Genomic DNA, 57,271 nt, shown 5'->3' with positions numbered 1-57,271 from the left:
TATATTGGAGTTTGTCCACGTCTACACCTGCTAGAGCGTATGCATTGCGAAGCATTCGTGTTTGCGAGGATTCGCTAGGTACAGTGAAACCTTCGCTAGTATGCCCGTCAGAGTTGCAAGCAGTACTTTTGATGATGCCATATATTTTATTGTTGTCTGCAACGGCTTGGTCTACTGGTTTGAGGTATACAACTCCTACTCCTTCACTTCGGACATATCCATTGGCTTTTTCATCAAAGGACTTGCAGTGACCATCAGGACTCAAGAAATTGCCCTTGGACATCATGATGGTTGATTCAGGATTGATGATGATATTGACACCTCCAGCTACAGCTGAGTCGGCAGTTTGATCCCATATCGCCTGACATGCTAAATGTATAGATACGAGAGAGCCGGAGCAGGCAGTATCGATCGAAACGCTGGGGCCTTTTAGATCATAGAAATAGGATACTCTGTTGGCGATCGCAGTGAGAGAGGACCCCATCGGTACGTGAGGGCTAATTTCATATCTGCTCTTCTGGTCTACTTGCATATCCCAGTAGTCATTGGTAAACATACTCATGAATACCGCAGTGTTTGAGCCTTTGAATTGATCCAATCGGTCTCCTGAGTCCTCTATGGATTCGAAAGTGGTCTGGAGTAGTAGACGCTGTTGTGGGTCTATTCTTTCAGCTTCTTTGGGGAATATCTTAAAAAATTCATTGTCAAACTGATCTATTCTTTCTATAAAACCACCTTTGTTGGTTTTGATTTTTCCTGCCTTGTCTGGATTAGGGTCATAGAATTCCTCGTGACTCCATCGGTCTTTGGGCACTTCGGTGATTCCATTGATGCCGTTGGTTAGTTGCTCCCAAAAACTATCGGGACCATGGATTTGTCCTGGTACGTGACACCCAATCCCTACAATGGCGATATCTGTTTTTTTCATAGCTAATTGATTTATATAAAGAGTTATAAATTCATGAAAGTAATCTGTGCTATAGTCAGTCTTCTATCAGTAGGTACTAACTATAGCTGTTAGCAATAGTAGAATGTCTTTCTAATCAGTATTGGCAGTATCATGACCAATGAGCGAGTTCGAACACTATTAGGTGGAGGTGTGATCGGTTAGTCTTTTACCAAAAGTAAATTGGCTTTGGTCGCTTCAATCCATTCAATTAGGATTTGCGTAGTTAAATTTTGATTGTAGTACTTAAATGGTATGAATCACATTAGGTTGTTGTGTTGATGTTGTTTGGTACAAATTAGGGTTTATTTTTAATTAATCAAAGGAGTGACTGTAAATATTGCATATAACGCTACGTGTATAGTAAGTGTTGTTTTTTTTGTCTCCTATAGTTATGTGCAATAATTAACTTTTAAGTAAGTGGTTATAACGCAACCATTACAGGGAGAACCTATGGCTAGCGTAATTCATCTCAAATTAAAGTTGGTAATAAAGACACTGAGTTCCAATCCCTATTTATCGGTATATTAGGTGTTTAATACACAAATAATGTAGGTGGCTACTACTATTCAATATTTTATTCATGATATTAGAAATACAATAAAGCTTATTATTTATTGTATTTCTAATATATATACTGATTTTTGAGTGTGATGCCACTGGTCACATTTGTTTCAATCAAGCTATTTACAAATGGAAGAACTAATTTATTTTCTTTGTGTTATCTATTTTGGTGTCCTCCCAGTTTTGCTCACAATCAATTGGTGGATATTCAGAAAATCATTCATTTACAAAGCGGGAATATGGATTATCGCTACGATGTTTGTCGTAGTTACAGAGGCCTATGTTACCGGGTCTTTTGGGTTAATTCACCTTACATACAGTGTTCCTATAGGTACTTTATCTGTGTTTTTAACTTTTCGGGTCTTACGCAATAGTATAGAGCGGCCAATGTCTCGTATTAATGGGGTGTTTGACCAATTGCGTAGTGGAGAGATAGATTTGGAGATAGACTCCCGTGACCTTAGTAGAAATGATGAAGTAGGAGGCTTTTTTAAATCTCTTAATCTCTTTTTAGAGAAGTTGAAAGAAGCTGCTAATTTTTCATCTGCCATGGGGGATGGAGACCTTTCGGTAAAGTTTACTGCACTGAGTGATAATGACCGCTTGGGTAATTCACTATTGATGTTAAGAGAAAAGCTTACCAATGTAGTGTCAGAAACCAAATATGTGGTAAAAGAGGCAGGAGAAGTAGGGAATTTAGAGGCCAAGATTGTCTTGGGAGAGAAGCAAGGTGTGTGGCGCGAATTAAGTGAGTCAGTGAATGGACTCTTGTCTTCTATAGTGACACCGGTATTAGAAGTCAACAAAATAGTGAATGCTATGGCGGAAGGTGATTTGACTCAGCGCTATAGGCTGGAAGCGAAAGGTCAAATTCTGCAAATGACCAATAACCTAAATGTCGCTTTAGACAATTTGAACGTGTTTTTGGTGAAGATTGCAAAAAATGCCCAAGATATAGGGGATTCATCTTATGAAATGCTGAGTTCGGGAGAAGAAATGAATTCGAGTACACGTGAAATTGCCAGTGCCATTGAGCAAATGAGTCATGGTGCGCAAACACAAGTGTCGCGTGTGGATGAGTCTTCTACTTTGGTGGAGGTTATGATGCAAAATTCTACTGAAATGGGATCAAAATCTCAATCTATCAATGAAGCAGCTAAGAAAGGTGTAAAGAATAGTGAAGAGGGGGCTAAGATTGCAAAGTACGTCGTAGATAGTGTGACGGAGATATCTGTTTATTCTGGAAAGACGACTGATTCGATGCGTGTGTTGACTGAGCGATCCAAAGAGATCTCTCGTGTGCTGGGCGTGATTACTGACATTGCTTCTCAGACGAATTTACTTGCGTTAAATGCTGCGATCGAAGCAGCTCAGGCTGGTGATGCAGGTCGTGGTTTTGCTGTCGTAGCGGAAGAGATTAGGAAGTTAGCCGAGGGGTCAAGAAAATCTGCGAGTGAAATCGAAAAACTAGTGACCGATGTACAGCGGGATACATTAGAGGCGGCGGATGTCATAGAGGCTATGAATGGAGTCGTTAAGTCCAGTGTGGAGGCTTCTGGCAAAGCTGCATCTGTTTTCGAAGAGATTGAATTATCCTCAACAGAGACTTTGAGTTTTTCTGAGATGATTCTGGGAGCTACGAATTCACAAAGCGAAAGCATAAATAAAGTGGTTAACATCACGGAGGAAGTAGTGGTCATAGCAGAGCAAACTGCGGCAGGAACAGAGGAGATATCCAGTTCGGCAACAGAACTATCAGCAGGGATGAATAACTATATTCTTAAATCAAACTGGCTCAATGATGTTTCGCAGGAGCTGAAGAGTGGCTTGGAACGTTTTACGCTACTGCATAGCGATGTAGAGGATAAAGGGGGAGTAGAGACAGAAATAAATGAAGATATAGAATCATAATCTCCAGACAGCATTATAGCTTAGAGAATATTTGAATCCAGCGTTCGGGTATTTCTCCCTTGGTAGCTAGTTCGTAATCTGAATGATCACATGGTATGATATAGTTTCTGTCATAAACCCCCGTATGATTCATGTTCGGCACTTCCATCCACCATTTGTCAGACAGTCTGCTTTTGTAGAACACGATAGTCTCAGGGTTGACATCCAGTGCCACGACGTACTTGACATAGTCATTGGTTTGAAACCCTTTCTCTCCCTTTCTGTTTTTGAACCCTTCTATGAAATACCACACCATCGTAGCAACGATCATGGCAGACTGGTGATCTGAGGTGTCTTTTTCGTGGTTGTATTCGTAGATCCCCACGGAACTCAATTTGTCATTCATGCCAGCATACCACATGATTTGACACGCTTCTTCACCCGTCAACCCAAATACGACCGATTGGTCACCGCCTGGACAGTATGTTTTTTGTATGGCTGAGAGATCAAAAGAGATCATGTCTGCCTCTCTAATCAAAGGTTCGACTCTTCTGAAATCATCCCGCATGGCTCCTAGCCTGAGGCTATGAAAGCCGAGTTGGGTTAGCACCTGTTCTGCAGAGGGATTGACCAAATAAGATTGATGTCCGAGTTGTGTAAAATTAAAGAGGTAATTGGGCTCGTGTGTGAATATCTTATGGAAATGACTCAGGTTGGGCGCTTGCTCTTGTTTGTTGGTAATATCAAAGCGAGAATCAATATTGAGGACACTGACCATTTTTTCTTCCTCTTGATAGGCGAGGTATTGCCCGATATCTAAATCATGTGATCCTCCGATTAGGATAGGAAGTATTCTTTTTTCGATGAGACGTTGACACACTACTTGAATGCGTTTGTAGGTCTCTTCTAGCTCCGTGCCATTTCTTAGATTGCCCAGATCTACGATGTTACAGCTTCCTTGTCCTTTTTTTAATCCATAGAGTTTTTGACGGATGTGTTTCAGTCCCGAGTCAGCAATGCTCTCACTGCCGCTGGTCTCGCTCAAGCCTATGATGGCTATATCTATAGATTCCAGACTCGGGATTTTGCTCTCGTTGATATAGATCGACTGTATTAGCGAATCGCTATCGAATTGTTCTGATTTGAGGCTAGCGTCTATGGGATTGAAAAAGAGTTTGAGATCCATGTGTTAGATAATGTTAATGGTCGAATCAAAGCTACAAAAAAAGCCCAGACAACTTAATGTCTGGGCTTTGAAAATCTTTATTCGGTAAGCTTACCCACCGAAATCATCGAAGGATACATTCTCATCTGGAACACCCCAGTCGTCACACATTTTGAGAACTGCTTGGTTCATCATCGGAGGTCCGCAGAAGTAGAATTCAATATCTTCTGGAGATTCATGCTTTTTCAACTGTTGGTCGATTACTGCATTGTGAACGAATCCCAAGAAACCGTCACCTTCCGTGTCATCCATGTCTTTTTTCTCTACCCAGTTGTCTTCTGGTAGTGGATCAGAGAGTACGATTTCGAATTGGAAGTTAGGGAATTCTTTTTCGATTTGTCTGAAATCTTCTTCGTAGAATAATTCTCTTTTAGATCGTCCACCATACCAATAAGTTACTTTTCTACCTGTTTTCAAGGTGTGGAACAAGTGGAATAGGTGAGATCTCATTGGTGCCATTCCTGCACCACCACCGACGTATATCATTTCTGCTTCGGTCTCTTTGATGAAGAATTCTCCATAAGGTCCAGATATCGTTACTTTGTCTCCTGGTTTTCTAGAGAATACATAAGAAGAACAAATACCTGGATTTACATCCATCCATGCATTTTTGGCTCTATCCCATGGTGGGGTAGCGATACGGATCGTTAGCATGACGATGTTCCCCTCTGCAGGGTGGTTAGCCATCGAGTAAGCTCTAAAGATCTCCTCGTCATTTTTCATTTTCAAATCCCAGATACCGAATTTGTCCCAGTCTTCTTTGAACTTGTCTGGTCCAGCTGGGTCATTTGGTTCTGGAGCTATGTCTATATCAGTACTGAAGTCTACTTCACACTTAGGTACATCGACTTGGATATATCCGCCTGCTTCGAAGTTTAGTGTTTCACCTTCTGGCAATCTTACAATAAAGGCTTTGATGAATGTTGCTACGTTGTAGTTGGATACTACTTCACATTCCCATTTTTTGATCCCGAAGATTTCTTCTGGAATCTCGATGTTCATGTCCTGCTTTACTTTGACTTGACAAGCGAGTCTGACGTGTTCTTTTTGCTCGGTGCGGTTGAGGTGACCTACTTCTGTAGGGAGTACGTCTCCACCGCCATCTAGTACGGCACACTTACACATGGCACAAGTACCACCACCACCACATGCAGATGGGAGGAAGATCTTTTGTCCAGAAAGCGTACTCAATAGAGTAGATCCTGCAGCGGTGACGATAGGGTTAGACGTGTCACCATTGATGGTGATGTTGACATCACCTGATTGCACCAATTTAGATTGGGCAAAAAGTAGTACAAAAACCAATAGCAAAATCACTAAGGTGAAGGCGACTATTGAAGTAAATATGATAAAGGACATTGTTTGTAAATTAAATTTTCCGTCACAATTTTTATGGGCACAAATATAAATGAATTAATACCGAATAGTTAAGAGATAAATCCTAAAAGTAAGTAGTGAAATGGGATTCCCGAGTAAATGATTTTGTCTTCATAGGACATTCTCTTCGTTATGGAGAATGAGAGGATCGTATTGAAGATGCTATGGATACAATGGAAGGTTCCAAATGAGGTGATTTATTTGGATTTGGAAGCCCAAGAAGTAGTTAGACTAACTGTCTCCAAGTACCTTTGATCCAATTGTATTTGAAGGTACTAGGCAGGGCGAGCCAAAAGTATTTGTTCATCTCTACAGCAAAAGAGGGCTGCATGTAGCAGTTGATGGTGCAGCCTTGACACTCGGGTAGGCGGCCTTCTAGTTTGATTAGTTTTTGTGCTTCTGTTGAGTGGTATACTTTTTCTAAATCTCCATCTATAGCGAATCCTTTGGTGCCTAGGTGGTAGCAGGGCAGTAGTAGTTCGTTTTCTGGGCTGATGACGAGAGTGGTGCTAGCAGCTTTGCAGACGGGTTTTTCGGTTTGGTTGCCACCGTCTCGGCGGAGCTGGATAAATGCTTGATTGAGATAGATGTTTTTCTTTTTGCCCCAGCGTGTCAAAGTTTCTAGTGATTGATTCGAAAGCTCTGAACCTGTTTCCACTTCGTTGTACTCGAAGGAAGGGTTGAGGATTAGGATAAGATCATTGGGGAGGCACACGTCTGTGTACAGTTTTTCGATTTCGCCGATATTATCTTCAAAGACTGTCATGAGAATATCGGGTCTTTCGCCGAGTGATTTGGCGATCTGGATGGACTCCATGACGTGATCGTAGCAGGCTACTCCGCGCATCGTGTCATGTTTCTCCTTGTGAGCCGTATCGAGACTGAAATGTAGCATATCGACTTTGCCTTTTAATCCCTCTGCATGTTTGGGGTAAAGCAGCCCGTTGGTGGTGAGTGTGGTGATGAAACCCAGCTTTTTAGCGAATGCGAAAAAATGATCGATATCTCTATGCAGCAGCGGTTCGCCTCCGGTAAAATCGATGACTTTGATGCCTAGTTTTTTGAGTGATATCAGGTTGGTTTCGACTTGCTCTATGGTGACATAGGGAGAAGGTCGCTCCCAAATGTCGCAAAAGCCACACTTGGCATTGCAACGGTAGGTGACGTAGTAGTTGCACAGTATGGGGTGCTGGATGAGGCGCACTATCTATACTTGATTGGTTTTAAATAACCCAGTGATGTTGATAGAGCCAGATCGGATTTTGTAGAAGATTTTGTAATCACCACAGTTGGTTTCGCGCATGGCGATATAGTTGGACTCTATCCCTGCAAAATTGTATTTAGAGATATATTTCAAATGAACCTTGAGGAGAAGGGTAAATTTTCGGCACTCATTTTTGTCGCCTGTTGCTGCGTAGATATCTTCTAGAATCGCCTGACGGGCTTGTCTGGCGGTTAGAGTCCAGATTATGCCTTTAACCATTCTGCTTCTTCGGTTTGGATTTTTAATTCGGTGATGATGAGTTTTTCTTGGATGTCTAGCTCGCTCCTTCTGAGGACGTTCATCTGCTCTTTGGTCAGGATACTTGCTTCTTGTTCGTCTCGTAGGATTCCAGTAGTGCTAATAGATGCCTTCATCATCATGGCCATCTCAAACTCTTCTGTCTCTTCCTCACTGATGGTCTTGTGGAGTGCACCTATGTTTTGTAGCAACTCTAGAATGTAGTTGTGTTCATCATCATCTTTTGGCTGTATGAGTATCGAATCCATCGGGGCAAAATTACTTATTTTAATCGCAGTGCGGTAGCCTTTTGGGTTTAATTCTCCTTCGCGTTCCGCTACGGCGGACGAGTTCCTAGACCCTTGGGAGGAAGTAATTGGCTGACTAGAAAGTTTACACTTCGTGGTTTGCCCCATGGATGATTTATTTAGAACAGGGAATCCCTAATTTTTGATTTTGGTATTCTTATTTTTGCCGCATGACCAAAGAATTTCTTTTCGAGCAGATTCAGCAGAAGCAATCCTTTTTGTGCGTAGGGCTGGATACGGATATCAATAAAATCCCCGTTCACCTTTTGGAGTTGGAAGACCCGATTTTTGAATTCAATAAACAGATTGTAGATGCCACGAAGGATTTGGCAGTAGCCTACAAGCCTAATATTGCTTTCTATGAAGCAATGGGTGCAAAGGGCTGGGAGTCCCTCGAAAAGACAATTGATTATATTCCGAAAGAGATTTTCACGATTGCGGATGCGAAACGAGGTGATATTGGCAATACATCGGCGCTCTACGCGCGAGCCTTTTTTGAGAATATGGATTTTGATTCGGTGACCGTCGCGCCCTACATGGGGTCAGATTCGGTCAAGCCATTCCTTCAGTTCAAGGACAAATGGGTGATTTTGCTCGGAGTGACCTCCAATGAGGGAGGAAAAGATTTTCAGTTTCTCGAAGCTGACGGTAAGCCTCTTTATCAGCATGTGATGGCGACTTCCAAAGCATGGGGGAGCGATCAAAACATGATGTATGTCGTGGGAGCAACTCGGCCAGAGTATCTGACGGATATTCGAAAGACGATACCCGATCACTTTTTGCTAGTGCCTGGAGTCGGTGCGCAAGGTGGAGACTTGCAAGAGGTCTGCAAGTACGGCATGAATAGCCAATGTGGATTGTTGATTAACTCTACTCGCGGTATCATCTACGCATCCAATGGTGTGGACTTTGCCGAGAAGGCAAGAGAAGAAGCACTGAAGCTGCAACAGGAAATGTCTTTATTAGTACAGAGTATCTAGTGTCTAGCATTGAGACAAACAGAAATTAAACAACAAATATTCCCGATATGAAATCAATACAATATTTAGAAGAAAATAAGCAGCGGTTTTTGGATGAGCTATTTGATTTGCTCAGAATACCATCCGTGAGTGCGGACTCCAAATTCAAAGGCGATGTGCGTAAAGCAGCGGAGTATCTCAAAGCGAATTTTGAGAAGATCGGAGCGGACAATGTCGAAATCTGTGAGACGCCGGGTCACCCAATCGTCTATGCAGAGAAAATTATCGATGCAGCCAAACCTACAGTGCTGGTCTATGGCCACTACGATGTGCAGCCTGCTGATCCGTATGAACTATGGGATTCTCCTCCTTTCGAGCCTGTGATCAAGGACGAGCGTATCTATGCGCGGGGAGCTTGCGATGACAAAGGCCAGATGTATATGCATGTCAAGGCATTTGAGGCGATGGTGGCGTGTAACGAACTCCCATGCAATATCAAGTTCATGATCGAGGGAGAGGAAGAAGTAGGATCTGATAATCTCGGCGATTTTGTAAAAGCGAATACCGAGAAACTCAAGTCGGATGTGATTTTGATTTCAGATACGAGCATCATCAGCAATGAACACCCGTCGATCACTGTAGGACTCAAAGGTCTTAGTTACCTAGAGGTAGAAGTGACGGGTCCAAATCGTGACCTCCACTCTGGAGTATATGGAGGAGGAGTCGCCAACCCGATCAATACACTTTGTACGATGATTTCGTCTCTGATGGACGAAACGGGCAAGGTGACGATACCTGGCTTTTATGACAAGGTCGTAGAACTCACGCAGGCAGAGAGAGAGGATTTGAACAAAGCGCCTTTTAGTCTCGATGCGTACAAGAAGGATTTGGGTATCGAAGCAGTCAAAGGAGAAGATGGGTACACGACGCTAGAGCGCGTGGGGATTCGTCCGACACTGGATGTCAACGGCATTTGGGGTGGATATATAGGAGAAGGAGCCAAGACGGTTTTGCCTTCGAAAGCTTACGCCAAAATATCTACGCGTCTCGTACCCAATCAAGAGCACACCGAGATTACGGAATTGATCAAAAATCATATCGAAAGCATCGCGCCAGACTATGTCAAAGTGAAAGTGACTCCACATCACGGAGGTAACCCTGCCGTGACGCCTACTGATGCCAAAGGCTACAAAGCAGCGAGCGAAGCGATAGAGAAGGCTTGGGGCAAAATTCCAATACCAACCAGAGATGGAGGCAGTATTCCGATCGTGGCGCTCTTTTCAGAAGTACTCAAGGTTGATACAGTCTTACTTGGTATGGGCTTGGACGAGGATGCGATCCACTCTCCAAACGAGAGTTATGGTCTATTCAACTATTACAAGGGTATCGAAACGATCGCTTGGTTTCATCAGTATTTTTCTAAGTAAAAGGACTTGAAAGTATAAAGTGGCAAAGTGTACTGAGGGACAGACTAGTTTTTTACTCGCGACTTTCAACTTTATCACTTTTTACTTTCGAACTCTTTATTCTCATTTTTAACTCAAGCATTCATGCGTCAATCCAAATTAGTCATCAACTGTCAGCCGAGCATAGCACCGTTTCTCAAAAAGGAAGTAGAAGGGCGTGGCTATCGTATCCTCAGAGCTGACAAGAGCGGTGTTACCGTTGAGGGAGGCTGGAAAGAGGTCGTTGATCTTAATTTGCACCTGCGCACCGCTTCGCGTGTGCTGTGGTTGATCAAGTCTTTCGATGCGAACACCCCGGATAAACTGTATGAGGAGGCGAAGAAGATACCGTGGCACAAGATCATTCCGGGCAAGGGCTATGTGTCTATACAGTCTTTTGTGAAGAACGACTATATACTAGATGTGCGTTTTGCCAATCTGAAACTGAAAGATGCCATCGTGGATCGTATGCAGGAGGAGAATGGTGAGCGTCCAGATTCGGGTAAGGAACGAGATAGAACCGTCGTTTATCTTTATTGGTATTTGGACAAGGTGCATGTCTACATCGATACATCTGGAGAGACGATCGCCAAGCACGGGTATCGAAAGATCCCGTTCAAAGCACCGATGATAGAGGCATTAGCGAGTGCATGTCTCGTATCAGCGGACTGGAATGATGACAAGGGTAGCTTTATCAATCCGATGTGCGGAAGTGGTACACTGGCAATCGAGGCAGCTTTGATGGCGGCAGATGTGCCTCCGGGTCTCAAGCGTCGCAATTTTGGTTTCATGCACATCTTAGGCTATGACAACCAGTTGTGGAAAGATGCGCTGGCCAAAGTGAAAATGAAGGATAAGATCAAGTCAAAGATTGTCGCTACGGACTGGAATGGTGACGCGATCGAGGCGGCACGCCAAAATGCCAGAACGGCAGGTGTGGAGCACATGATCGAGTTCGAGAAAGTGCCTTTTGAACAATCTCAGGTTCCAGAGGGGCCAGGGCTAGTGATGCTCAATCCTGAGTATGGAGAGCGACTCGGTGAAGAGGAAATGCTCAAGTCCGTGTACAGCGACATTGGAGATTTCTTCAAGCAGTCCTGCAAGGGTAAGATGGGCTACATCTTTACGGGAAACTCTCGTTTGGCCAAGTCCATTGGCTTACGAACCAAAAGTCGTACGGAGTTTCAAAATGCGAAGATCGACTGTCGATTGCTAGAGTACGAACTGTATGATGGTAGTAAACGTCCTGATGAAGAACGCCCTGCCCCCAGAGAAGTGAAACCAAAGGAACGACTACCTATAGTCGAAGAGCCTAAAGAGGAGTTGATAGAAAGACCAAGGGAGTCAAGTGATCAGCGTTTTTCGACAGAGAAACCAAAAGAAGATAAGCCGAGTAACGTGATGTCTAGACTGAAGAAGAAAAAGGATTAATTGAGATTCCTTTTCAATCGAAAAGCAGCGTAGTAAGTGCCTGTGAAAGAGCAGTTGATTTGTATCAAATCGCCATTCTAGGACATCTGTTGTTTTACTTGGAAAATAACTGATAGGGAAACCCAAATCATTTTTGCATAAGTATGGTACACTGGATAATTTGCAGAAAACAACGCGTGTGAAAAAAACTCTAATCCTCCTTCCTGTTTTTCTGGTACTGATAGGATCCGGTATTTACTTTTATTTTCACTGGCAATATGCCAATCTTACGAAGTGGTCTTTTGTGCCGCAGCATTCCATCATGGTGTTTCAGCCTACCAACTGGATCAAACTGCTGTCTAGCGACGAAGAACGAAAAATCTTGGTTAACCTAAAAAGCTTGCCTGAACTACAGCGTACCGCTGCATCGTTAGATACTTTGGATTCATTGATCGGTGGTGGCTATAATATTGAGCGTGTCGTGGCTGCCAATGATCTTTTGATTTCGGTACATCAGGGAGCCAATGCCTCATTGGCTAACCTCTATATTTTAGAAGTATCAGACTTGTCTCAGCATGATTTTTTAGCGGAAGCGGTCAAATACCTCATCGAAGAGGAAGGATTTGTCCAGAGCGAAAGAGTTTACCAGGGCTACACCATCAGTGAGTTTAAAAAAGCAGGGACACAACTGGCCTATATTTTCTTTCGAAACTATTTGATTCTAAGCTTTTCACCATTTTTAGTGGATGATGCGATACGTACGCTAGAAAGCGGCAAACACAATCCCTACACTGGCAACCTTAACATGGAGAAGACCAGCCAACAGTTAGCTGTAGGGGAAGGACGACTTTATGTCAATATGAAGGAACTCAATCGGTTGGTTCATCACTTCGTCGATCCTGTAGATATAGATGGGAGCAACATCGAGTGGCTAACGGATCTGCTCTATTTAGATCTGAATATCGGTGAAGATGATATCAATTTTTCGGGGTTTTCTTATATTGATACTGCCAATGTTAACTATCTCTCTTCTTTTGTTGGAGTAAAAGGGACAGGGTTTGAGATGAAAAATGTGATCCCAGATCGTTCATCATTGGTGATGCACATGTCATTTGAGGATGTTAATGCCTGGCACAATGGCCTCAAAAATTACTGGAGAAAACATCAGCCGAGTCAGTTGACGCGCATCGGCGAGATAGAGAACAAGTATCAGTTCGATGTACAGAAGTTTTACGATTTTATAGGAGATGAAATGGGCTTTTTTGTGTTAGAATCCAAAAAGAATCTTGATCGAGAAAAGATTTTCTGTATCAAACATAAAGATCGCATTCGTGCCGAAAACTATATGGAGGAGCTAGCGAGAGATTCTAGACCAGATACCTCATTCTATCATGAAAGGTATGCCAATCGCATCATTGGTGAGATATTGTTAGATGAGTTGCCTGCTCGTATGTTTGGTGATTTGTTTGCTGGGTTTGCGACGAGCTACTATTTCGTCAACCGTGATTTTGTATTCATAGGCAATAGTCAGCACGCGCTGGAGGTGATGATCGATGAGATCGATACGGAGAACACTTGGAGGAAATCTATCAAAACGAATGGCTTTTTGGAATCGACCAATGAGGGGGCGAATCTCAGTATATACGTCAAGTCTACGGGGCTGTGGGGGCTATTAGGACAAACGCTCAACGAAGACTGGTCTCGCTATATCGAGGATAACAAGCCAGTACTGAAGCAGATAGAGTACGCAGCGATACAGTTCACAGGGGTAGACAATAAGTTTTATACCAATGTGCATTTTCAACATCCTGGTAGACTGATCGAAAATCAAAAACCACAGCAATTTGATATGATTGCCGAGATGGATTTTGCAGTGCCTCTGACCTCTAAACCCTATGCCGTGCGTAATCACAACGACCGCACCCTAGAAATGATGGTGCAGGATAGTACGGGGAATTTGCACTTGATCTCTGCAACGAATCAGGTTGTTTTGGATATACTCATAGAGGAGCAGTTGACGAGTCCTGTGTATCAAGTGGATTATTATAAAAATGGCAAATTGCAGTATTTGTTCTCTACCCCACATCACGTACACATGATCGATAGGACAGGAGTCTATATCCCGGGATATCCGAAAGAAGTAAAATCAAATGAACCAGTTAAATTCCTATCATTGATCGACTATGACAATTCACGAAACTACCGTATCATGATCGCAACCGAAAAGAGCTTCTACTATTTGATCGATAAGACAGGGAAGGAGTTAGATGGCTGGAATCCACTGAAACTCACAGGAGAACCTGTAATGCCTGCAGAGCATCTTCGTGTCAAAGTCAACGACTATATGATGTTCTTGCAGGACAATGGCTTGGCTTATAGTTTGAACAGACGTGGTGAGCCCAAAACTGGTTTTCCTTTGGATCTGAAGGGAACGATCTCTAGCCCGCTACATATAGAAAAGGGAGCTAGTCCTAAAACCACCGAGGTGGTTGCCATGACTGACAATGGTGAACTGATCGTGTTCAATCTCTTAGGAGCAGTGACACGAAAGGGACAGTTGCGCAAAGAGCACTCGATGGAGAATTATAAACTGGTGAGTTCGATGGATGGAGAAAATTTCATCGTCGTACGAAACCGACAAGGTAGTGTGGAGTTTTTTGATGAGCAATTAGAAAAACTATTTCAGATTAACTCTACAGGCGAAAATCTCCAGTTTCAATATTACACATTTAGTGAAGACAACCGCGTTGTGATCGTGATCGACCCAGATACACAACGGACATCTATGTATCACTTGGATGGGAGGATTCTGCACGACACGCCGCTTCGTACGGGTCAGGAATTGGCGATATTGTACCACGAGAGTACAAATGAATATGAGCTGTTTGTGAGCGGGGATCAGCAATTTCAACGCCTGAGATTAAAAAGGTAACTATGAGCGAACTGCAAAAACCTAAGTCGAAGTTTGGTACACTTCCTGTTTTTTTTACGGCTATCTCTACGATTCTGGGGGCAGTGATGTTCCTAAGGTTTGGCTATGCGGTAGGTAGCGTGGGTTTTTTGGGTACGTTGGCGATTGTTTTTATCGGACACCTCGTGACAGTACCTACTTCCATGTCTATTGCTGAGATCGCTACCAATCAAAAGGTCGAAGGTGGAGGAGAATATTACATCATTTCACGTTCGTTTGGCATCAATATAGGTGCAGCGATTGGCGTGGCACTCTACCTGTCTCAGGCGATCAGTGTGGCTTTTTATGTCATTGCTTTTGCAGAGGCATTTGATCCAGTGCTAGCATGGCTGGCTGATGCCCACGGAATTTATATTACGGACAAGCGCATGATTAGTGTTCCTGCAATACTTCTACTCAGCATCCTAATGCTGACAAAGGGAGCAGACCTAGGGATGAAGGCTTTGTATGGCGTAGTGTTTACCTTATTTGTGTCTTTGGTGATGTTTTTCATGGGGAGTACAGATTACCAGATGCAGGGGGAGTCGTTTGATATGCTCGCACATGTGACCACCAACGATGATTTTTTCATGGTATTCGCGATTATATTTCCAGCATTTACGGGGATGACTGCTGGTGTAGGACTATCGGGGGACCTCAAAGATCCGAAGAAAGCCATCCCGCTGGGAACTGTGTCTGCGACATTGATAGGCATGGTGATTTATCTTTTTATCGCATACAAATTGGCGACCAATGCCAGCCCTGAGGATTTGGTCAGTGACTCGCTCGTGATGTCTAAGATCGCGCTTTGGGGGCCTATCATTCCGATAGGCTTGGCAGCAGCCACGATATCATCGGCATTGGGCTCTATCATGGTAGCCCCTCGCACTTTGCAAGCTTTGGCAATGGATAAAATATTCCCCAGTGGAGGCTTGAATGCATTTTTGTCCAAAGGGAAAAAGAAAAATAACGAACCAGTCAATTCGACATTGGTGACTGTAGGCATTGCTCTATTCTTCGTCGCGATGGGCGATATCAACTCGGTGGCAAAAGTGATCTCGATGTTTTTCATGGTGACCTATGGCGCGATCTGTACGATCTCGTTTTTTCAACATTTCGCAGCAGACCCGTCTTATCGTCCCGCTTTTCGATCTAAATGGTTTATCTCTTTGCTCGGGGCAGTGATGTGTTTGTTTCTAGTCTTCAAAATGGATGCAGCTTATGCGTTCTTCTCGCTGGCGATCATGGTGCTGATTTATTTGGGATTGTCTCGGTTCAACAAAGAGAAGGCGGGGATGGCCAATATTTTTCAAGGTGTTATTTTTCAGTTGATCCGTCAGATTCAGGTTTTTATCCAGAAGGCTGACAAGGACGATCAGACGTGGAGACCTTCTGTGATCTGTATCTCAGGAGATGCTTTTGAGCGGCCGGCAGCATTCGAACTGATGCGGTGGATATCACACCGTTACGGGTTTGGTACTTATTTGCATTTCATCAAGGGCTACTTTTCGAAGGAGACTTCCGAGCAGTCTAGGAGTGAGCTGGAGCGACTGATTCGAGTAGCGGATATATCTGATAGCAATGTCTATGTCGATACGATGGTATCTCCCTCTTACACCTCGGCGATTGCCCAATGTCTACAGTTGCCTAGTGTCTCAGGAAAGGAAAATAATATGATTCTATTCGAGTTTTCCAAAGCCAACCCTGTCAACTTGGGTTTGATCATGGAGAATTATTCGATGGTTCGGACTTCTGGTTTTGATACTTGTATTTTGGCGAGTAGTGATAGAGGATTGGAGGTAAAAACTGAAATTCACATTTGGATTACGCCTTCGGATTTTAACAATTCTAACCTGATGATTTTGTTGGGTTATGTGATTTTGGGGCATCCTCAGTGGAAGAAAGCAGAGATTAAAATTTCTACGATAGTGAACAAGTCAGATATGGAGGAGGAAAAAGACGAATTGCTAGAGTTGATCAAGTCAGGTCGACTACCTATCTCTGCCAATAATATCAATATCATCGAGCGCGAAGAAGGTCGTAGTATCAAAGAGTCCATCAATGAGTATTCGAGAGATGCGGACTTGACCATTGTTGGTTTCCGGTCCGAGGCTGTCAAGCAACGTGGTGAGGAGCTATTTATGGGGTTTGAGGACGTAGGAGATGTGTTGTTCGTCAACTCGACCCATTCCAAAGAAATTAAGTAAATACACAATACTATTTCACTATATGCGCATAGGCCTGATATCTGATACACATGGTTTTTTGGATCCCAAAGTCTTTGATTACTTCAAAGAAGTGGATCAGATCTGGCATGCAGGAGATGTAGGCACTGCTTCGTTGATAGAGGAGCTCGGGGCTTTCAAGCCGATACTTGGCGTATATGGCAATATCGATGGCCAGGATGTTCGTCAGTTGTTTCCTGAGGATCAAAAATTCGAATGCGAGGGCGTGAAGGTCTGGATGACGCACATCGGAGGCAAAGCACCTCGCTATAATCCCCGTGTGCGACCATTGATTGAGAAATGGAAGCCAGATCTGTTTATTTGTGGTCACTCACACATACTCACGGTCATGCACGATCCGAAACACAAAGGCGTGCTATTTATGAACCCTGGAGCGGCGGGTAGACATGGCTTTCACAAGGAACGAACCCTCCTGCGGTTCACACTCAGTCAGGGAAAAATCAGTAATTTGGAAGTTGTGAAATTGGGTAGTAGAGCTCAATTGGCTTGATTTTTTGGACTATTTGTTTTGGCACTCCTTGAGAAGAAGGAGTGTTTTCTCCGCCTTTTCAGTTGCAGTTCTAGCCTCTTCGAGAGCTTTTTTTGTCATTGCTTCGGCCAGTTCCAGATTGGCTTGTGCGGTTTCGGCTTGGCGTTTGGCTTCTTTGGATCGGCTGTTGGAGATAAAACCAAAAAACACAGATACAAGCAGTAGTGTAGCTAATAGAATATTCTTACCCATGATGATGTTATTTAGGCTCTATAACTTGAATTTGATATGACGCATAGTAGGTATTGCCAGGCATAAGCTTGTGATTTCCAATTTTGGCTAGCCACTCCTGATTAGAGTCTTCATAATCTGCCAGTCCGTTCCATGGCTCTAGGCACACATAGGGAGCGTTGGGCTTAGACCAGATTCCTAAAAATGGAAAATCTTGATAGTTCATCTTGATCTGCGTCTTGTTCTTTTTAGACTTGAGACTAACCTCTGAGGAGTGCAAATCAGTGAAAATAAGAGCGTCGTTATCAAATAGGTTTTTGGTCAATGGAATCTTGTTGGTATTGACCAAAAATGGAATCTCTTCTTTCAATAACAACCCTCGATCGGAGAGAACCGATATACCAGCAGTTTCTTTCTTTTCGAACTCTATATAGTAGTCTGCCAGCGTCTCCTCTTCTTCCCAAATACAGTTGAAAGCTGGATGTCCTCCTAGGGAAAAGTACATCGGGTTCCTGCCTATGTTCGTGATTTCGTGAAACACCTGTAGTTTATTATCCATCAGAAGAAAGTTGATTTTGAATTCAAATTCAAATGGATATTGTTTCAGAGTGTCTTCGTCATGAGTCAGCATAAAAGACATTCTGCTAGGCGTATGGTTGGCGAGTTTTACCTTTGGATTGTTACGGATGATGCCATGTTTTGGGAGCTGATAGGTCTCTCCTTCGAACTTGTAACAGCCCTCTTTGAGCGCGCCGATATTGGGGAATAGTACGGGAGCCGAACTGCCCCATATCTCTGGATCTGCTTGCCATATATATTCTTTGTCGCTGGTCAGCGACTTGATACTACAGAGTTCTGCACCTGCTTCTTTTACCTCCACTCTGAATTTTTCGTTCTCAATACTGTGCTTCACGGTTGCTACTTTAGTCGATGGATAAAATTAACTAATTCGAAATAGCTTCAAAGGCATTTGAAGAATATAGGTGCAATTAGGCCTTGTTAGTTTTTTTTATCTCTGAGGTGTGTTGATGGATGCGTGAGAGTAGGTCTGGAGGGTTAAAGGGCTTGGATATAAAGTCATTTATTCCAGACTGGAAAACGCTTTGTTGGACATTGTCTATCGTGTCTGCAGATATAGCGATGATAGGGATGCTGCTGAGCGCTTCATTCTCTAGTGCACGGATGGTGCGAGCAGTTTCATAGCCATCCATCTCGGGCATCTGTAGATCAAGTAGGATTAGATCAAAGTCTTGGTCGAATAACGCAGCGATAGCTGCCTGACCAGATCTGACGGAAGTGCATAGCATACCCCATTTGGTGACGAATTTTTCTGCCATGAGCAGGTTGATTTCATTGTCGTCGACGATGAGGACTCGTTTGTCTTTGACGTAAGGCGTGAGGTCTTTTGGATCTATGTCGACGATGGTTGTAGGGCTGGTCGCTTCTGCTAGCTCTAGCGTGAAGAAGAATTTGGTTCCTTGTCCCTGCTCGCTTTCGACATAGATTTGACTCTCGAATAGGGCGAGTAGACGTTTGGTGATCGCTAGGCCTAGTCCTGTTCCTCCAAATTTACGAGCTGTGTCGGCATGTGCCTGCGTGAATCGTTCGAAGATAATCTCTAGCTTGTCTTTGGATATTCCGATGCCTGTATCTTCTACGGCAAATTGTAGTTTGACTTTGTTTCTCTTCCTTTCTTTTAGATTGATTAGGAGTCTTACTTCTCCTTTTGGAGTGAATTTGATGGCATTGCCGATCAGGTTGTTGAGGATTTGGGAGATGCGAGCGGGATCGCCTTGGAGAGACGATGGGATTTTGTGATCGATGAGGATACTAAAGGTGATGCCATTGTCCGCAGCTTTGATCTCATGGGCATTGCCTATTCCTTTGGTGAGTTCACGGATGTCAAAAGGTATGCTTTCCAATTTGATTTTTCCAGCTTCAACTTTGCTATAGTCTAATATGTCGTTGATCAAAATAAGGAGGTTTTCGGCGGAGAACTTGAGCGTTTTCAGGTTGTCCATTTGTGATTTTTTTGGGTTTTCGGAGAGCAGCAGGTGAATCGTGCCGATTACGGCATTCATCGGCGTGCGAATCTCATGACTCATGATGGAGAGAAATTCAGATTTGGCATTGGCGGCCTCTTCTGCTCTGCGAAATGCTTCTTTGAGTACTTCGTTTTTTTGGTTGAGTTTTTCGGTACGGCTATCTATGATTTTTTCTAATTCTTCCTTTTGCCACTGAGCGAGGGTTTCGTTGTTTTTGAACTGCTGTATCTCTTGTTTTAGTTTGATGGCTCGTTCTTCGTCTATGATTTTTTTCTTTTGGGATAGTCCCACAGAAAACACGATCATCTCGAAGAGTATGCCATATTTGACGAGGATAGCTGTGGAGATATTGGGATCCCATGTGATGGCTTCTACTAAAGAAAAAGTCATAAGTAGAAAAGTTCCGACAATAAAGTATTTATTGAGAGGGAACTTGGAACCTCGTAGTAGATAGATGAGTGCGAAAATTGTTATGACATTCAGTATGATCTGATAGCGCATGATCAGTACTGGGAGTTTGAGCTCCATGGTGACAGCAAGATAAATCAGTAGCAGGATTGCCAGTACACCGTTGAGATTCATGAATGGCTGTAGGTACTTTAGGAAGTTGGGGAATTTGTGTTTGAAATCCAGAAAATGAAGTACAAATCGCCAATACATAAAAAGTGTCAGACTGATGATGGGCATGAAATATGGCGTCATCTCAGGGGTGTTTTGTAGTACGATCTCTCTAAGCAGTCCTGATAAAAAAAGGTAGGAAGTAGAGACAGTAAACAAATAAAGGGAGTAGTCTAGGTAGGATCTAATGCGTGTATTGAAGTACAAAAACAAGTTGTAGAGTAACATGACCCAAAAGATGGCCTGAAAGATGAGGTCGGAGACTTGTTTGTTGATGATTTTTTTGGTCCACCCATCACTGGAGTATAGCTGTAGATCAAAATCAGGGTCGTGGTGTAGCGACTCCTCGATTCTGATGTAGAGGTCTTGGGTGGTTTCAGGTCCGATCTCTATGGGGATGTAATAGGAGCCTTTTTCTAGATATTTCTCATTGCCAGCATAGAGGTATCCACTTTTGACGTGATTTACAACTTCTCCATTGCGGACATAGTAGGCGTCTATGTAATCATTCTGCCCTACATAGAGAAAGTAGAATTTTACCTTTTTGTGTTCATTTCTGATACTGATCTTGCCCCAGTGGGCTTGCTCATAAGCTAGGTGAGTCGGTACGGAAAACTGCTGTTGATAGAGAGGCTGTAGTATGTCATCTATACCGAGAGCTTTGCTGCTGTCCGAGTAGACTGTTAGGTAGGTGTGTATTGACTGATTACCGTCTAAAATTTGGCCTAATTCAGCAGGGCGCTGTGCTGGAGCAGCATAGCAGCCCAGTAGCAGGAGCACAATTAGCAACCATTTAATTAAAAGTCTACTCACAGGGAATGTCGGATTATTAGGAAGATAAGATAGGTATTTTAAATCATATTGAAAATTGCGCCTAGGTCGGATTGTACATATATTAGCTGAAAAACAAAACTACATCGTATGAAACGGTTTGCACTGCTGTCATTGACTCTCATTTTATCAGCGTTTTACCAGACTGCTACAGCCCAAGAAGGATGGGTTCAGTATAGTTGGCCCTATTATAATTTGGATTTTGAGTTGCCTTCGGATTTTGAAGTGACGACCAATACTTCGGATGCTTTGGAGGCCACTGGTGAGGGGATTCGCTTTGCGCTGTATCCGTATCAGGACGAGCAGTTGGAGGCTAACGACCTAGCGGGGTTCGTAGTGAAGATGGCAGAGACGGATTTGAACCTCAGTGAGATTGATGAGTTGGAGTTGATTGAGTTTGAAGAAATGAGTGGTGGTTTCATTACAGGCGAAAAGGATGGATTGATGTATATCGTATTGGGTCTCATCGATCCCAATTCTGACAATAATTTTTATGCATTTGTGGCATTTGAGGAAGATAAAGCAGATGTGATCGAAGATGCGATTGAGCTTTTTTCTAGTTTCTCGAAGAGCGAATAAAAGGTTCATTCCTATGTAATCGAATCAGCCCACAGAGGCTGATTTTTTTATGCCCCTGTATTTATGAAGCAGCTCCAGTTTTATATCCGTAGTTATCTCGCAGCGTATTTTCATCTCAAAGTCTATCTGAGTATAGCGGTTTTTTTAGCGGTTTGTATTGTGGTCAACTATAGTTACAATTTTGAGAACGGGATTGTGGATAGCTATTATGGTTCGTTTTGGCGCTGGCCGATGTACTTTGCGCTGATGGGCTTTCCATTTTTGGTGACGTGTGCGATGCTCTACTTTTTTGGGTTGCAGCGCAGTTGGTTGTACTCTGGAGAATTTTGGTTGCTTTTTGTCTTTGGTTTTTTGGTGATTTCGTGTCAGCGTTCTTTTACACTTCAGGATTATTTGACCGAGGATTTACAGTATGTGGATGCCAAATATATCCGACGAGTACTGGTCAAGCTGCGTCCCATTGTATTGACGGTCCTGCCAATACTGCTATTCTACTATTTGTATGAGCGTCACCGGGATGATCAAAGGAGTTGGTATGGGTTGAATTTTAAGCCCTTTGATTTTCGACCCTATGCGGTGCTGATTCTGGTCGTCTTTGTCGGGATTGCGGTAGCTTCTTTCATGGGGGATCTGACGAATTATTACCCACGCTATGCTAGGACAGGAGGTGATCATTTTGCCTCACACCATGGACTGGCTGAGTGGGTAGCAGTTCTGATCTATGAGAGTGTTTATGGATTGAGCTTTTTGGGCGTTGAGTTTTTCTTTCGTGGTTTTTTGGTTATTGGTTTTGCACGTGTTTTGGGAGGTTATGCAGTATTAGCGATGGTAGGGCCGTATGTGTTCTTGCATTTTGGTAAGCCTATATCTGAGTGTGTCAGCTCGGCATTCGGAGGCTATTTGATTGGAATATTGGCTTATTATTCACGCCATATTTGGGGAGGAGTCGTATTGCATGTTGCGTTGGCTTGGTTCATGGAACTCTTTGCGGGATTACAGAAGATTTATAATAACTAGCACTGTCTAGGTTTTGGTCTTGATTTGGTATGATAAAATCATATTCCAGTTCGGTCTATATTTTAGCTGGTAGCTTTCAATATTTTTTCTTTTTCTGCGTGAAATTATTTTTCATATTACTTGGTAAAAAAGTGATTTTTTCGATCTTTATTCGAATAGAAAAACAGACTTCAATTTGGGCTTGGAATAGAAAGAAGGTACCATGGAAAACAACGAAAAAGTAAGAGTATCGCAAGATTACAGCAAGTTAAGTGAGGAGATAAAGGAGCAGATGAAACTTGTATATCCAGAGGGGTACAGCCAGTTTTTGTTTCAATATACCAACAAGGACGGCGCACGCACCAGTGCGATCCGTTTTGAGACAGATACTAAAATCTACCTCATCCGTATGTCTGCCCATGAGGCTGAGCAGATCATAGCCGATGACAGTGACTATGATGAAGATGGCTATCTCAAAGAGGACATTAGAGATGACTATGAGGACAAGTATTCAGATGTTGACTACCTATCCGAGAATGATAACTATGATGCCTGATTTTGGCTTAGTAGGTTGATTTGGTTCAAAAGAAACTCTGGGGGCTCTTGACCAAAGTGCATGGCTTGATCTAGATTTGTTTCATGGAAACGTATCATTTTATTTATCTATTGACGGGCTTGTTTTTGGGCAGTGTGATTACTTGGCTTTTTGCCAAATCCAAGTTTCAATCCGAAGAGAATAATAAGGATCAGTTCAGGTTAAAAGAACTAGAATATCAGCTCACCGCTGAGAAAGAGCGTTCTGTATCCTTGGGCAAAGACATCATATCCATCAATACTGAGTTACGTAGCGAACGAGACAAGGCCATGCATCTCAACAATCAGTATGCTCGACTGGGGGCAGATTATAAAAACTTGCAAGAAACCCTCAAGACACAAAAAGACGAGTTGAACCAAATTCGTGAGAAGTTCTCCGCAGAGTTTAAAAACCTGGCCAATGAAATCTTTGAAGAAAAGAGCAAGAAATTTACCGATCAGAACAAACTGCAGGTGGGTGAATTGCTCAAGCCGCTAGGGGACAAGATCGTGGAGTTCGAACGTAAGGTTGAGCAGACCAACAAAGAAAGTATCGAACGCAATTCGGCACTTAAAGAGCAGATCGCTGGATTCAAAGAGCTGAACCAGAAGATCACCAAAGAAGCCGAAAACCTAGTTAAAGCTCTCAAAGGAGATACCAAAGCGCAAGGTAATTGGGGCGAGTTTATCCTCGAAAGTATCCTCGAAAAGTCAGGGTTGGAAAAAGGGCGAGAGTATTTTATTCAACTCTCCCTAAAAGACGAAGAAGGGAACCGTTACCAGCCAGATGTGGTGGTCAATTTACCAGATGCCAAGAGTGTGATCGTAGACTCTAAGGTGTCGCTGATTGCCTATGAGCGATTTACCAACACTGATGACAAAGCAGAGCGTGAGTCGTACATCAAAGCGCATTTACTCTCTCTACGCGCTCATATCAAAGGCCTGAGTGAGAAGAACTATCAAAACCTCTATGGTGTGGAGGGCTTGGATTTTGTACTGATGTTCATCCCTGTGGAACCTGCATTTTCGATCGCAGTGCAGCATGATCCGGAGTTGTTCAACGATGCATATGCCAAGAATATCGTGATCGTAAGTCCAGCGACGTTGATTGCTACGCTGCGGACGATTGCTAGTATCTGGAAGCAGGAGTACCAGAACCGAAACGCTATAGAGATCGCTCGTCAGGGTGGTGCACTCTATGATAAATTCGTGGCTTTTGTGGAGGATATCAAAGGAATCGGTCGTCAGATAGATCTGACGCAAAAGGTTTACCAAGAATCTGCTAAGAAACTCTATGAAGGGACAGGGAACCTAGTGAGCCGAGCAGAGAAAATGAAAAAGCTAGGAGCAAAGACAGCCAAGACGATGGATCAGAAATTAATTGAAAGATCTGAAGATTGACACTATAATATTTAGATTAAACTAAAATAATTAGCATTTTTGAATTCCAGATTCAAAAATGCTATGCTAGATCAAAATCACGGAAGAGGCGCACAAAGCAATCCTACTAATCAATATACTGCACAGCAGGTAGAAAGCGATGTGGAGTTCTATGAGCATCTGCACTTGAGTGGGGAGACACTCAAGAAGAAAACCACCTTCCAGAAGGTGTCGCCCAAAACCATTGTCAATAAAGTATCGAGTCCAGACCTGCCTTTTGGTTATTCGATGAACCCTTATCAAGGATGTGAGCATGGTTGCATCTATTGCTATGCGCGCAATTCTCACGAGTATTGGGGGTATAGTGCTGGGAGTGATTTTGAGAGCAAAATCCTAGTTAAAAATAATGCAGCGACACTCCTGAGAAAAAAGTTTGATAGTAAGGGTTGGACAGGACATCCTATTCTGTTGTCTGGCAATACGGACTGCTATCAGCCAGTCGAACGAAAACTAGAAATTACCCGAAGCATACTACAAGTCTGTTTGGAATACCGTAATCCTGTCGGGATTATTACCAAAAATGCCATGATTTTGCGTGATCTTGATATTCTAAAAGAGATGGCTGAGATGAATCTGGTGCATGTGGTGCTCTCCATTACCTCGCTCAACGAAAAGCTGCGAGAGAAGCTCGAACCACGAACGTCTACCTCTGGTTTACGGTTCAATGCTGTCCGGCGGTTGTCCGAATGCGGTGTGCCTGTCTCAGTAATGATGGCGCCAGTGATTCCTGCCATCAATAGTGCCGAGATTATGAAGATCGCAGAAAAGGCAGCGGAAAATGGTGCGCAGAGTCTCAACCACACCATCGTTCGCCTCAACGGCGTGATTGGCCAACTTTTCGAAGAGTGGCTAGAGGAGCATTATCCTGATCGTAAGGAAAAGGTGCTTAATCAAATCAAAGATCTCCATGGTGGAGAATTAAATGATAGCCGTTTCAAAACACGAATGCGAGGGGAAGGGGAGTATGCTGATCATATTGCCAAGATGTTTGTTCTAGCAAGGAAAAAGTATGGACTGATACGTGAGCGTACAGAGTTAGATAGCTCATTGTTTCGTCGTGCAGGAGATAGTCAGTTGAGTTTGTTTTAGCAGGAAAGCTCCGATCTGATTAACTTTCTAAAAAAACATGAAATACCTACCTGTCATTTTCTTTTGGTGCCTAATGAGTTTTTCGACTATCATAGTCGCTCAGGACAATACACTGGATCTTTTGTCTGCTAATGGAAAGATCACCATAACGCCTATCCAACATGCCACGATGATGCTGCAGCATGGAGACAAGGTCATCTTTACAGATCCTAATGGAGGGGCTGGTGCTTTCGAGGGACTACCTAAGCCAAGCTTAATTTTGATCACGGATATTCATGGAGACCACTTCAACATAGAGACACTTCGCGCTATCGGCGCAGAGAATATAGCGATCATAGCACCGGATGCCGTAGCGAAGAAACTTGGAGGGGATTTTAAGGAAGTGACTGTGATGGCTAATGGTGATGCGCTGGAAGTTCAAGGTGTGAACTTAGAGGCTATTCCTATGTACAATCTACCAGATGATGAGACTTCAAGACACCCTAAGGGGCGAGGCAACGGATACATACTGACGATGGATAAGAAGCGGATTTATATCTCAGGAGATACTGAAGATATCAACGAAATGCGGGAGCTAAAAAAGATAGATTTGGCGTTTGTCTGTATGAACCTACCCTATACGATGGATGTGGATGCAGCTGCAGATGCGGTCATTGCGTTTCGGCCTAGGATGGTTGTTCCTTACCACTACCGCGGCAAAAATGGTTTGAGTGACATCAAGCGCTTTAAAACAATAGTAGAAGAGTCTGGTACGAATGTGAGAGTCATGTTGCTCAATTGGTACCCTTGATTGATGAAGTGTGTCAGTCCGTCTTATTTATTTTTTGAAAGGCGATCACTGACGTGCGGTACTTTTTTCTTGAGTGATCGGAGGTAGAGTTGTTCCACTTGCTCACGAGCCCATAGCGTGCGTCGGAGAAATTTAAGACTTGACTTGATCGTCTGGTTGTTTTTGAAACAGTTAATGCTAATATGTTTGCTCAACATGTCCCAGCCGTACAAATCGACTAGAAATTCGAGTATCTCAGCCAGTTTGACACCATGTAGCGGGTTGTTGATTTGATCACCAGGTATTCCTTTTTTTTGTCCGTCTTCCATGATTTTTCCTTCCTTGGTTTTAACTCTTCGCAAGATAGTGCCTTGTGGCTGCTGTTTGTCGTCAAATGTGAAATATCAGGAGTAAAGATGGTTCAATTGTCGACTGTCATCAGGGAATGAAAGTATTAAATTGCAGCGTCTAAAATTTCAAAAAGAGAGAAAATGAATTATAGAAAGTTAGGTAAAACGGGGTTTGAAATATCAGAAGTGTCTCTAGGAACATGGCAAGTCGGAGGGAAATGGGGTTCTGGTTTTGATCATAAATTGGCACAAAATATTTTGGCGGAGGCCATAGATCAGGGAGTCAATTTCATCGATACAGCAGATGTGTATGAGGATGGTGAAAGTGAAATCGCTGTAGGTCGTGCGATCAAAAATGCCAATAAACGAATATTTGTCGCCACCAAATGTGGTCGTCAGGTGAGTCCACATGTCAATGAAGGCTATACGCCTAAGGTACTCCGCGCATATGTGGAGGGTTCGCTAAAGCGCCTTCAGCTGGACTGTATAGATTTGATCCAACTGCACTGTCCCCCGACTCAGGTGTTTTATCGATCAGAAATTTTTGAAGAATTTGATAAACTCAAGCAGGAGGGTAAAATTCTAAACCTAGGGGTGAGTGTTGAGAAGGTCGAGGAAGCGATGAAAGCCATCGAATTTGACAATGTCACCACTGTGCAGATCATCTATAACATGTTTCGTCAACGTCCACAGGAGTTGTTTTTTGAGCAGGCTGCTAAAAGAAATGTAGGAGTAATCGTACGAGTCCCTTTGGCTAGTGGACTATTGACAGGAAAGTTTGGTCGAGATAGTCAGTTTGCGGCGGACGATCATCGCCAGTTCAATCGAGATGGAGCAATTTTCGACAAAGGGGAGACTTTTGCAGGGATTCCTTACGAAAAGGGACTCGATGCAGTGGAGGATTTGAAAGCAGAGTTTGGAGACGCTAGTCTGACACATGCTGCTTTGAAATGGATATTGAGAAGATCAGAGGTGAGCTGTGTCATTCCAGGCGCTTCTAGACGAGATCAGTTGTTATCTAATTTGGCTGCAGTGTCGGCTCCAGAGCTTACCCCAAAGCAGCTAGAGACTATTGCTCGTGTCTATGATGAGCAAATTAAAGCTTTCGTTCACCAGGCCTGGTAAACAAGAATCAAAAGAATAGTGAGGTAGTAAACTGCACTCCACGTACACCGACGTGGCGGTTGCGGTTTTCTATCGGCGTGCGACCATAGTAGGTCGATAGGGAAATGAAAAAGGCATCTGATCCTGAGTAGGCTAGTTTGAAATAGAGGTTAGTGGTAACATCTCCCTGTGTCGAAAAGGTGTTCACAAGGGTGTTGACTGTACCTCCTAATACTAGAGATACTGGGAGATGAATGAGCTCACCAAAATAGAAGTCTAGATTGCCGCCTGTGAAATATTGTAGTTTAGGGTGTGACCGTTCTAGGGTTTCACCGTATGCTAATTTTCCATCCGTATTGAAAGCAAACCAGTTATTGGGAGCATAGGAAAATGACAATCCACCACCACTTACGAGTGAAGGGATTTTGCTAGTGACACTGGGGGTTGGGTTGTCATTGATGATGTCGTTGATGTAGTCTGCTACGTTGATGTAACTTGCGATGGTATTGGTGAGGGAGTAGTACATCGATAGGCGGTGTTTTGGGCCACTTGATAACCTGAATTTGACTCCCATCTCTGTAGTGGTAATAGAGTTGATTCCCTGTGTCAAAATAGATTCTACTCCTGTGCCTAGTCTCGCGGAGTAGTCCAGGCGCACGAAAAAACTTGCCCAGTCTTTGACTCGTTGTGCGTAGTTCATATTTAACCCTACGTAGAGCAGGGAATTGTCGAGATTGACGAGTGTGCTATCTCCGACAGCTACCGATTCGGTCACGAAAACGGATGAATTAGCCAGTCCCATATTGAAGTTGAAATTGGTGCGGATAAACGGAGAACGCATACTCTCTAGTGTATTGACGACATGACCGTTGAGATAGGGGACTTTTTTAGTCTCTACTTCCTGAGCGAACAGACTGCAATTCAAGCATAAGAGTAGGTTAAGGGTCGTTAGCCATTTCATGGTTGCAAGTTTTTGTGAGGCAATAGCCATGTGAACCTAGTTTCTGCGGAAGTAGTCTTTAAGCGGGGCAGTTCGTTGTTATTGTTTTGAGATAAATCCTGTGTGATGTTGACGAGACCTTGTGCATAGATGAGGTCAATGGTGAAATGCTGCTGCTTGATGTGAAATCTGTACCCAAGACTCACGGATGCAGACAAATTGTAGTTATGGATGTAGTTGGACAGCTGGATGTCCTGTTGTGTCTGAATATTTTTGCCATGATGGTGAATTAGGTATTCATACACCAAACCTACGGAGTATTGCCATTTGGTATTGTCACTTATGACTTTGAAATATACAGGTATAGAGAGATAATGAAGTTTCAACTTGGCAGTTTTGATGAGCTTTTCACTGTCTTCATCATTTGGATCGAAAGCATCATTTTCACGCCATAGTGTGCCGCCAGTTTGCTTGTAAGAAGGGGTGCTAGTCAGGTAGACATCCGAACTAATCGCGTATTCATAAAGAGCACCTACTTGATAGGATGTATAAATGCTGAAACGGTATTCTGAAAGGGAAGACGGGTCGTCTCCAGTGAATTTGTTGCTAACACTACCTACGGATATACCCCAGTTGGACCGGTTCTGGCCAGCAGCAGATCCTATCACCGTTAGCACAAGTGTGACGATACAGATAGCGGCCCGCGTTTTAGTTGTTTTCATGAGCGTCAAACTGGATAGGTATATTGAGTTGAATCTGTGTGATGAAAATATTATCGTTTCCATCTTTTTTGCCCCACTGTGAAATGTTGTCAAGGTAGTCTGTGAGGCTATTTGCAAAACCGGTTTGTACGCCGACAGCATAACCATTGGGGAGATAGTATTTGAAACCCAACTGGGAGGGGATCATAATACTCATGTTACGATATGTTTCACCTAGCGCACGCGTTGTGGATTGATCAGAGAGTGCTTTCCCATTTTCATCTTTTGGCGTGTAGCGAATGAAACCTATGCCTTGTGATAGGTATAACTTGAACTTATCTCTGTCTATCAGATTTAGATGTAGTGCGAAATTGAGTGAGAAGTAGGCTGTGTTAAAACTTTCGTTTGGCGTAGTGTTCGTGCCAGTTCCATCATCGTAGCTATAGTCGAGTTCATTGGCTCGTATAGCTCCCGCTTGGAGGATAATGTGGCTATTGAGTCGCTTGTTTTCATTGATTGCAAGGCCAATTGATCCCATTATTTGCCCACTGCCATATCCTGATCCTAGATCGCCACTGTAGTGAGACGAGCCTAGCCCTATGACGATTTCTTTTGCTTTCACCACGGCTGTACTGTCTTGTGCGGTGACTTGTTTTCCGAGTAGAAAAAGCAAAAGGATGATATAGAGTTGTCGTTGTTTCAAAGCAAAAAAATAACCGAGCATCAAGATACTCGGTTACGAATTAAATATTGTAAATCCAGAAATCCAATTATAAATCAGACGTGTCAAATGATTCCATGAAGGCAGTTGTGAATTGTCCAGACTTGAAAATCTCGTCTTCCATCAATTTAATATGGAATGGGATCGTTGTTTTGACACCTTCGATCACGAACTCTTCCAATGCACGTTTCATTCTTACCAAGGCTTCTTCTCTTGACTGAGCAGAAATGATGAGTTTGGCAATCATCGAATCGTAGTTAGGAGGGATCGTATAGCCTGCATATACGTGGCTATCTACACGAACACCGTGTCCACCAGGCAGGTGAAGGTTAGTGATCTTGCCTGGAGAAGGTCTAAAGTCCTTCGTAGGATCCTCAGCATTGATTCTACACTCGATAGCATGTAGCTGCGGGAAGTAATTTTTGCCAGAGATTGGAATCCCTGCGGCTACTTTGATCTGTTCTTTGATTAAATCAAAATCAGTTACTTCTTCTGTGATCGGGTGCTCCACTTGGATACGGGTATTCATTTCCATGAAGAAGAATTCACCGTGTTTGTCCAACAGGAATTCTACTGTACCTGCTCCTTCGTACTTGATGGCTTCTGCACCTGCGATGGCTGCAGCTCCCATTTTTTCTCGGAGTTCTTGGGTCATTACCGATGCTGGGCAGGGCGTCTCCTCTGTTAGTTTCTGGTGTCTACGCTGTACCGAACAATCTCTTTCGGATAGGTGGCATGCTTTGCCATTGCTATCACCGATGATTTGAATTTCAACGTGACGCGGCTCTTCGACGAATTTTTCTAGGTACATGCCGTCGTTACCGAAGGCAGCCTTAGACTCGGTTCTAGCATCATCCCATGCTTTTTGGAATCCGCTTTCGTCTTTGATGATACGCATACCACGTCCACCACCACCAGCTGTTGCTTTGATGATGACAGGGTATTTGATTTGTTTAGCGATCTCTTTTCCTTGTGCGACAGACTCTAGGAGTCCTTCAGACCCAGGGATAGTAGGGACACCTGCTTTTTTCATCGTTTCTTTCGCAGTGGCTTTGTCTCCCATGCGGTTGATCATTTCCGAACTTGCGCCGATGAATTTGATGTTGTATTCTTCACACACACGAGAGAATTCTGCATTTTCAGATAAGAATCCGTATCCTGGGTGTATGGCATCTGCATTGGTGATTTCCGCAGCAGATACGATTTTTTTGATATCGAGGTAAGATTGGTTGCTCGGAGGCGGGCCTATGCATACTGCTTCGTCAGCAAATCTGACGTGCAAGCTTTCTGCATCAGCTGTCGAGTAAACTGCGACAGTTTTGATTCCCATTTCTTTACAAGTCCTGATGACTCTCAGAGCAATTTCTCCCCTGTTTGCAATTAATATTTTCTTAAACACTATTGAGGTATTTAATTTAAAGGAAAAATTAAGATGGATCTACCAAGAATAATGGCTGATCGTACTCTACTGGTTGTGCATTTTCTACCAAAACTTTCACGATCGTGCCTGATACTTCAGATTCGATTTCGTTGAATAGTTTCATGGCTTCTATGATACACACAGGATTTCCTACGTCTACTTTGTCACCCACGCTGACGAACTCTGGTGATTCAGGGTTAGCTGATCTGTAGAATGTACCAATCATAGGTGATTTGATTTCGATGTAGTTGTTGGCAGCAGGTGCTGGCGCAGGAGCGGCTGCTGGTGCTGCGGCAGGAGCAAGAGCAGCAGCTACAGGTGCTGGTGCAGCGACGGCTGCTGGCATAGAAGCAACAGATTTCTCAATGATCTGTGTTTCGTTGCTTCGTTTCACTTTTATCTTGAACTCTTCCGTTTCGATGTTTACTTCTTCCAAACCGGAGTTAGACAGGAAGTCAATCAAATCTCTAATTTCTTTAACCTTCATTTGATAGATGTTTAATTATTTGGTTTCCCGTGAGCTGCTGCCTTCCGGGGAAGTTTTGTACAAATTTACTAGAATCTTACAATTATAAAATTGGAAAATCTGGGCATAAAAAAGAGTAAGGAATTACTTCTTTACTCTTTCGACGTAAGAACCTGTCTTACTTTCTATTTTTAGCAAGTCTCCTTCATTGACAAACAAAGGTACCTGAATCTCTGCGCCTGTTTCGAGGGTAGCTGGTTTACTTGCATTGGTAGCGGTATCACCTTTTAGCCCTGGTTCAGTATAAGTGACCTCTAGCTCAACATGCTGAGGTAGTTCACATCCTAGGATCAATTCTTCTTCTGCATGGAAGATGATCGTAGCAGGATCACCATCTTTTAAAAATTGAGGAGCATCGATCAGTGTCTCTTCGAGAGAAATCTGATCGTAGGTTTCGGTGTTCATGAAGTTGTACCCCATGTCGTCCTTATATAAATACTGAAAGTCTCTACGCTCTATTCGTGCAGTGTTGACTTTGTGTCCAGCGGTGAAAGTATTGTCGAGTACTTTTCCTGTCTTGACATTTTTAAGCTTTGTTCTAACAAAAGCAGGTCCTTTTCCAGGTTTTACGTGCTGGAAATCGATGATGAAGTACAATCCATGATTGTACTCGATACACATTCCGTTTTTAAAATCTGCGGTACTAGCCATTCTGAATTCGAATTTTAATATTTCAAGTTACTTCGGGTCGTAAGCCCATTTTAAATATAGAGAACCCCACGTGAAGCCTCCACCAAATGCAGCTAAGATGATGTTATCACCTTTTTTGAGCTGATTTTCATAGTCCCAGAGACATAGTGGTAGTGTTCCTGCCGTGGTGTTTCCGTACTTCTGGATATTGATCATGACTTTGCTGTCATCAATTCCCATTCGGTTTGCAGTCGCATCGATGATGCGTTTATTGGCCTGATGCGGCACGAGCCATGAGATGTCCTCGCCTGTCAGGTTGTTTCTTTCCATGATTTCGGCAGAGACATCTGCCATATTGGTTACCGCGAATTTGAATACTGTAGCTCCTTCTTGAAAGGCGTAGTGTTGGTCGGCTGCTACGCTTTCTAGTGTCGCGGGCATGCGGCTACCGCCTCCTTTCATACCCAGATACTCAGCTCCAGACCCGTCAGTTTTTAGGATAGCATCTTGTATGCCATTTCCTTCTTCGTTGGGTTCTAAGAGAACGGCTCCACCTCCGTCACCAAAGATGATGCAAGTTGTACGGTCTTTGTAATTGATGATAGAGGACATCTTGTCTGCTCCGATCACGATGACTTTCTTGTATGTGCCTGCCTCGATGAATTGGGCTCCAGTAGAGAGGGCAAACAAAAAGCCAGAGCAAGCTGCTGACATGTCGTAGCTAAACGAATTAGTAGCGCCGATTTTGTCTGCTACAATATTCGCAGTGGCAGGGAAAGGCATGTCAGGTGTGACCGTCGCGCAGATGATTAAATCAATGTCTTTCGGGTCAGTCCCCGTTTTTTCTAGGAGCCCTTTGCAGGCTTCTATACCTATCACAGAGGTGCCTTGACCTTCTCCTTTCAGTATCCTTCTCTCTTTGATACCGGTACGCGTAGTGATCCACTCATCGCTGGTCTCTACGATCGTTTCTAGTTCTGCATTGGTCAATACGTAATCTGGCACATAGCCCTGTACGCCCGTTATTGCAGCTGTTATCTTACTCATTTGCAGATGTTCTATTTGGTAAATCTGGTTGAAAGATTAGAAGGTCTAGGTCAATATGAGTCGGCAATTTACGCAATTATTTCAGTTTTGAAAGCAGATACTACTTTGCTCAAAAGAATGAAAGGTATGCATGCATAATTCATATAAACACAGAAAGTCTGCTCTGTAAGCAGACTCCTAATATTTTACCAGAATGTGTCAATAGCTTATGCTACTGCTTCTTTTTCAATAACTACTTTCCCTTTGTAGTAAAGGTTACCTTCGTGCCAGTAAGCTCTGTGAGGTAAATGTGCCTCTCCAGTCGTCGCACAAACTACATAGTTTTTTGCCTCTGACTTGTAGTGAGTTCTTCTTTTGTCTCTTCTTGTTTTCGAGATTTTGCGTTTTGGATGCGCCATTTTCTTATTCTTTTAATTTTCCTTATTCTTAATATTTTTCAATAGAGCCCATCTGGGATCTATTTCTTCTTCAGGAGTCGATTCGGTTTCTTCTTCCTCTACGTCAGACGAGTAAACCAACTCCAACTCGTACTCATCATCTTCGTCCCCTTCCTCTTCGAATTTTGGGTGAATCTTTTTCATTGGGACTGCCAAAGTCAGGTAATCAAAAATGTTTTTTTCAACATTGATACTTTGCTGACCATCTGGGATCGTCCATATGTCATCTTGACTATCGTCAAACTCTTCACCATACTTGAGGATGAGCTGCTCTTGTATGTCAATAGGGTAGTCAAACGACTCTAAACTTCGATCGCATAGCAGTACGATTGTACCACTAATGTCAAAATTGACCTCTATCAATCTTTCCTTTTTGATCAGTTGGATATCGCAGCGACCTTGGCCTGCTTCGATTACACTATCTTCATTTTTCTCAAAGAGCGACTTATCAAACTCAAAACTAAAATCATGCGAACCCAGTTTGAGTCCGAAAATATCAATCTTGAAGTGTTTATTCCCTTTCATCTTTCTTGTCAGAAAATAAGTGCGCAAATTTAGAGATTATAATTTAATATTTAAAAACAATTTCTGAATTTTGGCTACTTATTATAGTTCTACTATTAAACCATGACTATGAGAGAGTTACTGCAGGCCCAGTTTGGTCGTATTTTTCAAAAAGAACTTGTCGACGAGATTGAAGCCAAAGGCGTATTAAAGACGCTAGAGGCAGGAACTGCTCTGATAGATTACGGCAAATATATCAAGTCTATCCCACTAGTCATGACAGGAACGATTAAGATTGTCCGAGAAGACGACAAAGGGAATGAATTGTTCCTATATTATCTGCGGGGAGGAGATACCTGTGCCATGTCACTTACTTGCTGTACGAGTCAGAAGAAAAGTGAAATTAAAGCTATCGTAGAGTCAGATGCTGTGATAGTCATGGTTCCACTACAGTATATGGATGAGTGGATGCGTTTTTCGAGCTGGCGGCAGTTTGTATTTGCTTCGTACAATGCTCGTTTCGATGAGATGCTCAGTGCACTGGATGCTGTAGCTTTTATGAAGTTGGACGAACGCTTGCTCAACTATCTACTCGATATCAAAGCCAATACGGGTAGTTTCGAGATTAAACGCACGCACCAAGAGATCGCCAATGACTTAGGGACGTCTCGTGTGGTGATTTCTCGTTTGCTAAAAAGATTGGCGGACGAGGATCAGATCGAGCTGCACCGCAACAAGATTGAGATATTGTAACTATTGTTACAATATCCTTTGAGATCAGCAGGTAATTTTACCACTCTGATTAAATTAAGCCATGCGCAAAATTTTACCCATTATTGATGTGTTACGCAACTACGACGTGTCTGGCCTCAAAGGAGACGCTGTGGCAGGGGTGACGGCTGGTGTCATGATGGTGCCGCAGGGGATGGCTTATGCGATGATAGCAGGCCTGCCTCCTGTGTATGGACTCTATGCTGCGATATTTCCTCAGGTAGTCTATGCATGGTTCGGTACTTCACGTCAGCTTTCAGTAGGGCCAGTCGCCATGGATTCTTTGCTCGTTGCGACGGGGATTTCCGCATTAGCGGTGGCTGGGACGTCTGATTACATCGGTCTGGCTATACTCTTGGCTTTGATGATTGGTTTGCTTCAGCTGGCTATGGGTGTATTTCGTTTGGGCTTCTTGACCAATTTTTTGTCACGCCCTGTGATTGCTGGGTTTACCAGTGCAGCGGTGTTTGTCATCGCAATCAACCATCTCAAGCATTTGACGGGAGTCGAACTTATAAGCGGAAAGTATCTACATGACATAGTGATTGATTTGATGTTTAGGATTGATGAGATCAATGGCTGGACATTACTGATTGGTTTGACGGGGATGGTGTTGATCGTGGTATTGAAACGGTGGAGTCCCAAATTACCTACAGGTTTGATTCTGGTGGTCGTTAGTGCTGGCGTGGTTTATGGGTTCCGTCTAGACACACTAGGCGTAGCAATCGTAGGCTATGTGCCTGAGGGATTGCCATCTGTAGCTATTCCAACTTGGGATTTAGAGCAGGTGCGAGCGCTTGCACCGATGGCGTTGACTTTGGCATTTATAGGGTTCATAGAGGCGTATTCTATTGGTAGGACGCTCCAGTACAAACATAAAAATGAATATGAAGTCAAAGCCAACAAGGAGCTAATAGCACTTGGACTGGGCAATATGATAGGGTCTCTATTTAGTAGTTTTCCTACTACAGGTAGTTTTAGTCGTTCAGCGGTCAATGATGCTGCTGGAGCAAAAACTACTGTGGCACTTTTTTTTAGTGCACTAGTCGTGTTATTGGTTTTGTTATTCTTGACGCCACTTTTTTATTATCTACCTAGTGCGATTTTGGCATCTATTATTATTGTGAGTGTCTTGGGGTTGATAGATATAGAGGAGGTTAAAACCTTGTGGCATACCGATAAGTATGATTTTGCGATGCTGATGGTGTCTTTCGTAGGGACGATTATGTTTGGGATCGAGTGGGGGATTTTGTTCGGTGTATTGCTATCGTTAGTGGTTTTGATCTATAAAGCATCCATTCCTCATATTGCTGAACTGGGACAGATAGAGGGGACGCGTTTTTTTCGCAATATCAAGCGATTTGATCAAGCTTATGATCGCCCAGATGTTGGGATTATTCGGTTCGATGCGCGTTTGTTTTTTGCCAATGTGAGTGCACTGCAAGAGACTATAAGGACGATTTTGGCGAAGAAACCAGAGATGAAGTTGTTTGTGATCGACGCGCAGAGTATTAGTGATATTGATTCTACAGCGATTAGTGCTTTGCGAGACATTCATGTGGATATGCAAAATCGAGGAATCACCTTGAAGTTAACTTCGATTATAGGTCCAGTGCGTGATAAGTTGTATCGCTGTGGTTTGGCGGATCAGATTGGTTTGGAGAATATCCATGAATCGATCGCAGCAGCGATCAATAGCGGGCAAGAATCTGATCTTCCGTTTCAGTCCAACTCTCTCAAATAAGTTTTGGCACAGTATTGGTTAAATTCTAAATAACTAAAGAATGATACAGATGAAGAGCTTATTGTTAATACTCGCGTTTTTGCTCCTGACCGTGGCGGTTGTGTTTGGTCAGGATAAAAAATCCAGAAAGGAAGCCAAAAAGGAAAAGCAGCGTCAAGAATACATGGAGACTAAAATGCTCTTGGATTCTGGAGCTTTTAGTTTCACTGCTACATGGGCGACTACTCAGAAAGGTCGTCGAATCAATTTGATTGGAAATAGTAATCAGTTGACACTAGAAGATACTTTGACATCTGCTTATTTGCCGTATTTTGGTGTGGTGCAGATGTATGATATGAGTGGTGAAGGAGGAATTAATTTTGAAGGTACAGCACAAGACTTGAAGATAGAGCACAATGATAAAAAGATGAGGTCTATGGTTAGTTTCGAAGTGAAGTCGTCCACAGGGAATGAAGTCTATCAATGTCAGTTTACTATCAATTCGAATAGCAGTGCCGCGCTCAGTGTGAGGAGCAGTGCTAGGAACCAGATCAGCTATGATGGCACAATTGCTGCGCTGCCTGATGAAAAAAAGAAATAAAAATACATACACCTATTACAAAAGAGGCTGTCCGTATGGGCAGCCTCTTGTTTTTTGTCTATTCTGGTGTTTTCTCCTCAGGATATTCTTTTTTGAACCCCTTCCAAAAATCATCTACCGTCTGTTTCATATCCTTGCGTAGATAGAGTAAGCCAAATAGGTTAGGCAAGGTCATCACGGCAATAGCTATCCCAGCCAGTGACCAAATGATGGTCGTGTCAGTGAATGACGCTACAAAGAAACCAATCACATATACGATCCTAAAGTAAATCACCGAACCGCTACCAAAAAGGAAAGTCATCGCTCGGTCTCCGTAGTATGACCATGAAATCGCTGTGCTAAAGGCAAATAACAAGATACCGATAGAGACGATGTAAGATCCATAAGCACCAAAGAATCCTCTGCTAAAAGCAAGAGCCGTCAGCGGAGCACTATGAACCAGAGACTTGCCTATAAATGTGACTTCAGGATCAATAGGGTTGCCGTCTAGGATTTGGGTACTTCCCGTATAGGGCGAGCCGTTCTTGTAAAGCGTAACGTCCTCTGCTAGTGACCTGGCGTGGATGAAGGTTGCTGGCGTGGTGATTTTTCCATCTGTAGCAGCTAGTTCTCCTGAGAAGACAGGGAGTGGTGCTTTGCCTGATACGTGACCATAAAGTGCGGCTGAACCTTCTTTTGTCTCGTCCGAGATGTCGATTTGCTCTAAAATGCTCAAGTCAGAAACCTGAAATTCGTTTTCATGTTTTTCACTCCATACGCCAGATGACAAAAGCACCAGACCCGTAATGGTACATATTACGATAGTATCAATGAATGGCTCTAAGATCGCTACCATGCCTTCTGAGACAGGTTCATGTCCCTTGGCAGAGGCATGAGCGATGGGGGCACTACCTTGGCCTGCTTCGTTAGAGAATAGTCCACGACCTACGCCCTTGTTGAAGGCAAATGCGATGGATGCACCTAGGAAGCCTCCAGTCGCTGAAGAGCCCGTGAATAGGTCAGAAAAGATGGAGGCAAATGACGGGAGAATCTGGTCGTAGTTGTAAAATATCACGCCAAAAGCTCCGATAAAGTAGATGACCGCCATAGAAGGAACGAGTTTTTCGGTCACCGCAGCGATTCTTTTGATCCCTCCGATGATCACAAAGCCTAATAGTACAGCCAATACGCCGCCTGTTAGCATGTGATTGATCCCGAATGTCGCATTCAGTGTGTTGGAGATACTGTTGATCTGAGGCAAACTCCCCGTACCAAAAGACGATAGAACCGTCGCTACAGCAAAAGCTGCGGCGAGCCACTTCATGTTCATTTTGTTCTTCATGAAATACATTGGACCACCTGCCATGGTACCGTCAGTGGTTTTTTCACGGTATTTATGAGAGAGAGTTACTTCGACGAATTTGGTACACATGCCTACTGCTGCAGTGACTAGCATCCAAAATAATGCTGCTGGTCCGCCGATATGGATTGCTAATGCTACGCCTGCTATGTTGCCAGTACCCACAGTTCCGGATAGGGCAGTTGCCAAAGCTTGAAAATGTGAGGTGTCTCCTTCGTCATCACTTTTGTCAAACTTTCCTTTGACGACACTGAGCGCGAAACGGAAATATCTAACTTGTGGAAACTTGAGGTAAATAGTGAAGAATAGGCCGGTCCCGATTAGTACATAAGGAAACCAAAAGGAGCTGCCAATGTAGCTATCGATTAGAATCAAGATGTCGTTTAACTCTTGCATAATGGATTGTTGTTTTATGAATTCAGTAACAACAAATCTATACAAACCGATCACTTTCGGTAGGGCTACATTATATTTATCTCAGTCATCAAGCTAAAAAACAGGTTTTTGAATGAATGAGTTTACACATCTCAGACAGCGAATGGATAGTTTTTCTCCTTTAGGAGAGGAGGCGTGGGAGGATTTTGTGCCGCGTTGGTCAAGCTTTGAGTTGTCCAAGGGAGAGTTTTTAATTCGCGAAGGGAAAACAGAACGCTACTTTTATTTTGTTCATGAAGGCGTGTTACGTGCTTTTGTTAGAAACGGTGGGCAGGAGTCTGTTTTGGGTTTTTCTTATGAGGGAGATTTTTCTGGAGCCTATGATTCGTTTTTGGATCAGGCTCCATCCGAATGGAGTATAGATGCTTTGTCGTCGGTTCGTGGGTTGAAGATCAGCTATGAGAACCTCATGGCGATGTATGATGCCTACAAGTCTATGGAGCGATGGGGGCGTGTATTCAATGCCAAAATCTTGATAGGAATAGGTAGACGACAGGTGGAGGTGAGGAATTTTTCGGCAGAAGATCGATTTGAACGTCTGATGAAGGATAGCCCGCATATCTTGCAGAAAGTGCCGCAGAAGTATCTAGCGTCCTATCTGGGGATGAGTCCAGAGACTTTTAGCCGTCTGCGTAAAGTCAGTTTAGAAAAATCAAAGTCAATGCGAACTTGATATAGATCAAGATTGCTTTCCCTGACAAAGTGTAATTTTGAGCATCAAATAACCAAGAACTTATGAAGCGGTCAGAACTAATCGAAAGCCTAATGGCAGACACGTATAGAATTATCGAAGAGGTAAAACACATCGCCTCACTAGAGGAGGAGTTGATTGCTCGTAGATCTAATCCCGATCGATGGAGTGCCATAGAGTGCTTAGAGCATCTCAATATCGCTGATGCACACTATTTGATTCAGTTTGATAGGAAGCTGTCATCGGCTAAGCCTTGTGACCGTGAATCTTACAAGCCGGGATGGTTAGGAAACTACTTTGTCAAAATGATCAAACCAAAGGCTGACGGTGGTATTCCTTCTCCGATGAAAACGATGCGGAAGTTTGATCCTGAGGTGAAAGTGCAGCGTGATACGATCTCGAAGTTTTTGGAAGACCAGGAGGAAATACTGGGCTACTTGAGCCTATGCAAAACACTCGATTTACAGAAGATTAAAATTCCCTCTGCTATCGGAGCGATAGTGACTTTCAGACTGGGGGACGCACTGCGCTTTTTGATTGGGCACAACCAACGCCATATCATTCAGGCGAATAATGTGCTGAAGGAGTTAGGTGTGGAGACAGACCTACCCGTCAATCAGTCGCTCTAGTTGCTGATAGTCCAGTCCAAATTCTGATTTGATGGCCGAAATCTTGTCGTTGGCTCCCTGTTCGTTTTTGGTGCGGTGGTGGTTGATTCCGACGAGCATCACGTTTTTACGCGTATGTTCGTTAGAGACGAACTCAAATATCTTGGACTCATAGCCTTCACGCTCTAGGATTAGGGCACGGATGGTATCAGTGACCATTTCATACTGGCGTTCTTTGAAGATGCCATATTTGAGGATAGGGCTGGAGACTGCTTTTCCTTTGAGTTGCTGGCGGACTTGTTTGTGACAGCAAGGAGCGGTGACGATCAGTGCAGCATCTGAAGCGAGTCCTTTGGCTAGTGCATCATCGGTGGCTGTATCACAGGCATGTAGTGCGATCAAGATATCAATATCCTTGTTTTCGTACTCCTCGATGGGTTGATCTACGAACTGAAGACCTTCAAAACTCAACTGCTTTGCCGTTTCGTTGCAGAAGTCTACGAGCTCTTTTCGGAGCTCTATACCTGTCACACTCACTTCGTATCCTTTCTGTCTCATGTATTCATATAGTGCAAAAGTAAGGTATCCTTTGCCTGAGCCCATGTCTACAATTTTAGGGTTTTTGGGTAGCTGCGCGGTAGCGATGAGGCTCTCCATGATTTCCAGAAATTTATTGATCTGGCGGTACTTGTCTGCCATCTTGGGGATGATGTTGCCCGCATGATCGGTGACACCTAGTAGGGTGAGGTAGTTGGCGTCTGGCTGTGCTCGTTTGGTTTTGATTTTGTCATGTGCTACTGTGGCAGTTGACCGGTTGGCTTTACTTTTCTGTACTGTAATTTTTCCTTTTTTGCTGGTCAGGAGTGCGATATCTTCATCGGGTGTACAGAGTGTAGCATTTTTGAAATGCTCCTCGATCTGCATCATGATTTCTTGGTATGCTGCCTCTACCTTATGATTTTTGGTTTCGTCGTTGGTTTTGTAGCGGTAGGTGAACGAGTAGTGTCTTTCAGACTTGATTTCTACAGGTCTCACGAAGATGTTGTGAAGTGTGCTGTCTTTGTCGGTCGGCTTGCTCAGTGTTAGTTTGACTAGCGAATGCAGTTCTAGACTCGCTTTGATTTGCTCCAAAAAATCTTCCTTTGTACTCATGGCACAAAGTTATCGATTAAAATCCTTTGGGTCTCCTGAATTTGAGGATGACTGGTGTCTTGCCAGAGAGCTTGTGGGTGTTTTTGGCATGTTCAGTGACGGATTTCCCATTATTGTCTAGCCCTATCCAGATTTCATCTTCAGTGAGTAAGAGTGCTTCGGCCATGCCGTACTTCTCTGGACCGTAGAGTTTTCCGTCGGGGTGGCTGGCTATGTGGTGGTAGCTGACCTTGTCGGTGACCTGCTGACTGACTGGGTCTATTTTAGTGATGTAATTCCCGTTTCGCTCCAGAACGTAGAGGAAACCGTTTTCGAATTTGGCGTCAGAAAAATCATTGCTTTCGGTCTCTGGGATATTGAATTGATTGATCGCTCCAGAGTTTAAATTGATAGCCACTATCCATCTGGGTTGGCGTTCTTTGCAGAGATATAGCGTTTGGTTTTCTGAATCTAATGCTAGACCTTCCCATCCAGCGTTGCCCCATTTGCTCGGGGTGAGGCCAGCGGATTCAAAATCGATTAGCATCTCCTTTGCATTGGTGGAGTGAGTGAGTACTTGTCGATCAAGGGTGTAGACTTTACCATCTTTTTCACTAGCCAAATAGAATAAACCCTCGTAGTAGTCAATTGCTTCTAAGTCGGGGTTACTGGGGATAGAAAATGCAGGTGTTTTACTGATCGAGAATAGACTGTCAGCAAAAGTGACCTGATAGAGAGAATTGTTCCAGTGTTTGTCTCCAATGACGTAGTAGTTGCCGCCGGTAGCTACGATCCCACTGAGGTCAAACTGTAAGGAATCGCTCGTCTGCAACTGATGAATACCAATCAAATCCAACGGTGCATAGCGCTGCTGCGCCATGCTGAGATTAGATAGTGTGAAAGCCAATAGTGTGAGAAGTACTGTCCTCATGGCTTGGGTTTCTAGATTCGTTCGATTTTAGCACCGATGGCGTTGAGTCGGCCGTCGATGTTTTGGTAGCCCCGATCGATCTGCTCTACGTTGTGGATGATGCTATCACCCTCGGCAGACATAGCAGCGATGAGTAACGATACTCCAGCTCTGATATCCGGAGAGGTCATGGTGATTCCTTTCAGTGCTACCTGTTTGTCCAGCCCGATGACGGTCGCACGGTGTGGGTCACATAGGATCACTTGTGCCCCCATTTCGATCAGTTTGTCCACGAAGAACAGTCTGCTTTCGAACATCTTCTGATGAATGAGTATGGTTCCTTTGGCTTGTGTGGCGACTACTAGTGCGATGCTTAGTAGGTCAGGTGTGAAACCCGGCCAGATCGCATCAGCAATCGTCATGATAGAGCCATCGATGAATGTCTCGATCTCATAGCGATCCTGTTCTGGAATGAAGATGTCATCTCCTCGAAATTCCATTTTGATTCCCAGTCTCTGAAAGATGTCTGGGATGATGCCCAAGTGCGGAATACCAGCGTTTTTGATGGTGATCTCTGACTGAGTCATGGCGGCCATGCCTATGAAACTGCCAATCTCTATCATGTCCGGTAGCATGGCGTGTTCTGTACCTCCTAGCGACTCCACTCCTTCGATGTTCAGTAGGTTGGAACCTATACCTGTGATCTTAGCCCCCATACGGTTGAGCATGCTGCATAGCTGCTGCAGGTACGGTTCACAGGCCGCATTATAGATCGTGGTTTTGCCTTTGGCAAGGACTGCAGCCATCACGATGTTAGCGGTACCGGTTACGGACGCTTCGTCGAGTAGCATGTAGGTACCTGTGAGGTGCGAGGCGTCTATGTTGTAGTAGCCTGTTTTTTTGTCGTACTGAAATTTAGCACCTAGTTTTTGAAAACCTGTGAAGTGTGTGTCAAGTCTTCTTCTACCGATTTTGTCTCCTCCTGGCTGAGGTATTCTTCCTTTCTTGAATCTAGCGAGTAGCGGACCGAGTAGCATGATGGACCCTCTGAGCGAAGAGGCCATTTGTTTGTATCGGTCAGATTCTAAGAAGTCAATGTCTATTTGATCAGCTTTGAATGTATAGGATTCAGGATTGTTTTTGGTGACCCGTACGCCCATTTCATTCAGTAGATCGATCAGCTTGTTGACATCTCTGATGTTCGGGACATTGTTGATGACCATTTCTTCCTCTGTGAGGAGTACGGCCGATAGGATCTGAAGAGCTTCATTTTTGGCACCTTGAGGGACTAATTCTCCCTTGAGCTGCGTGCCACCAGTCACATGAAAAGACGCCATTAATTTCTTCTTCTTCGGTTGTTGTTATTGTTGTTAGACCTTCTGTTGTTATTAGATCTTCTGTTGTTATTGCCGCCGCTGTTGTTGTTCGCTCCCTGTTGTAGTCGGTTGTTGCGTCTTTCTTTTTTCTGTGGTTCGAAGAGATCACCTTCTTTGACTTTGTCCATGTCGATATCCAATTGGTTTTTGGATAGACGTCTGATGTTGGTATAGACGACATTGTCTTCCATCACATCTTGGTTGTACGAGTAGAAGAAGGTCTTCATCAATTTGCCAATGTGAATAATGGCAGCTTCTTGTTCTTCGGGGTCTTCTAGTGTGATGGCTTTGTCTACGAGTAGCTCGATGTTTTTACCGAAATGCTTGAAGGTGATGTCGTTGGCAGAGTAAGGGACACGATCTGGTTTTTTCTCCAAAGTCTCCTTCTCTGGCGTAGGGAATGGTCCCTCTATGTCTAGTTTGAATCCAGAGATGATGTGTAGGTCATCCCAAAATTTCTGATTGGACTCTGTTGTTTCTTTAGCGGTAGGGTTGATCTGCTTCATGAGATCCACCATAGTGAGTGCTTTTTTGTTGCGCTCCTCTTTGTCCTCTATGGTCAGTAGGTGATCGACCAATTTTTGTACGTTTCTTCCGTATTCTTTGAGCGTAAGGTGCTCCTGGACTGTGTTATACTCGTGCATGTGTGTTATGATATATCAAAGAGCCAAAATTAATCTTTTAACCCAAATAATATAGGAGAATCAAATTAATATGCATTTTGAGGACAAACAAACTCGGAGTAGAAGTGCATTTGGAATTAATCCTAGCAATCTTTGATGGAATTGCAACCTTTGCGACATTAACCTAGTTTGTGTTGAGACTTAACGATTAATATCTGATTATGCTAAAGAAAATTCTATGGGTGCTGGGGTCTGTTGTGATCTTATTTGGAACCTTCGTGATGTATGGAATCCTGACTACCAAGCAGCATAGCCCTCCAGGTTTGGCGACTTTCACACAAAACGACTTGAACATCAAAGTAGACTATTGCCGACCTTTCAAAAAAGGACGCGACGTGTTTGGTGATCTTTTGCCCTACGATACCTACTGGCGAACAGGTGCCAACGAACCGACGATCATTTCTTTTGGTCAGGATGTAGTGTTCGGAGGAGAGATGGTGAAGGCTGGGAGCTATAGACTCTATACTGTGCCTGGTCAAGAGATGTGGACAGTCGTTCTCAATTCGGAATTGGAAAAATGGGGCTACTGGGAGCCTGATCCTGCGCTGGACGTGCTGCGTGTCGAAGTGCCTAGTGAGGCCTACCCCTGCTGTCAGGAGCAGTTTGTGATTCAGTTTCCTCAGACAGAGCAGGGGACGGAGATGGTTTTGATATGGGATGACGTCCAAGTCAAAGTGCCCATCACGAGTTGATAGAGGAAAAAATATTTGAGCGAATGCAACTATTCATGGATAAACAGCATCATAGAGATGAAAGGTTTATTTACATGAATGTAGAATCCTCATAAATCAAACCTGACCCTAAGGTCGAAACGTAAAACCCTGATTTCTTATATGTTTGGAATCAGGGTTTTTGTGTTTTAGGATACTACAAAAACTGCCGAAAATCGATGCAGGATGGGGTGAAAGTCCTCCGGGAAGGGGTCAAAGTCTCCCGGGAAGGGGTCAAGCTCTCCCGGGAAGGGTCACAAGTCCTCCGGGAAGGGGGCAAAGTCTCCCGGGAAGACCCTCGACAGTGCCGGGACGTACAAAAGTCTTCCGGTACGAAATAAAATTTGTCAGGAAGGTTGAAATGCTTTCGTAGCAGAATAATATTCTGTTTTATATAATCAAAAGGCTTCAGGGGGAAGGTTATACCTCTTACTCCACCAAGAACCTCAATTCTTTGCAGGTTTAGCTGGCTTTTATAGAGTCTGTCATGCATTTGATGTAAGCTAATTCAGGAGATGACAAGTTTATATGCGATTGCTCTGCTCTCCTCTTTAAATACACTAAAAAAATCGTTACTTTGTAGAAAAACATTTTTGAAATGAGTACTGCACAAGCTTTAAAACTGGAATTATTGGAGTGGCTGGCTACTGTTCATGATCAAGAAATAATCAAAGAACTAGCTAAGTGGAAAGAGGAACATCAGCGTGTCAGTATCCAACAATATAACAAGGAACTGGACGAGGCGGATGCTGCCATTGATAAAGGGGAATACTATACTCAGCAAGAAGTAGAAAGTAGATCCAAATCATGGTAAATAAACCAGCTGTGGTATGGAACAAATCCGCAGAGTCATCCCTCAAAAGAATATATCAGTATATCAAAGAAGATTCTCCCCAAAGTGCGGAAAAAGTAAGAGATGAGATTTTTGCCATCGCTCGTCAACTCGCTGATCATCCCGAGAAGTATGCTTTAGATAAGTTTAAGGAGCAAAATCAAGGCGATCATAGAGCTTTTGAGAAACACTCCTGTCGTGTGGCTTATAGAGTTACAGAAAAGCAAATCAGAATCCTGCGGGTTCGGCATGTAAAACAAGAGCCAAAAATTTATTGATGCTGAACACTTAGCATCAATTAATGATTACTCCACCAAGAATCTCAATTCTTTGCAGGTTTTGCTGGCTACAAATTCGGTAAGCTCATAATCGGCTAGACCGTGAATCTTGAACGGGTCTTGCTCGATGATACGGAGCAATTGGGCTTTGTCAGACAGCATGGATAGGATGATGCCACCTGTCCTTGGGACTTTCCTTCCAGACGCATGAAAATGTCCCAATCTATACTGCTCGCTGAGGTAGTCGATGTGCTCGTTGAGATGTTGGTCTACTTGCTCCAGCGGCACTTTGTAAGTCAGAGAAATGATGTGCATTGATTTGAAATTAGTGTTAGAAAGTAATAACAGTTCCTGTAATTGACCTTCGTTTATCTTCCCCAAAATCATACTCGAAGGGAATATGAAATTCACTCACATCTTGAATCTGATGAATCTCTATCCTTTTGTTTTTGATTCTATTTTCACCAATTGTAGCTCTAAGTCGTTCTTCAATTCCTGCAATATGATCTGGGAGAGCTTGAATGAATATTTTTTTGAGATTACTCATTGATGAAAGAATTTCTCTGTCTACTTGTCTGTTGAAAGTAGGGAATGAGTAACCAATTATTGTTAGGTGTTTGGTGTTTTTCGTAGCTGCTACTGCTTGTTTTCTTACATTTTCAACATGTGGTTTATCTTCCCATGAGTATTCAATATTGTCGTTGAAAAAATTAGATGCTGAGGATAATTGAGAATATCGTTCTAATGTTTTTGTGAAAATTCGATCTAAATCTTCTTCTTGGAGTTTGTTTCCAATAAAGCTTAAATCAAGTATATGGCTTCTATAAGTATTGACTCCTTTATCATCTGTTAAATTTCCAATTGTCCCATTTAACTTAAATACTGAAAAGTCATCAGTAGCAACTTTATGAGGGTCAGGCCCAGGAAATACATTGATTTTCTCTTGAACAGATCTATTATCAAAATCATTCAAGAATTGAGAGCTAGCATATTCAAATTGCCGATCATAGTTCCAGCTTAATATTCGGATATTTGAAGGGAAATGAATTTGTCCATCATTACTTTTAGATAGGATGGAAGCTAAGAAAGGGTCATATCTTCTATCAACTCCTTTGGTTATTTCCGTGTAGGTCAGAAACTCATTGATTAAAAACTTAAGAGTTTTGTATTCATTTTCTAACCCTGCGAAGTAGTATTTTTTTGCTATTGTGTCAATTGAAAAATGCCCGTTAACTAAAACGATGAGTTTATTTAATTCTTCGATAACTCTTTGTTTGATTTTTCGGGATGTTTGGAGAGAATCGGTAGATGGGTTCTCCCAGTCAATGTTTTTATTTTCGAAAAAATTTCTGTACTCTATGAGTTTGCTATGGAATTGAGAAACTACAGGAATCTTTTCTGCACTGGCTCCAGCTCCTATTAGATAAGTAAAAATATCTGTCATAATGTAGTTAGTTAGATTGAGTCACTTTACCGCCGAGATCCCCGTAATCTCATGTCCCAGTATCAGCAGATGAATGTCGTGGGTGCCTTCGTAGGTCACGACGGATTCTAGGTTCATCATGTGGCGCATCATGGGGTACTCTCCTGTGATGCCCATGCCGCCGTGGATTTGTCGGGCTTCTCGCGCTATGTCTAGCGCCGTGGCTACAGCGTTTCTTTTGGCGAGGGAGATTTGTGCGGTGGTCGCTTTGCCTTCGTTCATCAGGGAGCCTAAGCGCCAGTTGAGGAGTTGGGCTTTGGTGATCTCGGTGAGCATCTCTGCGAGCTTTTTTTGGATCAGTTGGAAGGAACCAATCGGTTTACCAAACTGATGACGCTCCAGCGCATAGCGTCGCGCCGAGTCGTAGCAGTCCATCGCAGCACCGATAGCGCCCCAGGCGATCCCATAGCGGGCTGAGTCGAGACACATCATCGGTGCGCCGAGACCTGACTTGCCGGGGAGTAGGTTCTCTTTCGGGATTTTGACATTGTCAAATACGAGTTCGCCTGTGCAGCTGGCACGTAGTGACCACTTGCCGTGGGTTTCTGGTGTGCTGAAACCCTCCATACCGCGCTCTACGATCAGGCCATGGATGCGGCCTTCTTCGTTTTTGGCCCAGACGACAGCTATGTCCGCCTTGGGGGCATTGGATATCCACATCTTGGCACCATTGAGCAGGTAGTGGTCACCCATATCCTTGTAGTGCGAGACCATACCACTAGGGTTGGAGCCGTGATCAGGCTCGGTCAGTCCAAAGCAGCCCAGCATCTCTCCCGAACCTAGTTTGGGGAGGTACTTTTGTTTTTGCTCCTCTGAGCCAAATTTGTAAATGGGATACATCACCAATGAGCCCTGCACGGATGCCGTGGAGCGCATGCCCGAGTCACCCCGCTCGATCTCCTGCATGATCAGACCATAGGCGATGTAATCCAATCCGCCACCTCCATACTCCGCAGGGAGTTGTGGGCCGAAAGCCCCGATTTCTCCGAACTTTTTGACGATCTCGTAGGGAAAGTGGTTTCGCTCAGCCCAATCCTCTATGTAGGGACTAATTTCTTTTTTGACAAAGTCTCGGATACTCTGGCGGATCATGTGGTGCTCTTCGGTCAGTAGGTCGTCGAGTTGGTAGAAGTCGGGGGATTCAAAAGAATCGGTTTTGTTGCTTTTCATGAGGCTGTTATTTTGTCGGGGTGGAGTTTCTTTGGCGTTAAAAAGTGATATGAGCGCTAGTCTTACCGCTTGTGGCGATGTAGGACTAATTTGTGTAATTATCTGATGGTTTCCATGTATTCTTATCAAATTTACAGCCGCAACATTAAATAACTACCCAAAATGAGTGCAGAACCTATAGACCCTAAAATCTTAGCACAAGTCAAAAAACTGGAGCAAAAGTATGATGCCATGGGACAGGATCTATCGTCTTATTTGGACGGTCTGCTACATGCGGATTACTTGACTTACTGGGATTACATTCATCTGGATACACTGTTGAGCCTTCAAAACCCGAAGACGCATTTTCCTGACGAAAAGATTTTTATCATCTATCACCAGATCACAGAGTTGTATTTCCAGTTGATCCTCAACGAGATCGAGCAGATAGCAGAATTGGACACGCCAGACGAAAAGTGGTTTGCCATGCGACTCAAGCGTATCAATCGTTATTTGCTGCATTTGGTGGATTCTTTTGATGTGATGATCGACGGGATGGATCAGCAGCAATTTTTGCAGTTTAGGATGTCTCTATTGCCTGCGAGTGGTTTTCAGTCGGGGCAATTGCGCTTGATCGAGTTGTCGTGTACCTCTATGATTCACTTGGTGGAGCAAACCCAAAGAGCCACTTTGGATCCCAATAACATAGAAGCGATGTACCCGCATCTGTACTGGAAGAAGGGAGCGACCGAACTTGCTACGGGCAAAAAGACCCTGACGCTACGCCAGTTCGAGGAGAAATATGCCGAGCAGTTCGTGAAACACGCCTCCAACTATCAATTCAAGAATATATGGTCAAAATACAAGTCGGACTATGAAGGATGTACAACGAGTGAAGAGATTAAGGACTTGCTGAAGCAGCTTGACTTACTGGCCAATGTCAACTGGCGCTTGGCGCACTATAAATCTGCGGTGCGCTATCTACAGCGTGATCCAGACATCATCGCTGCGACGGGTGGTACCAACTGGCAGCAGTATTTGCCACCGAGATTTCAGAAAGTTATCTTTTATCCAGAGCTTTGGTCTGAAGACGAAATAGAAGACTGGGGCAAGAGCTGGGTAGAGGGGACGGTTTTCAAATCCAAGTAAATTATACGAGTGAGCGAAAAGTGGAAATATCAGGTATTGATGGGCGTTGGGCTGCTGCTGGCGCTCCGAGGTTTGGGCCAGGAGGTCGAGCGAAAGACCTACTATGACCAATCCAAGACGGCTGTCAAGGAGGTGTTCTTCGTCAACGATACGATAGAAAATAAACTCAAAGGACCCTATCAGTCCTACTACCTCTCTGGTAAAGTCAAATCAGAAGGCGAGTATCTTTATAACCTCGCGACGGGGGACTGGGTGTATTACTTTGAGAATGGCAATATCCGAAATACGGGGTCTTTTTATCTAGGCAAGTCTGTAGGGATTTGGACTTATTATTTTGAGAATGGCAACAAGCGGTCAGAGGGGATTCTTGAAGACAATCAGCGTGCGGGTTCATGGACGTTCTACTACGAAGATGGAGGACTCAAAAGCGAAGGGGTGTACATCAATGGCAAGAAAGATGGAATTTGGAACTTCTACTACGAGGGTGGTTCGCTGAAGGCTCAGGCCATATTCAAAAACGGCAGAGGACAGTACAAAGAATTTTATGTCTCCGGAAACCTGAAAATGGAGGGGCTCAATCGTGAGGGGAAGAGCGACAGCCTGTGGGTGTATTACTTCGAATCAGGTGAGATGATGGCCGAGGGGTATTACAAGCAAGGGGTGAAAACAGGTCCATGGAAGTACTATTTCAAGAATGGAGAAATCTCTGCGCAAGGCGGGTATGAGGGAGGAAAAACAATCGGAAACTGGATCTACTACTATGAAAATGGTGAAAAGAGTGCTGAGGGATTGCAAAAGAATAGTCAGAAGGATGGATACTGGAAGATGTTCTATGAGTCTGGTGAGATGAAGGGGATCGGGGAGTTCGATGAGGGGACAGGTGAGTACAATGAGTACTATCTAAGCGGAAAACTCAAAGTCAATGGGCATTTTAGGGATGGTGTAAACGATGGGCGTTGGACCTATTTTGATGAAGAAGGGAATATAGAAGGTGAAGCGCAGTTCTTGGATGGTCTTGGGGATTATCAGGGGTATTATCTGGATGGAAATTTGAAGATGACGGGTAAGATTGCAGGGGGACGCAGAGTCGGAGAGTGGACCTTGTACAAGAAAAATGGAGAGATAGCGGGGAAGTACCATCCAGTCTATCAGGACGATAATCCGGTTTTCCTTACCGAAGAAAAACTAAATGATGGTCGCAATGATGAGGACTATGATAAACCAGAATACCGACACAAAAAGAAAGCACCGAGGAATTTTACCCCAGTGGTCAATGAGTACAAAGGAGTGATCTTAGCGACCAATCCATTGCTGACTTTTGTGGGGTATGCGCCGTTTTCGGTGGAGTACTACATACAGGAGCGACTGGGGTACGAACTGCTCTACGCCTATCACCGCAGCCCTTTTTATTCCTCTTTTGATGGCGTGGAAAACGAAGACGTATTTACTTCTGGTCATCGTATTCAGTTCAAACAAAAGTTTTACCGTCTGGATCAAAAACACGGGATGATTTATTTTGGTCATTTGATAGGATTCGAATGGGATAGACACAGTACTCAGTCCGCTAACCCTACGAGCGGAGGACGGGAAACCACGGTTTTGAATGAAGAAAAATACTACTATGGTCTGCAAGTGGGAGATCGCTGGATGGTAAATCCTGGTAACGCTGGTTTTACCATTGATGCGTATTTTGGGCTCGGAATAGGCTATCGAAATATTGATAAAAAATATACAGACCCTAGTTTTGACGATGTCTTTTCTAATCAGGGGAAAGAGGGAGTGTACGTGCCAATTTTTTTTGGGATTAATATCGGATACTTAGGATTCAAAAAATACCAAACCAACGGGCCAGTTAGATAAGGAAACATGACGAAGATTTTAAACTATAGACTCAAGCCAGAAATCGCGCTGGACGAGGCGAATTTTGCTGCTTTTGTGACCAACAAACTAGGTGCAGAGGCTCACTGGAAATTGCTCAAGCGCTCCATCGATGCGAGGAGTCGTCGTGTACAGGTCAATGTAGAGATAGCACTATCCGAGGCAGGTGAAGATCCAAGGCCTTTTGCGTATCAAAAGCCACAAAACAATGTGGCAGACAAATCAGAGGTGATCATCGTTGGAGCAGGGCCAGCTGGGTTGTTTGCAGCGATGCGCTGTATCGAACTGGGCGCGAAACCTATCGTGCTAGAACGTGGCAAGGATGTCCAAGCTCGCCGTAGAGATCTAGCTGCCATCAACAAGGAGCATAAGGTGAATCCAGACTCTAACTACTGTTTTGGTGAAGGAGGGGCAGGGACTTACTCAGACGGAAAACTCTATACCCGATCCAAAAAACGAGGAGATGTCACGCGTATCCTAGAGATACTGGTGGCGCATGGCTCTCAGGAGGATATCCTAGTAGACACGCATCCGCACATCGGTACCAACAAGCTGCCCAAAGTAATAGAAGACATCCGAGGGACGATTCTATCCCGTGGAGGAGAGATTCGTTTTGATACGCGTGTGGAGGATTTCGTGATCCGTGAGGGAGAGATGAAAGGTGTGAAAACACAGGATGGTAGTATCATCGAAGGAATAGGCGTGATCCTAGCCACGGGACATTCTGCAAGAGATATTTTTCGATTGCTCCAGACTTCTGGGGTCAAGATCGAATCTAAGCCCTTTGCGCTTGGATTGCGGGTGGAGCATCCGCAGGTAATCATCGATCAGATTCAGTATCACTGCGATACGAGAGGGGAGTATTTGCCTGCTGCGAGCTATAGTTTGGCAACTCAGACGCAGTTTGATCAGGTGCAGCGTGGAGTATTTTCGTTTTGTATGTGTCCGGGAGGATTCATCGTACCTGCTGCTACCGCAGATGGTGAGGTGGTCGTCAACGGCATGAGTCCATCCAAGCGCGATTCGAAGTTCGCCAACTCAGGTATCGTCGTGGCGGTAGAGAACGAAGATCTCAAGGCCTACGAGTCGGAGGGAGATTTCAAAGCCTTGGCGTTCCAAACCGAAGTAGAGCAAAATGCCTGTGCTATTGCTGGAGGGACGCAATCCGCACCCGCACAGCGTTTGGTGGATTTCGTCAAGGGAAAAACGTCAACCAACTTGCCGGACTGTTCGTATCAACCAGGGTTGACGGCCGTCAATATGCGGGAGTTTTTGCCAGAATCGATCTATATGCGTCTCCGTGATGGGTTCAAGAGTTTTGGACGAAAGTCAAAAGGCTACTACACCAATGAAGCACAAGTGCTCGGTGTGGAGAGTAGAACGTCGTCTCCTGTACATGTGCCGAGAAATCGCGAGACACTAGAACATATAGAGGTCAAACGTTTGTTTCCATGTGGTGAAGGTGCTGGCTATGCGGGTGGTATTATGTCGGCAGCTATCGATGGAGAGAAGTGTGCGGAGAAACTGATCGAAGCGTATTTGGATACTAGAACATAGACGTTTAGACCCAAGAGTCAAGAACCAAGATGAAAGAATGATGACAGAACAGAAGAAATTAACGGCAGTACTGGGTGCAAGCACCAATCCCACGCGCTATGCATATTTGGCAGCTGAGCGATTGCACCAGCACGGGCACCCGATCAAACTGGTATCTATTAAGAAAGGCGAGTTGTTTGGTGAGCCGTTTCAGGACTTGCGCCAAAAGCCAGAGTTGGAAGGGGTAGATACAGTGACGCTCTACATCGGGAGTGATAATCTGCCCGAGTGGCAAGACTACATCCTCAGCCTCCGTCCCAATCGCATTATCTTTAATCCTGGTACCGAGAATGTGGAGTTGTCCAAGGCAGCACAAGCGCAAGGCATAGAAACGGTCGAGGCTTGCACGCTGGTGATGTTGGGGACGGGACAGTTTTAGGATCAGTCGCCATTTCTGGGGGTAAAAACAATAACGAATTTCGAACAATGAATCTTGAATCACGAAGTGATCTACTACCTCTCCCCCAGAAATACAGGGTGATCCCTGATCCTCGTTTGTTTCTAATTATGTTAAAACAAAAAAAAACCACTCAATTGAGTGGTTTTTTGTAGTCCGTAGGGGAATCGAACCCCTGTTACCAGGATGAAAACCTGGCGTCCTAACCCCTAGACGAACGGACCATTACTTGCATAAAAAGAGCGACGTTTGAAAGCCGCTTTTTGTAGTCCGTAGGGGAATCGAACCCCTGTTACCAGGATGAAAACCTGGCGTCCTAACCCCTAGACGAACGGACCATTTTGTAATGGACTGCAAAGATAGATTTCCTTTTCTATTTTGCAAATTTGGGTTTTAACTTTTTTAAATATTATGTAATTATTTTTCAATTCACATCTCTGAGTTAAGTTTAAACCATGAATTTGATTGAAGTCACTACCCCCGAATTGGAAAAAGAGTTCGTTTTGTTTCCCGTAAAACTTTATCAGGACTGTCCGTTTTGGATTCGACCGTTGGATAAGGACGTGAAGCTGGTTTTTGATCGGAAGAAAAATCCTACTTTTAATCATGGAGCGTGTGTGAGATGGTTGCTACAGCGAGAGGGGCAAACGATAGGTAGAATCGCGGCGTTTGTCAATAACAAGACGGCAGTCAAGGATAATGACCAACCTACAGGCGGCTGTGGGTTCTTCGAATGTATAGATGATCAGCAGGCAGCCAATATGCTGTTTGATGCGGCTAGAGATTGGCTGGCTGAGATCGGGATGGAAGCCATGGATGGACCAGTCAATTTTGGCGATAGAGATAAGTGGTGGGGGCTGCTCGTAGATGGTTATACTATCGAGCCAAACTACCAGTGCAACTATCATTTTCCATATTACAGAGAGTTGTTTGAGAACTATGGGTTTGAGGTGTATTTCAAGCAATTTACGTTCATTCGAAAGACTTTTGATCCGTTTCACCCACGCGTACAGCATAAGGCAGATCTATTGAGCAAAGACCCTGATTATTCGTTTGAGCATATGCGTATCAAGCAACTGGATAAGTATGCGGAGGATTTTAGGGTCGTATATAATCAAGCTTGGGCGAATCATGACGGAGTGGTAGAGATGACGAAAGACGAATCAGCGGCCATCATGAAGCAAATGAAACCAATCTTGGATGAGAAAATCATCTGGTTCGCTTATTATAAGGGAGAACCGGTGGCTTTTTATGTCAATTTACCTGAGGTCAATCAGATATTCAAGCATGTGAATGGCAAGCTGAACTGGGTCGGTAAAATCAAATTTGTACTTCATAAACTGTTTAAAACTAACAAGAAAATGTTAGGGTTGGTGTTTGGCGTAGTGCCGGCGCATCAAGGCAAAGGGCTCGACGGAGCGCTGGTCATGGCCACTGCCAAAATGGTGCAGCAAGACTACAAGCGCTATCCAATTTTAGAGATGAATTGGATTGGAGATTTTAACCGAAAAATGATTTTAGTTGTCAAACAGATCGGTGGTGATATCGGCAAAACACACCATACCTATCGCTATCTTTTTGATCGAGAAAAACCTTTTGCGCGAATGCCTATCAAGTAATTGCCGATCGTTGTAATACCGTAGCAATAGTTGCTACTAATGAAGTGAACTTAAATAGTTGAATGAAATCTGATTTCCAGCCTTTCTTAGAAGAACATCACCGCATCATAGCGAAGGTGTGCAGAATCTATACCGATACGGCGGAAGATTTTAATGACTATTATCAGGAGTGTGTTATTCAGTTGTGGAGGTCTTTTGATTCGTTTCGTGGCGCTTCTAAGCTCTCGACGTGGGTCTATAGAGTCTGTCTTAATGTCTGTCTTTCACAACTCAGAAATAAGAAAAAAATCGTATCAGTGGCTCGGGAGCAGTTGCCCGATATCGCTGAAGAAAAGGATGTCGTAGAGGAGGAGCAGTTGAGTATGCTGTACAAGGCAATCAAGCTACTCAAAGAGTCGGATAGAGCGGTGATACTGCTCTATCTGGAGGAGAAAAGTTATAAAGAAATGGCAGAAATACTGGGTATCACCGTGACCAACGTGGGCGCAAAAGTCAATCGAGTGAAAAACCAGTTAAAGAAAATAATCGATGGAAGAACTGGATATTAAGCAGATATGGAAGCAAGGAGGGAATCAGGAGCGGTTTAGCTATTCTGAGGAGGCGATTGATGCGATCATCAAGCAGCAGCCCCAAAACATTGTGTCCAAATTCGTGAAAACCTTGCGCATAGAGCGATGGGCTAATCTGATAGTGCTGTCACTCATAGGAGTGTACTTGAGCTATGTGCAATACTGGGTGGCTGCTGGTGTATTACTTCTGATCAATTTCGGTTTTTTCTACTATTATCATATTTTGATTCAAAAGCTAGATCGGAAATTTATAGATAATAATGTTGTTCAGTACCTCAACGAGGTGCACCAGAGTATTTGTAGGTTTATTACGCATTTTAAGATCACACTTGTGGTGATAGGAATTGCCTCATTCTTACTCGGTTTTTATTTGGGCTATATCCAACACGATGATTTCGAAGCGATGTTGGATACCGTGTCTATGTGGAAATGGATATGGGCAGGAGTTGTGATTGCCGGGAGTTTGGTTTTTGCCTATTATATGTTCTACTATATGTATGGC

General features: G+C 43.7%; 56 protein-coding genes and 2 tRNA genes (2 of these 58 only partly in view). 29 read left to right on the top strand and 29 right to left on the bottom strand.

Annotated features, from left to right (window positions below):
- Positions 1-928, bottom strand: partial view of a type I polyketide synthase gene (locus BUB99_RS18840; protein ID WP_073125196.1) — the 5' portion only. It extends 6,236 nt beyond the left edge of the window; only the first 928 of its 7,164 coding nucleotides appear in the window; its start codon is at positions 926-928; the stop codon falls past the left edge of the window.
- Positions 929-1,639: 711 nt separating this feature from the next.
- On the opposite strand from BUB99_RS18840, the gene BUB99_RS18835 reads away from it, so the two are divergent.
- Positions 1,640-3,421: a methyl-accepting chemotaxis protein gene (locus BUB99_RS18835; protein WP_073125195.1), complete on the top strand. Its 1,782-nt coding sequence runs from the start codon at positions 1,640-1,642 to the stop codon at positions 3,419-3,421.
- A gap of 13 nt (positions 3,422-3,434) precedes the next feature.
- Here BUB99_RS18835 and BUB99_RS18830 read toward each other — a convergent pair whose 3' ends face one another.
- The 5 genes from BUB99_RS18830 to BUB99_RS18810 form a co-directional block, all read right to left on the bottom strand.
- Positions 3,435-4,586 carry a formimidoylglutamase gene (locus BUB99_RS18830; protein WP_073125194.1) on the bottom strand — a complete coding sequence of 384 codons (1,152 nt, stop codon included), beginning with the start codon at positions 4,584-4,586 and terminating at the stop codon, positions 3,435-3,437.
- Between the two features lie 90 nt (positions 4,587-4,676).
- Positions 4,677-5,984 carry an NADH:ubiquinone reductase (Na(+)-transporting) subunit F gene (gene nqrF / locus BUB99_RS18825; RefSeq protein WP_073125193.1) on the bottom strand — a complete coding sequence of 436 codons (1,308 nt, stop codon included), beginning with the start codon at positions 5,982-5,984 and terminating at the stop codon, positions 4,677-4,679.
- A 244-nt stretch (positions 5,985-6,228) separates the two neighbouring features.
- On the bottom strand, positions 6,229-7,206 hold the full coding sequence (locus BUB99_RS18820; RefSeq protein ID WP_073125192.1) for a radical SAM protein: 978 nt from the start codon (positions 7,204-7,206) through the stop codon (positions 6,229-6,231).
- 3 nt (positions 7,207-7,209) lie between these two features.
- A complete protein-coding gene (locus tag BUB99_RS18815; protein ID WP_073125191.1) occupies positions 7,210-7,485 on the bottom strand; it encodes a hypothetical protein in 276 nt (91 codons plus the stop codon).
- Positions 7,470-7,919, bottom strand: coding sequence for a hypothetical protein (locus BUB99_RS18810; protein ID WP_139281099.1), 450 nt, complete (start codon positions 7,917-7,919; stop codon positions 7,470-7,472). Before BUB99_RS18810 ends, BUB99_RS18815 begins: the two co-directional genes overlap by 16 nt.
- Before the next feature lie 62 nt (positions 7,920-7,981).
- On the opposite strand from BUB99_RS18810, the gene pyrF reads away from it, so the two are divergent.
- The 6 genes from pyrF to BUB99_RS18780 all read left to right on the top strand — a co-directional run bounded on the left by pyrF (position 7,982) and on the right by BUB99_RS18780 (position 17,311).
- A complete protein-coding gene (gene pyrF / locus BUB99_RS18805) occupies positions 7,982-8,791 on the top strand; it encodes an orotidine-5'-phosphate decarboxylase (RefSeq protein WP_073125185.1) in 810 nt (269 codons plus the stop codon).
- A 47-nt stretch (positions 8,792-8,838) separates the two neighbouring features.
- Complete coding sequence (locus BUB99_RS18800) at positions 8,839-10,197, top strand: dipeptidase (RefSeq protein ID WP_073125183.1); 1,359 nt, start codon at positions 8,839-8,841, stop codon at positions 10,195-10,197.
- A gap of 123 nt (positions 10,198-10,320) precedes the next feature.
- Entirely contained in the window at positions 10,321-11,646 is a 1,326-nt protein-coding gene (locus BUB99_RS18795) for a THUMP domain-containing class I SAM-dependent RNA methyltransferase (protein WP_073125182.1), read from the top strand.
- Positions 11,647-11,824: 178 nt separating this feature from the next.
- Positions 11,825-14,557, top strand: a complete 2,733-nt coding sequence (locus BUB99_RS18790; RefSeq protein WP_139281098.1) for a hypothetical protein — start codon at positions 11,825-11,827, stop codon at positions 14,555-14,557.
- A 2-nt stretch (positions 14,558-14,559) separates the two neighbouring features.
- Positions 14,560-16,782 carry an APC family permease gene (locus BUB99_RS18785; protein ID WP_073125178.1) on the top strand — a complete coding sequence of 741 codons (2,223 nt, stop codon included), beginning with the start codon at positions 14,560-14,562 and terminating at the stop codon, positions 16,780-16,782.
- Between the two features lie 22 nt (positions 16,783-16,804).
- Entirely contained in the window at positions 16,805-17,311 is a 507-nt protein-coding gene (locus tag BUB99_RS18780; RefSeq protein WP_073125176.1) for a metallophosphoesterase family protein, read from the top strand.
- 9 nt (positions 17,312-17,320) lie between these two features.
- On the opposite strand, the gene BUB99_RS18775 is transcribed toward BUB99_RS18780, so the two are convergent.
- The 3 genes from BUB99_RS18775 to BUB99_RS18765 all read right to left on the bottom strand — a co-directional run bounded on the left by BUB99_RS18775 (position 17,321) and on the right by BUB99_RS18765 (position 20,997).
- Positions 17,321-17,542 (bottom strand): hypothetical protein, encoded by a 222-nt coding sequence (locus BUB99_RS18775; RefSeq protein ID WP_073125174.1) that lies wholly within the window; start codon positions 17,540-17,542, stop codon positions 17,321-17,323.
- A 7-nt stretch (positions 17,543-17,549) separates the two neighbouring features.
- Entirely contained in the window at positions 17,550-18,434 is an 885-nt protein-coding gene (locus tag BUB99_RS18770; RefSeq protein WP_073125172.1) for an aldose 1-epimerase family protein, read from the bottom strand.
- Between the two features lie 76 nt (positions 18,435-18,510).
- Entirely contained in the window at positions 18,511-20,997 is a 2,487-nt protein-coding gene (locus BUB99_RS18765) for a hybrid sensor histidine kinase/response regulator (RefSeq protein WP_084190670.1), read from the bottom strand.
- A gap of 108 nt (positions 20,998-21,105) precedes the next feature.
- Between BUB99_RS18765 and BUB99_RS18760 the strand changes: the two genes are divergently transcribed.
- From BUB99_RS18760 to BUB99_RS18735, 6 genes are all read left to right on the top strand, one after another.
- Positions 21,106-21,594 carry a hypothetical protein gene (locus tag BUB99_RS18760; protein WP_073125168.1) on the top strand — a complete coding sequence of 163 codons (489 nt, stop codon included), beginning with the start codon at positions 21,106-21,108 and terminating at the stop codon, positions 21,592-21,594.
- 63 nt (positions 21,595-21,657) lie between these two features.
- On the top strand, positions 21,658-22,611 hold the full coding sequence (locus tag BUB99_RS18755; RefSeq protein WP_073125166.1) for a type II CAAX prenyl endopeptidase Rce1 family protein: 954 nt from the start codon (positions 21,658-21,660) through the stop codon (positions 22,609-22,611).
- Positions 22,612-22,813: 202 nt separating this feature from the next.
- Positions 22,814-23,146: a hypothetical protein gene (locus BUB99_RS18750; RefSeq protein ID WP_073125164.1), complete on the top strand. Its 333-nt coding sequence runs from the start codon at positions 22,814-22,816 to the stop codon at positions 23,144-23,146.
- A gap of 83 nt (positions 23,147-23,229) precedes the next feature.
- Positions 23,230-24,564, top strand: a complete 1,335-nt coding sequence (locus BUB99_RS18745; protein ID WP_073125162.1) for a DNA recombination protein RmuC — start codon at positions 23,230-23,232, stop codon at positions 24,562-24,564.
- Positions 24,565-24,627: 63 nt separating this feature from the next.
- Entirely contained in the window at positions 24,628-25,692 is a 1,065-nt protein-coding gene (locus tag BUB99_RS18740) for a PA0069 family radical SAM protein (RefSeq protein WP_073125160.1), read from the top strand.
- Between the two features lie 37 nt (positions 25,693-25,729).
- The gene (locus tag BUB99_RS18735) at positions 25,730-26,482 is read left to right on the top strand and encodes an MBL fold metallo-hydrolase (RefSeq protein ID WP_073125158.1); all 753 of its coding nucleotides are present in this window, start codon (positions 25,730-25,732) and stop codon (positions 26,480-26,482) included.
- A gap of 23 nt (positions 26,483-26,505) precedes the next feature.
- Here BUB99_RS18735 and BUB99_RS18730 read toward each other — a convergent pair whose 3' ends face one another.
- Complete coding sequence (locus BUB99_RS18730; RefSeq protein WP_317041722.1) at positions 26,506-26,823, bottom strand: VF530 family protein; 318 nt, start codon at positions 26,821-26,823, stop codon at positions 26,506-26,508.
- A gap of 129 nt (positions 26,824-26,952) precedes the next feature.
- Between BUB99_RS18730 and BUB99_RS18725 the strand changes: the two genes are divergently transcribed.
- Positions 26,953-27,936, top strand: coding sequence for an aldo/keto reductase (locus BUB99_RS18725; RefSeq protein ID WP_073125156.1), 984 nt, complete (start codon positions 26,953-26,955; stop codon positions 27,934-27,936).
- Between the two features lie 7 nt (positions 27,937-27,943).
- Here the strand turns inward: BUB99_RS18725 and BUB99_RS18720 are convergent, their stop codons facing one another.
- From BUB99_RS18720 to BUB99_RS18680, 9 genes are all read right to left on the bottom strand, one after another.
- The gene (locus tag BUB99_RS18720; RefSeq protein WP_073125154.1) at positions 27,944-28,876 is read right to left on the bottom strand and encodes a hypothetical protein; all 933 of its coding nucleotides are present in this window, start codon (positions 28,874-28,876) and stop codon (positions 27,944-27,946) included.
- Positions 28,873-29,577 carry an outer membrane beta-barrel protein gene (locus tag BUB99_RS18715; RefSeq protein ID WP_073125152.1) on the bottom strand — a complete coding sequence of 235 codons (705 nt, stop codon included), beginning with the start codon at positions 29,575-29,577 and terminating at the stop codon, positions 28,873-28,875. The genes BUB99_RS18720 and BUB99_RS18715 overlap by 4 nt, the downstream gene beginning before the upstream one ends.
- Positions 29,564-30,280, bottom strand: a complete 717-nt coding sequence (locus BUB99_RS20285) for a DUF6089 family protein (protein WP_073125151.1) — start codon at positions 30,278-30,280, stop codon at positions 29,564-29,566. The genes BUB99_RS18715 and BUB99_RS20285 overlap by 14 nt, the downstream gene beginning before the upstream one ends.
- A 46-nt stretch (positions 30,281-30,326) precedes the next feature.
- Entirely contained in the window at positions 30,327-31,676 is a 1,350-nt protein-coding gene (gene accC, locus BUB99_RS18705; RefSeq protein ID WP_073125149.1) for an acetyl-CoA carboxylase biotin carboxylase subunit, read from the bottom strand.
- A 28-nt stretch (positions 31,677-31,704) separates the two neighbouring features.
- Positions 31,705-32,184, bottom strand: coding sequence for an acetyl-CoA carboxylase biotin carboxyl carrier protein (gene accB / locus BUB99_RS18700; RefSeq protein ID WP_073125147.1), 480 nt, complete (start codon positions 32,182-32,184; stop codon positions 31,705-31,707).
- Between the two features lie 123 nt (positions 32,185-32,307).
- Positions 32,308-32,874 (bottom strand): elongation factor P, encoded by a 567-nt coding sequence (gene efp / locus BUB99_RS18695; protein WP_073125145.1) that lies wholly within the window; start codon positions 32,872-32,874, stop codon positions 32,308-32,310.
- Between the two features lie 27 nt (positions 32,875-32,901).
- Positions 32,902-33,900 carry a beta-ketoacyl-ACP synthase III gene (locus BUB99_RS18690; protein WP_073125144.1) on the bottom strand — a complete coding sequence of 333 codons (999 nt, stop codon included), beginning with the start codon at positions 33,898-33,900 and terminating at the stop codon, positions 32,902-32,904.
- A 206-nt stretch (positions 33,901-34,106) separates the two neighbouring features.
- Entirely contained in the window at positions 34,107-34,298 is a 192-nt protein-coding gene (gene rpmF / locus BUB99_RS18685) for a 50S ribosomal protein L32 (protein WP_073125142.1), read from the bottom strand.
- A gap of 12 nt (positions 34,299-34,310) precedes the next feature.
- A complete protein-coding gene (locus BUB99_RS18680) occupies positions 34,311-34,862 on the bottom strand; it encodes a YceD family protein (protein WP_073125140.1) in 552 nt (183 codons plus the stop codon).
- 108 nt (positions 34,863-34,970) lie between these two features.
- On the opposite strand from BUB99_RS18680, the gene BUB99_RS18675 reads away from it, so the two are divergent.
- The 3 genes from BUB99_RS18675 to BUB99_RS18665 all read left to right on the top strand — a co-directional run bounded on the left by BUB99_RS18675 (position 34,971) and on the right by BUB99_RS18665 (position 37,936).
- Entirely contained in the window at positions 34,971-35,594 is a 624-nt protein-coding gene (locus BUB99_RS18675; RefSeq protein WP_073125274.1) for a Crp/Fnr family transcriptional regulator, read from the top strand.
- Positions 35,595-35,655: 61 nt separating this feature from the next.
- A complete protein-coding gene (locus BUB99_RS18670) occupies positions 35,656-37,356 on the top strand; it encodes a SulP family inorganic anion transporter (RefSeq protein ID WP_073125138.1) in 1,701 nt (566 codons plus the stop codon).
- 49 nt (positions 37,357-37,405) lie between these two features.
- On the top strand, positions 37,406-37,936 hold the full coding sequence (locus BUB99_RS18665; protein WP_170863849.1) for a DUF4251 domain-containing protein: 531 nt from the start codon (positions 37,406-37,408) through the stop codon (positions 37,934-37,936).
- A gap of 58 nt (positions 37,937-37,994) precedes the next feature.
- On the opposite strand, the gene BUB99_RS18660 is transcribed toward BUB99_RS18665, so the two are convergent.
- Positions 37,995-39,671 (bottom strand): alanine/glycine:cation symporter family protein, encoded by a 1,677-nt coding sequence (locus BUB99_RS18660; RefSeq protein ID WP_073125136.1) that lies wholly within the window; start codon positions 39,669-39,671, stop codon positions 37,995-37,997.
- A 112-nt stretch (positions 39,672-39,783) separates the two neighbouring features.
- Between BUB99_RS18660 and BUB99_RS18655 the strand changes: the two genes are divergently transcribed.
- The gene (locus BUB99_RS18655) at positions 39,784-40,383 is read left to right on the top strand and encodes a Crp/Fnr family transcriptional regulator (protein ID WP_073125134.1); all 600 of its coding nucleotides are present in this window, start codon (positions 39,784-39,786) and stop codon (positions 40,381-40,383) included.
- A gap of 62 nt (positions 40,384-40,445) precedes the next feature.
- On the top strand, positions 40,446-41,030 hold the full coding sequence (locus BUB99_RS18650; protein ID WP_073125132.1) for a DinB family protein: 585 nt from the start codon (positions 40,446-40,448) through the stop codon (positions 41,028-41,030).
- Here BUB99_RS18650 and BUB99_RS18645 read toward each other — a convergent pair.
- From BUB99_RS18645 to BUB99_RS18630, 4 genes are read right to left on the bottom strand one after another with little or no spacing between them, the layout of a single operon-like run.
- Positions 41,007-42,161, bottom strand: a complete 1,155-nt coding sequence (locus tag BUB99_RS18645) for a class I SAM-dependent methyltransferase (RefSeq protein WP_073125130.1) — start codon at positions 42,159-42,161, stop codon at positions 41,007-41,009. The genes BUB99_RS18650 and BUB99_RS18645 overlap by 24 nt on opposite strands.
- Positions 42,162-42,177: 16 nt before the next feature.
- Positions 42,178-43,071, bottom strand: a complete 894-nt coding sequence (locus tag BUB99_RS18640) for an SdiA-regulated domain-containing protein (protein WP_084190668.1) — start codon at positions 43,069-43,071, stop codon at positions 42,178-42,180.
- Positions 43,072-43,082: 11 nt separating this feature from the next.
- The gene (gene murA / locus BUB99_RS18635; protein ID WP_073125127.1) at positions 43,083-44,387 is read right to left on the bottom strand and encodes a UDP-N-acetylglucosamine 1-carboxyvinyltransferase; all 1,305 of its coding nucleotides are present in this window, start codon (positions 44,385-44,387) and stop codon (positions 43,083-43,085) included.
- Positions 44,387-45,070, bottom strand: coding sequence for a DUF4290 domain-containing protein (locus tag BUB99_RS18630; RefSeq protein WP_073125125.1), 684 nt, complete (start codon positions 45,068-45,070; stop codon positions 44,387-44,389). The genes murA and BUB99_RS18630 overlap by 1 nt, the downstream gene beginning before the upstream one ends.
- A gap of 200 nt (positions 45,071-45,270) precedes the next feature.
- On the opposite strand from BUB99_RS18630, the gene BUB99_RS18625 reads away from it, so the two are divergent.
- The 3 genes from BUB99_RS18625 to BUB99_RS18615 all read left to right on the top strand — a co-directional run bounded on the left by BUB99_RS18625 (position 45,271) and on the right by BUB99_RS18615 (position 46,929).
- Positions 45,271-45,801 carry a DUF2911 domain-containing protein gene (locus BUB99_RS18625; protein ID WP_073125123.1) on the top strand — a complete coding sequence of 177 codons (531 nt, stop codon included), beginning with the start codon at positions 45,271-45,273 and terminating at the stop codon, positions 45,799-45,801.
- A 616-nt stretch (positions 45,802-46,417) separates the two neighbouring features.
- Positions 46,418-46,633, top strand: coding sequence for a hypothetical protein (locus BUB99_RS18620; RefSeq protein WP_073125122.1), 216 nt, complete (start codon positions 46,418-46,420; stop codon positions 46,631-46,633).
- Positions 46,627-46,929, top strand: a complete 303-nt coding sequence (locus tag BUB99_RS18615) for a type II toxin-antitoxin system RelE/ParE family toxin (RefSeq protein ID WP_073125121.1) — start codon at positions 46,627-46,629, stop codon at positions 46,927-46,929. Before BUB99_RS18620 ends, BUB99_RS18615 begins: the two co-directional genes overlap by 7 nt.
- 27 nt (positions 46,930-46,956) lie before the next feature.
- Here the strand turns inward: BUB99_RS18615 and BUB99_RS18610 are convergent, their stop codons facing one another.
- Genes BUB99_RS18610 through BUB99_RS18600 form a run of 3 tightly spaced genes read right to left on the bottom strand, consistent with a single transcriptional unit; the run spans position 46,957 to position 49,582 of the window.
- Positions 46,957-47,244: a YciI family protein gene (locus BUB99_RS18610; protein ID WP_073125118.1), complete on the bottom strand. Its 288-nt coding sequence runs from the start codon at positions 47,242-47,244 to the stop codon at positions 46,957-46,959.
- Positions 47,245-47,260: 16 nt separating this feature from the next.
- Entirely contained in the window at positions 47,261-48,373 is a 1,113-nt protein-coding gene (locus tag BUB99_RS18605) for a hypothetical protein (protein ID WP_073125117.1), read from the bottom strand.
- A gap of 21 nt (positions 48,374-48,394) precedes the next feature.
- On the bottom strand, positions 48,395-49,582 hold the full coding sequence (locus BUB99_RS18600; protein WP_073125272.1) for an acyl-CoA dehydrogenase family protein: 1,188 nt from the start codon (positions 49,580-49,582) through the stop codon (positions 48,395-48,397).
- A gap of 162 nt (positions 49,583-49,744) precedes the next feature.
- Between BUB99_RS18600 and BUB99_RS18595 the strand changes: the two genes are divergently transcribed.
- From BUB99_RS18595 to BUB99_RS18580, 4 genes are read left to right on the top strand one after another with little or no spacing between them, the layout of a single operon-like run.
- The gene (locus BUB99_RS18595; RefSeq protein ID WP_073125115.1) at positions 49,745-50,710 is read left to right on the top strand and encodes a tryptophan 2,3-dioxygenase family protein; all 966 of its coding nucleotides are present in this window, start codon (positions 49,745-49,747) and stop codon (positions 50,708-50,710) included.
- 9 nt (positions 50,711-50,719) lie between these two features.
- Positions 50,720-52,570: a toxin-antitoxin system YwqK family antitoxin gene (locus tag BUB99_RS18590; protein ID WP_139281096.1), complete on the top strand. Its 1,851-nt coding sequence runs from the start codon at positions 50,720-50,722 to the stop codon at positions 52,568-52,570.
- A gap of 6 nt (positions 52,571-52,576) precedes the next feature.
- Positions 52,577-54,145, top strand: coding sequence for an NAD(P)/FAD-dependent oxidoreductase (locus BUB99_RS18585; protein ID WP_073125114.1), 1,569 nt, complete (start codon positions 52,577-52,579; stop codon positions 54,143-54,145).
- A 40-nt stretch (positions 54,146-54,185) separates the two neighbouring features.
- On the top strand, positions 54,186-54,563 hold the full coding sequence (locus tag BUB99_RS18580; protein ID WP_073125266.1) for a CoA-binding protein: 378 nt from the start codon (positions 54,186-54,188) through the stop codon (positions 54,561-54,563).
- A 170-nt stretch (positions 54,564-54,733) separates the two neighbouring features.
- Here the strand turns inward: BUB99_RS18580 and BUB99_RS18575 are convergent.
- Together BUB99_RS18575 and BUB99_RS18570 are read right to left on the bottom strand one after the other, a co-directional pair.
- A tRNA-Glu gene (locus tag BUB99_RS18575) sits at positions 54,734-54,805 on the bottom strand.
- Positions 54,806-54,847: 42 nt separating this feature from the next.
- Positions 54,848-54,919, bottom strand: a tRNA-Glu gene (locus tag BUB99_RS18570).
- Positions 54,920-55,036: 117 nt separating this feature from the next.
- On the opposite strand from BUB99_RS18570, the gene BUB99_RS18565 reads away from it, so the two are divergent.
- From BUB99_RS18565 to BUB99_RS18555, 3 genes are all read left to right on the top strand, one after another.
- On the top strand, positions 55,037-56,200 hold the full coding sequence (locus tag BUB99_RS18565; protein ID WP_073125112.1) for a hypothetical protein: 1,164 nt from the start codon (positions 55,037-55,039) through the stop codon (positions 56,198-56,200).
- A gap of 62 nt (positions 56,201-56,262) precedes the next feature.
- Entirely contained in the window at positions 56,263-56,748 is a 486-nt protein-coding gene (locus tag BUB99_RS18560; RefSeq protein ID WP_073125111.1) for an RNA polymerase sigma factor, read from the top strand.
- Positions 56,729-57,271, top strand: partial view of a hypothetical protein gene (locus BUB99_RS18555; RefSeq protein ID WP_073125109.1) — the 5' portion only. 63 nt of this gene lie beyond the right edge of the window; the window shows 543 of its 606 coding nt (coding positions 1-543); the start codon lies at positions 56,729-56,731; its stop codon lies beyond the right edge, outside the window. The genes BUB99_RS18560 and BUB99_RS18555 overlap by 20 nt, the downstream gene beginning before the upstream one ends.

This window comes from Reichenbachiella agariperforans (genome assembly GCF_900142205.1).
Classification (GTDB): domain Bacteria; phylum Bacteroidota; class Bacteroidia; order Cytophagales; family Cyclobacteriaceae; genus Reichenbachiella; species Reichenbachiella agariperforans.
This window is presented reverse-complemented; position numbering and strand designations above follow the sequence as displayed.

What these genes read in the sequence shown, in the direction of transcription:
- BUB99_RS18650 (WP_073125132.1), top strand. Translation starts at nt 40,446, where the DNA reads ATGAAGCGGTCAGAACTAATCGAAAGCCTAATGGCAGACACGTATAGA.
- BUB99_RS18630 (WP_073125125.1), bottom strand. Translation starts at nt 45,070, where the DNA reads ATGCACGAGTATAACACAGTCCAGGAGCACCTTACGCTCAAAGAATAC.
- BUB99_RS18740 (WP_073125160.1), top strand. Translation starts at nt 24,628, where the DNA reads ATGCTAGATCAAAATCACGGAAGAGGCGCACAAAGCAATCCTACTAAT.
- BUB99_RS18615 (WP_073125121.1), top strand. Translation starts at nt 46,627, where the DNA reads ATGGTAAATAAACCAGCTGTGGTATGGAACAAATCCGCAGAGTCATCC.
- BUB99_RS18610 (WP_073125118.1), bottom strand. Translation starts at nt 47,244, where the DNA reads ATGCACATCATTTCTCTGACTTACAAAGTGCCGCTGGAGCAAGTAGAC.
- BUB99_RS18810 (WP_139281099.1), bottom strand. Translation starts at nt 7,919, where the DNA reads ATGGGGCAAACCACGAAGTGTAAACTTTCTAGTCAGCCAATTACTTCC.
- BUB99_RS18665 (WP_170863849.1), top strand. Translation starts at nt 37,406, where the DNA reads ATGAAGAGCTTATTGTTAATACTCGCGTTTTTGCTCCTGACCGTGGCG.
- BUB99_RS18675 (WP_073125274.1), top strand. Translation starts at nt 34,971, where the DNA reads ATGAGAGAGTTACTGCAGGCCCAGTTTGGTCGTATTTTTCAAAAAGAA.
- BUB99_RS18625 (WP_073125123.1), top strand. Translation starts at nt 45,271, where the DNA reads ATGCTAAAGAAAATTCTATGGGTGCTGGGGTCTGTTGTGATCTTATTT.
- BUB99_RS18605 (WP_073125117.1), bottom strand. Translation starts at nt 48,373, where the DNA reads ATGACAGATATTTTTACTTATCTAATAGGAGCTGGAGCCAGTGCAGAA.
- BUB99_RS18750 (WP_073125164.1), top strand. Translation starts at nt 22,814, where the DNA reads ATGGAAAACAACGAAAAAGTAAGAGTATCGCAAGATTACAGCAAGTTA.
- BUB99_RS18735 (WP_073125158.1), top strand. Translation starts at nt 25,730, where the DNA reads ATGAAATACCTACCTGTCATTTTCTTTTGGTGCCTAATGAGTTTTTCG.
- BUB99_RS18830 (WP_073125194.1), bottom strand. Translation starts at nt 4,586, where the DNA reads ATGGATCTCAAACTCTTTTTCAATCCCATAGACGCTAGCCTCAAATCA.
- BUB99_RS18620 (WP_073125122.1), top strand. Translation starts at nt 46,418, where the DNA reads ATGAGTACTGCACAAGCTTTAAAACTGGAATTATTGGAGTGGCTGGCT.
- BUB99_RS18775 (WP_073125174.1), bottom strand. Translation starts at nt 17,542, where the DNA reads ATGGGTAAGAATATTCTATTAGCTACACTACTGCTTGTATCTGTGTTT.
- BUB99_RS18745 (WP_073125162.1), top strand. Translation starts at nt 23,230, where the DNA reads ATGGAAACGTATCATTTTATTTATCTATTGACGGGCTTGTTTTTGGGC.
- BUB99_RS18755 (WP_073125166.1), top strand. Translation starts at nt 21,658, where the DNA reads ATGAAGCAGCTCCAGTTTTATATCCGTAGTTATCTCGCAGCGTATTTT.
- BUB99_RS18565 (WP_073125112.1), top strand. Translation starts at nt 55,037, where the DNA reads ATGAATTTGATTGAAGTCACTACCCCCGAATTGGAAAAAGAGTTCGTT.
- BUB99_RS18655 (WP_073125134.1), top strand. Translation starts at nt 39,784, where the DNA reads ATGAATGAGTTTACACATCTCAGACAGCGAATGGATAGTTTTTCTCCT.
- BUB99_RS18715 (WP_073125152.1), bottom strand. Translation starts at nt 29,577, where the DNA reads ATGAAAACAACTAAAACGCGGGCCGCTATCTGTATCGTCACACTTGTG.
- BUB99_RS18660 (WP_073125136.1), bottom strand. Translation starts at nt 39,671, where the DNA reads ATGCAAGAGTTAAACGACATCTTGATTCTAATCGATAGCTACATTGGC.
- BUB99_RS18560 (WP_073125111.1), top strand. Translation starts at nt 56,263, where the DNA reads ATGAAATCTGATTTCCAGCCTTTCTTAGAAGAACATCACCGCATCATA.
- BUB99_RS18815 (WP_073125191.1), bottom strand. Translation starts at nt 7,485, where the DNA reads ATGGTTAAAGGCATAATCTGGACTCTAACCGCCAGACAAGCCCGTCAG.
- BUB99_RS18760 (WP_073125168.1), top strand. Translation starts at nt 21,106, where the DNA reads ATGAAACGGTTTGCACTGCTGTCATTGACTCTCATTTTATCAGCGTTT.
- BUB99_RS18835 (WP_073125195.1), top strand. Translation starts at nt 1,640, where the DNA reads ATGGAAGAACTAATTTATTTTCTTTGTGTTATCTATTTTGGTGTCCTC.
- BUB99_RS18645 (WP_073125130.1), bottom strand. Translation starts at nt 42,161, where the DNA reads ATGAGTACAAAGGAAGATTTTTTGGAGCAAATCAAAGCGAGTCTAGAA.
- BUB99_RS18785 (WP_073125178.1), top strand. Translation starts at nt 14,560, where the DNA reads ATGAGCGAACTGCAAAAACCTAAGTCGAAGTTTGGTACACTTCCTGTT.
- BUB99_RS20285 (WP_073125151.1), bottom strand. Translation starts at nt 30,280, where the DNA reads ATGCTCGGTTATTTTTTTGCTTTGAAACAACGACAACTCTATATCATC.
- BUB99_RS18780 (WP_073125176.1), top strand. Translation starts at nt 16,805, where the DNA reads ATGCGCATAGGCCTGATATCTGATACACATGGTTTTTTGGATCCCAAA.
- BUB99_RS18585 (WP_073125114.1), top strand. Translation starts at nt 52,577, where the DNA reads ATGACGAAGATTTTAAACTATAGACTCAAGCCAGAAATCGCGCTGGAC.
- BUB99_RS18640 (WP_084190668.1), bottom strand. Translation starts at nt 43,071, where the DNA reads ATGAGGACAGTACTTCTCACACTATTGGCTTTCACACTATCTAATCTC.
- BUB99_RS18690 (WP_073125144.1), bottom strand. Translation starts at nt 33,900, where the DNA reads ATGAGTAAGATAACAGCTGCAATAACGGGCGTACAGGGCTATGTGCCA.
- BUB99_RS18600 (WP_073125272.1), bottom strand. Translation starts at nt 49,582, where the DNA reads ATGAAAAGCAACAAAACCGATTCTTTTGAATCCCCCGACTTCTACCAA.
- rpmF (WP_073125142.1), bottom strand. Translation starts at nt 34,298, where the DNA reads ATGGCGCATCCAAAACGCAAAATCTCGAAAACAAGAAGAGACAAAAGA.
- BUB99_RS18580 (WP_073125266.1), top strand. Translation starts at nt 54,186, where the DNA reads ATGACAGAACAGAAGAAATTAACGGCAGTACTGGGTGCAAGCACCAAT.
- murA (WP_073125127.1), bottom strand. Translation starts at nt 44,387, where the DNA reads ATGGCGTCTTTTCATGTGACTGGTGGCACGCAGCTCAAGGGAGAATTA.
- accB (WP_073125147.1), bottom strand. Translation starts at nt 32,184, where the DNA reads ATGAAGGTTAAAGAAATTAGAGATTTGATTGACTTCCTGTCTAACTCC.
- BUB99_RS18800 (WP_073125183.1), top strand. Translation starts at nt 8,839, where the DNA reads ATGAAATCAATACAATATTTAGAAGAAAATAAGCAGCGGTTTTTGGAT.
- BUB99_RS18795 (WP_073125182.1), top strand. Translation starts at nt 10,321, where the DNA reads ATGCGTCAATCCAAATTAGTCATCAACTGTCAGCCGAGCATAGCACCG.
- BUB99_RS18725 (WP_073125156.1), top strand. Translation starts at nt 26,953, where the DNA reads ATGAATTATAGAAAGTTAGGTAAAACGGGGTTTGAAATATCAGAAGTG.
- efp (WP_073125145.1), bottom strand. Translation starts at nt 32,874, where the DNA reads ATGGCTAGTACCGCAGATTTTAAAAACGGAATGTGTATCGAGTACAAT.
- BUB99_RS18670 (WP_073125138.1), top strand. Translation starts at nt 35,656, where the DNA reads ATGCGCAAAATTTTACCCATTATTGATGTGTTACGCAACTACGACGTG.
- BUB99_RS18720 (WP_073125154.1), bottom strand. Translation starts at nt 28,876, where the DNA reads ATGAAATGGCTAACGACCCTTAACCTACTCTTATGCTTGAATTGCAGT.
- BUB99_RS18595 (WP_073125115.1), top strand. Translation starts at nt 49,745, where the DNA reads ATGAGTGCAGAACCTATAGACCCTAAAATCTTAGCACAAGTCAAAAAA.
- pyrF (WP_073125185.1), top strand. Translation starts at nt 7,982, where the DNA reads ATGACCAAAGAATTTCTTTTCGAGCAGATTCAGCAGAAGCAATCCTTT.
- BUB99_RS18680 (WP_073125140.1), bottom strand. Translation starts at nt 34,862, where the DNA reads ATGAAAGGGAATAAACACTTCAAGATTGATATTTTCGGACTCAAACTG.
- nqrF (WP_073125193.1), bottom strand. Translation starts at nt 5,984, where the DNA reads ATGTCCTTTATCATATTTACTTCAATAGTCGCCTTCACCTTAGTGATT.